The sequence below is a fragment of the Lacihabitans soyangensis genome, from assembly GCF_024343775.1.
GTDB classification, from domain to species: domain Bacteria; phylum Bacteroidota; class Bacteroidia; order Cytophagales; family Spirosomataceae; genus Leadbetterella; species Leadbetterella soyangensis.
This window is the reverse complement of the sequence record NZ_RJUF01000176.1, coordinates 1-57671: the sequence shown is the minus strand read 5'-3', so window position 1 is coordinate 57671 and position 57671 is coordinate 1. Positions and strand designations below refer to the sequence as shown.

Below are 57671 nucleotides of genomic sequence, written 5' to 3'. Positions count from 1 at the left end.
CGTCTGGGCTAACGATTTCGATACCGTCAAGTGCTGACTGAGCTCTGATAAGAGCCACACCACCACCAGCTACAATACCTTCTTCCACAGCAGCACGTGTTGCATGCAATGCATCGTCTACTCTGTCTTTTTTCTCTTTCATTTCTACTTCTGTAGCAGCACCGATGTAGATAATAGCAACACCACCTGACAATTTAGCCAAACGCTCTTGCAATTTCTCTTTGTCGTAGTCTGAAGTAGTGCTTTCTATTTGGGCTTTGATTTGACCTACTCTTCCTTTGATTTCGTCTTCAGCACCAGCACCGTTGATGATGGTAGTATTGTCTTTGTCAACAATAGCTTTTTCGCACTGACCCAACATAGTGATTTCTACGTTCTCTAGTTTGAAACCTCTTTCTTCCGAGATTACAGTACCGCCAGTCAATATAGCGATGTCTTCCAACATGGCCTTACGACGGTCGCCAAAGCCAGGAGCCTTAACAGCTACCACTTTCAAGGCACCTCTGATTTTATTTACTACCAAAGTAGCCAAAGCTTCTCCGTCAACATCTTCAGCGATGATCATCAAAGGACGACCAGTTTGTGCAACTGCCTCCAATACCGGAAGTAATTCTTTCATAGAAGAAACTTTCTTCTCAGAAATCAAGATAAATGGACGATCCATTTCGGCTTCCATTTTCTCAGTGTTGGTTACGAAGTATGGAGAAAGATATCCTCTGTCAAACTGCATACCTTCTACTGTTTTTACTTCAGTTTCAGTACCACGAGCTTCTTCTACAGTGATAACACCTTCTTTACCTACTTTATCCATAGCGTCAGCTATCATTTGACCGATTTCGTGGTCGTTGTTAGCCGAGATAGTTGCTACTTGAGTGATTTCTTTCGAAGTAGTGATTGATTTTGACTGAGCGTGCAATTCTTTAACGATTGCAGATACAGCTTTCTCAATACCTCTTTTCAATTCCATTGGGTTTGCACCAGCGGCTACGTTTTTAGCACCGATAGTGTAGATGGCTTGAGCCAAAACAGTTGCAGTAGTAGTACCGTCACCCGCTTGGTCAGCAGTTTTAGAAGCAACTTCTTTCACCAACTGAGCTCCCATGTTTTCGATGGCATCTGCCAATTCGATTTCTTTGGCTACAGTTACACCGTCTTTTGTGATAGCTGGTGAACCGAATTTTTTGTCAATGATTACGTTACGACCTTTTGGTCCTAAAGTAACTTTCACGGCGTTGGCCAATGTATCAACACCTCTTTTTAGTTTATCTCTTGCGTCTGTATCGAAAAGAATTTGTTTTGCCATTTTCGTATTTTTTTGGTTGTAATCTGTCTATTAAAAATGAAATTAAACGATTGCGTAGATGTCTGATTCTCTCATGATCAAATACTCTTTACCGTCTACTGTAAGTTCAGTTCCAGAATATTTGCCATACAATACTGCATCACCTACTTTTACCGACATTGGCTCGTCTTTTTTACCTGGTCCTACAGCTACCACTGTTCCTTTTTGAGGTTTTTCTTTTGCTGTATCAGGAATAATAATTCCGAAGGCTGTTTTCTCCTCCGCTGGAGCTGCCTCTATCAAAACTCTGTCTGCTAAAGGTTTCACGTTTACTGACATAATACTATTTAAAGTTTAAAGATTATTTAATTTTATCTGCAATGCCTATGAACAATTACTAAGCCAAAGGCCAAGTAGGTATATTTTTACTGACATTTTTTCAGGTTTGTCTGCCAAAAGTAAATTTTGGAGAAAAAATAAGGACAATTTTGACAGTGCCAAAAGCGGTTCGCTGCATGTCCTTTTTTATTCTGACATTAGATTAAATGTACAATAAGAATTGAATTTTGATTAGTAAATATTTTTTAACATTTAAGATTTTAGTAGGTTTTGTGGTTTAGGAAAGAAATATTCAAATGGAGCATTAAGTCTGGCTGAGATAATTAATCGATTCCGAGGTCATAGGTAAAGGAACTTGATGTAAAAATTTCATCGACATCCACCCCAGACTTTAAATGGGTAATTCCTATAACTGCGATTAGTATTTCAAAAAAGCTTGTAATATTATCGAAGTCTATAAAGTCTTGATAGTTAAGTGCTCCAATACATTCTATTAACCGTTCGAAAGTCATATCTAAAATAGGTGGCTTTATTCGAATGATATTAAAACCAAATATTTTCACATCTTCTATTTTTTCTACTTTTAAATCTTGAGGATTAAGTTCAGGTAATTTCAAGTTTAACGTTTCCTCTAATTTCTTCCATGTAGTTTTTAAGTCGTCTTTTGCTAAGAATTCACCCACAGTGTTAGTGAGATCAAGATTGGCTGGAAATTCAAGGACTGTTAAGGCAGATTTGATGGAATTAAGTAATCGGATTTTCAAACAATTGTTAGGAAATATAAAGGTAGAATTTTGGTAAATGTAGTTTGCCAAATCTCCTACAGTCGATATATTTTGGGCATCTTGATCACTAATTTTTATTTTAAATTCATCTTCAATTTGCATTAGAAGTTCAACACTATCTAAACCCATATTATTTCCCCATTTAAATTGAGCTAATGACCAATTAGATTGCTTAGTTTTTCAAAACATTGTCATCAAATGCCAAAGGCAAAATGGCTTTGGAAGTTTCGAAAACGTAGGTTTCACCGCCTATTTTGTGCAATATGATGCGTAATGGAGATTTTTGTTTCATTTCCATTTCTACAATTACTTGTCTACAAAAACCGCATGGCGTTACGGGTTCGGTGGTGGTGGTATTGGTGGCCGTTATGGCAATGGTCTTTATTTTTTTGTCAGGAAAATTGGCATTAACGTAGTTTAAAACAGTTCTTTCGGCACAGGTTCCAGACGGAAATGCTATGTTTTCTTGATTATTTCCTGCGAAAATTTCTCCAGAATCCAACATTACTGCCGCCCCAACCGGGAATTTTGAATAGGGCGAATAACTCAATTTGGCTATTTCAATGGCTCTGTTTATCAGAATTCTGTCAGATTCTGCCATTTCTTCGGTGTTGGCAAAAGCACTGTATTCTATATTTATTGTTTTCTTTATCATTTTGTTTCTTTTTTACCACTAGGTCGCTAAGACGCTATTTCTCATTCACTGCAAAACGGCAATTTTTACATTTAAATAAAACTGTTGAGGACTTTTTCTATCATTATTTGAACCGATTTCTTGTAATCTTTGGAATATTCGCCCGAAAATCGGTTGGCTATAATGCAATTTATCGAAATGGCTTTATGTCCCAAAAGTTTTGAGAGCCCAAAAATGGCTGAAGTTTCCATCTCGAAATTGGTGATTTTTAAGCCATTGTATTCAAATCTGGAAAGCTTCTCGTTGAGTAAACTGTCTTGCACATCCAATCTTAAAACTCTGCCTTGAGGACCATAAAAGCCACAGGCTGTTGCTGTAATACCCGTATAAAAACCTAAATTCTTGGCTTTTTGGATTAAATCCTCATCTCCTTCAACCAAATATGGTCTCGAAAGTTTGCTGCTCCATTCGGTTTCTTCTATAAACTTTTCTACGAAAGGATTGTAAGTAAATGCCTCAGAGTTTTTGTAAAAATGCAATAATCCGTCCATTCCTAAACCATGCGTGCTGGCCAAAAAACTATCAACTGGTATGTGTTTTTGTAAAGAACCAGAAGTGCCTAAACGTATGAAGGTGAGTTGCTTATGGGTATCTTTCAATTGTTTTTTCTGCAAATCTATATTCACTACAGCATCCAATTCTGTCAGTACAATGTCTATATTGTCAGTACCCATGCCAGTCGAAATAACCGTAACTTTTTTGCCATTTTTGGTGCCGGTATGCGTCACAATTTCTCTTTTTTGAGTCTTGAAATCTACGGTATCAAAAAAAGCCGAAACCGTAGGCACTCTGTCGGGGTCGCCCACCAAAAAAACAGTATCTCCCAAGTTTTCAGGCAGAAGATTGCAATGGTACAAACTGCCGTCGGGATTGAGTATGAGTTCGGAAGCTGCTAAGGTTTTGGTCATTGCTGAAAGAATATTTTTATGTTTGCTGAAGTTTTGATGTAATCCAAAAAGTAAATTAAAGCACAATCTGTGAGCAATGCAAGCTGGGTTTGGAATATTGTTGGGTGGAAGGATTTTAGGGAAAGGTGGAGTTTAGTTTTTTTAGAGGTTAGCGGAATTTGAAAAAAGGAATAATATATAAAAAGACTTAGATGTGGGAAATATTTGGCAAATGGGGATAGCAACTTTAAATTTTTGCGATTGGTATATCATTTTTTTATGCTTCGAAATCTGGAAAATGTAGCAGGGCTGAAAACTGACCGTTTAATAATTTTTTCCAAGTAATTTAGAAATTGTTAAATATGTTATTCATATTTGGTAGATTATTAAACAATTAAAATGAAAAAAATCACACTGTTTCTACTTCTAACATTTTTAATTTCTTGTGAAAAACCCATCGATTCACCTACCACAAAAAGTAATTCAAAAAGTTTAAGACTTAGTGCAAAGGATCAGGAAAATTTGGTTTTGAAAATTTCAAATTCAAAACCCTTTCAAGACCTTTATAATATTGCTGTCAAAGATAAAATTAGCAACAAATTAAAGAAAGGGTTCAAATTAACTGATGATATTAAAATGAGACTGAGTAGTATGAAATCTCGAATGGAATATGAGCAGATTTTAACAGAAATGTAAGATAAACCTTCAATGAAAATTAAACAATTGGAGAATATTTACTATAATTTAATAGAACTTCAAAATGAATTTCCGGAGTTGAGGAGTTCCGAACCTTCAGAGAGGAATAAAATACTACAGTCCGCATATTTACTTTTCAATGAAAAAAACAACGAAAAAGCTAGGGTAATGATACCGAATCCAGATGACTGTGCCAGGAATTGTCAGGCACAGTTGAATTTAACTCTTAATTCTGCGTATAATCAATTTCTCTACACTTCTGCGGGATGTGTGGTTTTAAGTCCTACTATTTGGGCCTTTTTTGCGTGTACTGCTGTTGCAGGGGCAATTTATGACGATCAATTTAATACTGGTTATCAGTCATTTGGTATTTGTTGGGACAGTTGTGGTTACTATTAATTAAATTATTATGGAAAAAATATTCGATGCTAAAAGGAACGGGCTTTTAAAAGTACTGAAGGTTATAGGTATGATTTCACCATATTTAATGATGGTTTTAGGTACTTATTTAAATCGCAACCAATTATCGTTATTACCGTTATTCATTTTCCTCGTTCTGCAAATAATTTTAGCATTGATTATTTATATTTTATCGGACGATTTAAATAGAAAATCAATGTCTAGAAATATATTTATTAACTTACTTTTAGCAATTATTTTCGCAATAATTGTATATAAAGTACATAAATAGATAGCTATTTTTAAAGCCAACTTCTAGGAGTTGGCTTTTTTAATAAAAAAGTAGATGTCCAATTCGTTAGGCTTTCCGACAAGTTCCGATAGGCTATTTGGAAGCTAGATAAGAATGGTTTGTAGTCCTAAATGATGTAAGAAGTTTTCCACTTTTCAATCGAATTTACTACTCTAAGTGTATTCGGAGAGTTTGAGCCTCAGAATAAAATAAGACAATAAACTGTCTGGTTTTACTTTACACGGCTTTGTAAATGTTTAAAATCAATATTATCGAAATTGGTAGAATCAGCTCTTCAGCATGTTTCGATAGGGCATTTTGAGGCCAAATAAATTAAGATTCGTAATCCAATTCACAAAACATCCTTCACCTCGCAATATCCATCCTCCAATACACCAAAGTTTCATCGCTGGAGTAGGTTACAAAATTGTTTTTCAGTAAGACTTTCGCAGAAGCTGGATTGTCCTTTTCTGTGGAGGCCAAAACGGCGTTTAAATAGGGTTTAAACCAATTGATGATGCCTGAAACGGCCTCTGACATAAAGCCCATGTTTCTAAAGTTCTCATAAGTGCCGTAGCCAATTTCAACTTCCCCGAGTTCGTTGGGTTCTCCTACAAAGCACAAATCACCCACCAAACAGTTTTTTTCTTTCCAAATCATCGTCCAAAGCGTAAAGAAAAGGTGATTTTTTAGTGGATTGGCCACATTGGGCATGATAAAATACTCTAGAGCTTCCATCAGGTCGGGCGAAATTTCTCGTTTGGCGGGCTTCACTTTGAGTTCTTCCTCTAAGGAATTATCGAGTTTTATGTATTTTTCGAGTTGTCTGTGGTTTAAAGGTCTTAATATAAGTCTTTCGGTTTCAATCATTCTCTTTGGTTGTTCAATCTACGGCTCGGTAAAATTAGAGGAAAGAATTTAAATCTGCTTCACAAAAACATCAGTTCCGTTGTTTTTAAAGCCCATTTCTTTAAGATATTGTTGATGGGCGGGTGTTTTACCTATTGCATTTAAAGTTTTGATGCCAGATTTTTGAAAGGTGTCTGTGAGAAATTGGTACAGAAAGCTGCCATTTTTAAAATCTCGGTATTGTGGTGTCACAAAATCCAAATCGATGCTTAAAACTCCATCAGATTCTTTATGTGCCAAAAACAAACCCACCAATGCCATGTTTCTGGTAATGAAGTAATTGTAATCTTTGTGGCTCAGGTTGAAATCAAAATCTGGACTTATTTTCTCTATTTCTTTTTTGTTGAAATTTACAAATTCATGCAGTAGCGACTCTTTATCAGAAGTTTTGATAATCTTGAATTCGTCTTTTTTTGAATATATTTTATAAAGAAAATAAAGATTTATAAAAACGATGGCAGTGTTGAAAAAACAAACCGGCCAAGCTTGTATCAAGAATCCGTAAACAGCAAAAAGTGCTGATCCCAAAAGGTTTATCCACCTGAATTTTACAATGGAAGACATTACCAAGGAAATGGCCACGATTAAGGATGCTGCATAGCCAATCCATTCAAAGAGGTTTTCTGACATTTGTTGAAGTTTTAGGGTTCAAATTTAGGGTATTTTAAACAAATCTTGTTTTTGGCTAGAGAATTCACATTTGGGAATATATTTGATGGATCTTTGTTTATTTTTGAAAGCAAAAAACGTAATGTCGCCCCTATTGGGCTTTTATGGTTTTATCATTATTTTTCCTACCAAAATTACGCCCCTGTGGGGCTTAATCAATAGGTCCATCTATTTGTTTTTTAAATATGAATTCCCTAGGTTTCACTCTTTTGCCAATCCTCAAATTTTAATTTATCAATTTAAAAGATTGTTTCGCAATTTCCAGTTCTTCGTTGGTAGGTACTATCAAAATTTTGGCTCTACTGCCCTCAGTCTGTATTTCTCTAATTCCCTTTTCTTTCGAATTGTTTTTTTTTGGATTAAGCTCAATTCCCAAAAAATCCATTTCAGAACAAACCATTTCTCTTAAAATGGAGCTATTTTCTCCGATTCCGGCAGTAAATACCAAAGCATCCAGTCCATTCATGGCTGCTGCGTAGGCTCCAATATACTTTTTTATTCTGTAGGCATTCATTTCCAGGGCTATTGTGCAGTCGGGGTTACCTTCTTCATGGCCTTTTTGGATTTCTCGCATATCGCTGAAGCCTGTCAGACCCAGCATGCCACTTTTTTTATTGAGTAAGTTGCTGATTTCTTGGTAACTATAACCTTTGGTTTCCATTAAATACAAAATAATGGCTGGATCTATATCCCCACTTCTTGTACCCATCACCAAACCTGTTAGTGGACCAAAACCTAGAGAATGATCCACACTTTTTCCAGCATTTATGGCGGTGGCACTACAACCATTTCCAAGATGAAGCACTACGATTTTTGCATTTGGGTTGTTCAAATAAGTCAAGGCTTTTTCACTCACATATTTGTGGCTGGTGCCGTGGAAGCCGTATAATCTGATGTGTTCTTTTTCGTAAAGTTCATTCGGAATGGCGTACCGGTGGGCTTTTTCTGGGATACTTTGATGAAAGGCCGTATCAAAAACCGCCACTTGCTTGGCATCAGGAAATATCTTTTCGGCTACTTCTATTCCGACCAAATTCGGTGGATTATGCAAAGGAGCCAAACTGGCCAATTGATGAATTTTTTCTTTTATTTCTTTGGTTATCAGTGTAGTGTCCGAAAAATGTTTACCTCCATGCACCACACGATGGCCTATGGCATCAATTTCTTTTGGGCTAGATATTACACCGGAGCCTATGTCCAAAAGAAAAACTGCGGCCAATTCCAATGCTTGGTGATGGTCTTTTATTTTTAGGACACGAGTATCTTTGTTCTTTAGCGACTCAAAACTATATTTGGCGTCCTCCATACCAATTCTCTCCACCAAGCCTGAGGCCAAAATGGTCTCTGCAGGCATGGAAATCAGCTGAAACTTCAATGAGGAGCTTCCAGAATTTATAACCAATATTTTTTTCATAAATCTTGTGCTTGTATGGCCGTGATAATCACCGTATTGTACACATCATCTACCGTACAGCCTCGACTGAGATCGTTTACGGGTTTGTTAAGTCCTTGAAGCATAGGGCCAATGGCCAATGCTCCGGTTTCCCTTTGCACAGCCTTGTAGGTGTTGTTTCCGGTATTTAAATCTGGGAAAATCAACACACTGGCTTGTCCTGCCACTTCTGAGTTTGGTAATTTACTTTTCCCAACTTCCATGTCTACGGCAGCGTCGTATTGTATCGGCCCTTCAATTTTCAGGTCTGGTCGCATTTTTTTTACAATTTCAGTGGCTTCTCTTACTTTTTCTACATCTTCGCCTTTTCCTGAGGTGCCCGAAGAGTAGGAGAGCATGGCGATTTTGGGTTCTATGCCAAATGCTTGACTACTTTCGGCGGAGGAAATGGCGATTTCGGCCAATTCTTGGGCAGTAGGGTTGGGGTTAATGGCACAGTCGCCAAAGACAGAAACCCTGTCTTCTAAACACATAAAGAATACCGAAGAAACAATATTTACCCCAGGACGGGTTTTTATAAACTGCAAAGCCGGTCTAATAGTATGCTGCGTGGTATGTACTGCACCAGACACCATGCCGTCTGCATGACCTTTGTGAATCATCATCGTTCCAAAATACGAAACATCAGACATGAGGTCTCTCGCAATGTCCATGTTTACATTTTTGTGTTTACGCAGCTGGTAAATGGTTTCTACGTAATCATCAAAATTCGGAGATTTTACTGGATCAACTACATGTATTTTGCTAAAATCCAACGAAATACCATGCTGAATGGCTTTTTCTTTGATTTGCTCTGGATTTCCCAAAAGTGTAATCTCTACCAGATTGGATTTAATAAGTCTCGCAGCGGCATGGATGATTCTTTCGTCGGTTCCTTCGGGCAATACAATGTGCTTTCTGTTTTTCTGTGCTTTTCTTACCAAACTATACTGAAACATTCTCGGCGTAAGCCCTTTGTTCTCAAAGTTCATTAGTTTCTCCAAAAGGGCATGGATAGGCACATTATGCTCAAATGTCTCTATTGAGGTCAGTATTTTTTTTGTATTTGAGGCGTAAATATTAGATTTTAAATCACCTACAATATTTGCTACTTGGAAAGTTCCTTCTTCTACAGACAAAATCGGGACAATCTGTGGAGAGCCCTCTATGAGTTTGATGATGGGTTCTTCGGGCAAAAGACCACCAGTAAGGATGATTCCAGCTATTCGGGGGTAACTTTTAGAAATATTGGCTTGTAAAACACCTAAAATGATGTCAGCTCGGTCACCGGGAGTAATAACCAAGTTGTCCCCTTTTATTTGTGGTAGGTAATTTCTCAGTTGCATAGCACCCACACCCATGGAGCCTATCTGATTTCCCAGAAACTCTTCGCCAAATAATATTTTTGCATTTAAAACATCCGCAACTTCCTGAACCGTAGGATTTAGTAAAGCGTCTATTCTTGGAATAGCATATGCCTCAATATTATCAGGTAGAAAACTCCTCATTGCAGAGTTTGCAATATCTAAATTTTCTGGAAGGATTTTGTTATTGATGATGGCTATAATTTGAACCTCTTTTTGGCGGTAAGAGTTGTAAGCTAGCTTCATGCTGGACGTTAGCTCCTCTTTGGTTTTGCCAACTCCGTTACCTACTAATATAACTGGTAAGCCTAAATTTTTGGCTATCAGTACATTGATATCAAGTTCTACCAGATTGCCTTCGCCAGAGAAGTCGGAACCTTCTACCAATACAAAATCGAATTGTTCCTCCAATTGCTTGTATTTTGCTATGATGAGGTCTATCAATTCACCTGTTTCTCCGCTATTTATGAGGTTTACAGCTTCAATATGTGTTAGTCCAACAACTTGATCATAAGTAAGTTTGAGGTCAAAGTGCGTAAGCATTATTTGTGTGTGGTTGTCTGACTCTTTGCTTTCTACAATGGGTCTGAAATAGGCCACTTTCGGCATTTTTCCGAGTAGATTTTGCATTAGACCTAACGAAACGAGCGATTTTCCACTGTGATCTTCAATGGATGCTATATAAATTCCTTTTGTCATTCTTTCTTTGGTTTGATGCAAAATTACGCTTCCATTTGACCACAAATAATAGGACAAATCATTATAAAATGCTTCATTGGTCATAAAATGAAGCGAATATCTTCGAAAGAAAGATGGAACAGTTATTCCATCACAATCTTATTGTCGCGGTCGATATTGGTTCTGGTATCAAACACAAAATCCACAAATTTGGCATCACCAGCTTCGCCTTTTACCAATACTTTGGTGCGTCCTAGTTCTAATCCATCAGCATCCAATACTTTCATGGTCACGTTTCTATTAATCCTTTTTTCGAAAATCATATAGACATTTAAGACATTATGTCTACCTCCTTTACTGCCCAAAGTAACTTTTCCAGTAGATAATCCCCTGGTTTTCAGGTTTTCAGAAATGTCAATATTGATTTTAGTGGCCTTTTCTATTCCTGATTTAACGCTTTTCGCTATGGTGGCGGCTGATTTTCCAACTGTTTCACCAGCTTCCGCAAGTTTTTCGTTGCCTTCGTCGGTCTGACAAGAAAGCAAAGCCGTTTGAGCAAATAATAGGGTTATGAGTAGTTTTTTCATTTGTTTATAATTTACCGTTAAGTCGCAAAGACGCTATGAAATATTCAAATCTCTTGTGTCTAAATACTTAATTATGAATGTTTAATTTGTTAATTTATTCGTTTATTACCAATGCTAAAAGATTACCTTTGATGGCCAATCTGCTTATTTTATTAGACGGAAAACCATAGGGTAGGGTTACATTTTTCCAAGTATTTGATTTCGTTTCAAAAAAGAAAAGTTCTTTATCCTTCGAGCTAAATAGCACCCCTGCATCATTCCAAGCATTATAATATTCTGAGTCCTTAAGGGCTTCGGCGAAAGTTGTAACCGTTTGATTTTGAGGTTTCAATAGTTTTAGATTCCAATTCTCTCCATCTTTTTCTACAAAACTAAATGCTTTTTTACTTTTGACATAATGTAGAGATCTCCCTATGTTTTTTCCAAGAACAATTCCAGATTTTGACTGATTTTCGAACAATTGTAAGGTGTTGGGTTCGCCCAAAACAAATGTTACTAATTCGTTATTCTGACTCCAAGCATGGTATCCGATTTTACCAGCCTTTTGTGATTCTAAAATTATCTGTGTCTTTTCGGGATTATCGATGGAGAATTTCACCAAGTCTTGATCACCATTAGATTTTCTTTGAACAATGCAGCTGATGTATTTTTGGTCAGAAGTAACGGTTGGGGAATATTCAGAGTCTTCAGTGTTTGTAACTTGAGTCAGTTTTTTTGCCGCATAATTATACGCCCAAATGTCGGTTTGACCGTTGCTTTGTGAACTAAAATAAACGATTGATTTTTTGGGATGAAAACCGGGCTGGTTATCGTAACCACTTCTATTAGAGATGTTTAAAGGATTTCTAGCCTCATATCCATCAGCCGATTTAGTCAACTTTAACAGATAAATTTCGCTTCCATTTTGAGCTAGGACAGTAAAATGGATTGCAAAAAACAATAATAGTAATTTCATAGAATTAAATTCAAAGCCATTTAGACTTTAGTAATATCCAAAAATACTATTTTTGATTGATTTTGTTGATTTTTTCAAAAGAAAAGGCTTAACCCTTACTTTCACCCAGCCATTTTATTGGTTTATATTTTAATCCAAAACCAGTTTCTGTCTTTCTTTTTATATAAGAAATGGCTTCTTCAACATCATTGGTGATCAAAAACAAATGTTCATCTTCTTTGGAAATAGTTTTCTTTTCAATCATGAATTTTATATGTTCGATAATGTTTGAATGAAACCCATCGTCGAAAATCACCACTGGGAACTTCTCTATTTTTCCGGTTTGAATAAGTGTTAAAGCCTCAAAAAATTCGTCTAAGGTGCCAAATCCACCCGGGCAAATCACAAAAGCGTAGGAATATTTGATGAGAAGGGTTTTTCTGACAAAGAAGTATTCAAAATCCATCCACTTATCGAGATATGGGTTTGGTTTTTGTTCGAAAGGCAGTACTATATTGCATCCTACAGATTTTCCGCCAACATCTTTTGCTCCTCTGTTGGCAGCTTCCATGATTCCCGGTCCGCCACCCGTTAATATTGTAAATCCAAGTTTAGCCAATCCAGCCCCAATTTTCCGGGCATCTTGATAGAATTTGTTATCTTCGGTAAACCTAGCGGAGCCAAAAATAGTGACGCAGGGCCCAACAAAATGCAGGGTTCTGAAGCCGTTAATAAACTCCTTGAAGACATTAAAAGTAAATTTCAGCTCTGTCCATCTCGATTTAGGACCATCTAAAAACTCAATTTCGGTGTGAGGACCTCCTCCCATTTTATCTTAATTTTTGTTGTAAATATTTCATCCAACTTTAAAACCTTCTTTGAGTCCAACTGTTTTGTTGAAAACCAAGTTTTCAGGAGAAAAATCAGTATCAGGTACAAAATAACCATTCCTCATGAATTGGTATCTATCACCAGGCTTGGCATCTTTTAGTACAGGTTCTACATAAGCAGTAATTATTTCCAAAGAGTTTTCATTGATATATTCTTTGAAGTCACCCTCCTCAGAACTTGGATCTTCTACCTTAAAAAGCCTATCGTAGATTCTTATTTCTGATTTCAAACCTTCAGAGGCACTTACCCACTGAATAACTCCCTTCACCTTAATTCCGCTTTCGTCGGCTCCACTTTTGGATGAAGGTATGTAACTACAACGAAGTTCTTTTATACTCCCGCCTTCGTTTTCAATGACTTCGTCGCATTGAATAATGTAAGCTCCTTTAAGTCTTACCATTTTTCCTGGAGAAAGTCTGAAGTATTTGGCAGGAGGTTCTTTCATGAAATCTCCTCGCTCAATATAAATTTCTTTCGTGAAATTCACCAATCTATGTCCCGACTCTGGATCTTCAGGATTGTTTTCAAGACTACAAGGTTCTACAACTCCGTCTGGCAAATTAGTAATGACAACTTTGAGCGGGTCAAATACGGCCATTACTCTTGTAGAGGTTTTGTTCAAATCTTCTCTAACAAAAAACTCTAAAAGGCTGACATCTATGAGGTTGTCTCGTTTTTGAATGCCTATCCTATCACAAAAATCAACAATAGACTTGGCTGTATATCCTCTTCTACGCATACCTGAAATTGTCGGCATTCGAGGGTCGTCCCACGCCGTCACGTGTCCTTCATTCACCAATTGCAGCAATTTACGCTTACTCATTACGGTGTAAGTGAGGTTTAGGCGTGCAAATTCATATTGTTTTGAAGGAAAAATCTCCAGTTTTTCGAGAAACCAGTCATACAATTCTCTGTGAGAAACGAATTCAAGTGTACATATGGAGTGGGTGATACCTTCGATAGAATCAGACTGCCCATGTGCGAAGTCATACATTGGATAGATACACCATTTGTCTCCGGTACGGTGGTGTTCAGCGAATTTAATTCTGTAAATAATGGGATCACGCATGAGCATGTTGCTCGATGTCATGTCAATTTTGGCCCTTAAAACTCTGCTTCCTTCCGCAAAATCGCCATTGGCCATACCATCAAACAAATTCAAATTTTCTTCAACAGTCCTGTTTCTAAACGGACTCTCAACACCAGGGGCGTTTGGTGTTCCTTTTAGTGTAGCCATTTCTTCGGCTGAGCTGTCGTCCACGTAAGCCAAACCTTTGGTTATGAGTTTTTTCGCATATTTAAACAGCTGATCAAAATAGTCAGAAGCGTACATTTCGTTGGTCCAGTTAAAACCTAACCAACGCAAATCGTTTTTAATGGAATCTACGTATTCTGTGTCCTCAGTTACCGGATTGGTATCGTCGAAACGTAAGTTGGTACCACCGCCGTATTTTTGAGCGAGGCCAAAATTCAGACATATCGACTTGGCATGACCAATGTGAAGATAGCCATTGGGCTCGGGTGGAAAACGAGTAAGCAATCTGCCATTGTGTTTTCCAGACTTCAAATCTGCTTCTATGATTTCCTCTACGAAATTCAAACTTCGTTCTTTAATTGTTTCTGACATACTCGGTGTTTGTTGTACCAAAAAGCTAATTTATAAAAAGCACTTCTAACATTGTATTTTGGGTTGAAGGTTTTATGGTTCCAACTTGATTTAATCCTAAAAAATATTTCGATTTTATAATTAGAACGATCTAGAATGTCTGAAATATTGATTCCCAAGAATATACATTCGTATTATCTGCCTTGGAAATTAGGTTCCCTCTTTTGTAAAAAAGCCATCACACCTTCCACAAAATCATTGCTAAATCCACATTGGGTTTGGCCTTCTGCTTCAAGATTTAAAACACCTTCAAGGTTATTTTCAAATGATTTATTGAGAATATTTTTCATTAATCCGATGCTTTTGGTGGCGGCTTTTGCATAAAAATCAGCCATTTTTTCGACTTCTTCCTCTAAAAACGCTGAATCGACGGTTTTGTTTACCAAACCCAGTTGAAGAGCTTCGTCCATGAAAACCTTACGACCAGTGCTACAAAGTTCGAACGTTTTCAGAGTACCAATCATTCTCGGTAGAAAATACATAGATCCGGCATCTGGCAAAAGTCCAATACCCACAAAGAGCTCAGTCATGTAGGTGTTCTTGTCGGCTATAATCATGTCACAGGCCAAAGCAAGTGACATACCAGCTCCCGCTGCCATACCGTTGAGCTTACAAATAATCGGTTTTTCAATCGCTCTCATGTTGGTGATGAGCGGATTGTAAGTGGCCTTTAAAACCTTGCCAAGGTTAGGGTCAGTTATTCCGGACTTTAAGTCGGCTCCAGAACAAAAGGCCTTGCCTTCTCCACCTGAGAGCACCACCACTCTTACAGTTTCATTGTTCCTGCATACATTGAAAGCCTCATTCAGTTCGGTTAATAGCTTATTGTTCAGGGCATTGAATACCTCTGGGCGATTGAGGGTAATATAACATTTACCTTCCTTAATTTCGAAGATGAGCGTTTCAAACATTTGATTTTTAGTTTAAGGATGAAAATCAAATTTCGGTATTTTATTCTGAAATCAAAAAAGAAATAGGTGAAAGGGAAAAAATAGGTCTAATTGTGTGATGCAAGGACGTAATTATAAGGCAATAGGGTTCTACCTGCTAAAAAGTATTTTTTAGCATCTTTAAATACAAACATTCTTGAATATCTGATATTCAATCATTTGTAAATGGATGGCTTTGGATTATTAGAAGGTTTTTCTTTTTTGCCCAAAGTTAAAACTACCACCCCAACAGCCAAAGCTGCTAATCCGAATAATACTCCCTTTTTCATGATATTTTGTGTTTATTAGACCAAATAACGTAAATAATCCAAAATTTGTTTTAACAACTACTTAAAATTTCCTTAAAATCTTATTTTAAGGTCAAATCTTTTTTGATAGCTGATTATTCTAGGTTATTTCTTCAAATATTAAACCAAACTATTAAAAAAGTATAATTTTTTTATTAAAAGGCATAAGTTTTAAATTAAGAAAAAATTAAGCTAGTTTTGTTTGTATTTAAACCCAAACATTTGGAAAACAAAATAGGTACTGTATTTAGGTCAACAGGTAGCTGGTATGAGGTCAGAGATGAGCAAAATACGCTTTTTTCGTGTCGCTTGAAAGGCAAGTTCAAAATCAAAGATTTGAAAGTTACCAATCCACTTTCGGTTGGAGACAAGGTGGTTTTTGATTTGGAGGACGAAAACATCGGAATGATAAAGGAAATTCTTCCGCGTAAGAACTACATCATCCGGAAGTCTGTACACAAAACTGCTCATGGACATCTTTTAGCCTCTAATATTGATCAATTGGTACTGATTGTTACTTTGGCTAGTCCCAAAACTTCGCTGGGTTTCATTGATAGATTTTTAGTGACGGCCGAAACTTTCAGAATTCCTGTTTTGATTGTTTTCAATAAATTCGATCTTTTGAATAAAAAGGGTGTCATTTTCCAGGATGCTTTGATGGACTTATACACGCATTTGGGCTATGACTGTGTGTCTACTTCTACTTTGACCAAAAAAGGTATTGATGAATTACTTGCCAAATTGGCCAATAAAATTTCATTGATTTCGGGGCATTCTGGCGTAGGTAAATCCACGCTTATCAATATTTTAGATCCAGATTTGGATTTGGCAACTTCTGAAATTTCAGATTTTTCGAGTAAAGGGGTGCATACTACCACTTTTGCGGAAATGTTCCAGTTGCCCAATAAAACTTTCATCATAGATTCGCCGGGTATAAAAGAACTGGGTTTAGTGGATATTGAAAATGAAGAACTCGCTCATTATTTTCCTGAATTTAGAGATTTGTTGGGTCAGTGTAAATTTCATAACTGCCTGCATATCAACGAACCCAAGTGTGCAGTCAAAGATGCTGTGGAGGCTGGAGAAATATCAGAAAGTCGTTATATGAGCTATTTGAGCATGTTTGAGAACGATGACAATAGGCGTTAATAATGCTCAGCCGTTGAACTGACAGAGAATCTTAACAATTTATTGACAAAAAAATAAGTTTAATAATTATTGTAAGATTGGAATTCATTCTATATTTGCATCGACTTAAACAAAGAATGGTAAAGATTAATCTTCCAATATCACCCTTCCGACGAATGCGGTCCGCAAGGACCCAAGCATGAGGTATTTTGCTCATAAGCGAATCGCCTTTGTTCTTTATCTCAATTTTTTTCATCTTTAACAATCGCGGATACACCGTCTCCATTAAGGGTAAAGGCCCTCTCAAATGACGATGAGTACAATAGAAAAAAGTATTATTGGCAATTACATAGTTCAAGTAGCCGACGAAAATCACTTGAATTACGCAGAACAAATATGTTCAGAGATGGAGCTTAGTGCAAAAGCCCGTGGTACGGGTATAGCCAAACGTTCGCCAGAGTATCTCCGCCTGAAAATGATGGAAGACAAAGCCGTTATAGCCACTACTTTAGATGGTGAATGGGTGGGTTTCTGCTATGTAGAGACCTGGGAACACGGAAAGTTCGTGGCCAACTCAGGCTTAATTGTCCATCCTAACCACCGTAAGAGTGGGATTGCGACCTCCATAAAAGCTAAGGCATTTAATCTTTCGAGAACAAAATATCCTGATGCCAAAATCATTGGACTTACTACCAGTTTGGCCGTAATGAAGATCAACTCAGAGTTGGGTTATTTGCCTGTTCCTTTCTCTGAATTGCCAAAGGATGACGAGTTTTGGAAGGGTTGTTCGAGCTGTGTGAATTTTGATATTCTGAACCGTACAAACAGAGCTCATTGCCTTTGTACAGGAATGAAATATGATGCTGACGAGGTAAGAACTGTCATTACTGAAGGTAAAAAACCTGAGTTTTGGGATTTCATAAAAGAATCAAGCCTTTATGAAAAATGGATGAGTTTGAAACAAAGGATATTGTTAAGAAGAGAGGAAAAAAGTAAAAAAAAAGCTCAGCCCAGTCGAGTGAAACCAACGGAACTCATAGAGCAGTAAAAAATATTAAAGGTAGAATAGAATAGAACCCGCCAATTGGTGGGTTTTCTTTTTAAGAAATTATGAGGGATTATCTAAAATTACATATTTTGGTTTTGTTATTGAGTTTTACAGGAATTCTAGGTAAACTCATAGAAGCCAGTACTTTAGCGGTAGTTTTCTATAGAACTTTGGTGGCGGCTGTAGCCTTGTTTCTAATTTTGTATTTTAGAAAAGTTAATTTAAAGATAGGTCTGAGAGACTTGGGGCTGATATTTTTTGTAGGATTTCTTTTGGGTTTACATTGGTTGTGTTTTTTTGGTTCAGCTAAAATATCCACGGTAGCCATAAGTTTGGTTACTTTTTCCACCACTTCATTTTTTACGAGTTTATTGGAGCCGGTTTTGGGCAATAAGAAATTAGATTTCAAAGAAATAATGCTGGGTTTGTTGGCAGTGGTAGGTGTAGCCATCATGTTTAGTTTTGAGGCCCAATACTTGGCTGGAATTCTCATCGGTCTTTTAGGAGCTTTGTTATGTGCTGCGTTTACGATCTTCAACTCAAAACTTACGTATAGGTTTGATAGTCAGCTGATTAGTTTTTATGAGTTAACGGCAGCTTTCGTGGTTTGTTGGGTGTTTTATTTGATATTTTTCGAAAAACAAGATTTAGTAATGAGCCAAACAGATTGGATTTGGTTATTGGTTCTGGCGTTAGTATGTACTGTTATTCCGCATGCTCAAATGATAAAAATCATGCAGAAGATTTCAGTTTTCACAGTAAATCTGAGCCTAAATCTGGAACCCGTTTATGGCGTAGTGTTGGCTTATTTTATTTTTGGAGATAGGGAACGAATGTCTACTCAATTTTATTTGGGTGGGGTTTTGGTTTTGTTGTCTGTGTTTCTTCATCCCATCTTGTTAAAAAGAAAACCACAGTCAACTATTTGATTTTGAGTTCTTCAAATTCTTCTCTGGTGCCATTAAAGACGTTGAAGTCTACTTTGCCATTTATACCGTTTACTGTAGCTTCTTCGCTTAATTGCCAAAATGTCCAATCTTTTTCGATATTGGGTTCTCTAAGTTTGGTGTAATGAGCAATCCAGACTGGGTAGCTTTCAAAATAACCCTCCAAATGATTTTTGTAAAAATCTACGTTGGTGTAGATAATGGGTTTTACCTCGTATTTTCTTTCTACCAACCTAAGCCAAGTTTTTAGACTTTTTCTAATTTTTTCACTCGACTGATGATACTCTTTTTCGATATCCACCACAGGTGGTAAATCGCCTTTCTTGATTTGAACCACTTTGCTGAAAAGGTTGGCTTGCTGGACAGGATCTTTGCTGGCCACAAAAAAGTGATAGGCACCTACAGGTACATCGGCTTTTCTTGCTCTTAGTTTGTTTTGGAAATATTGTAAATCAATGGTTTGTGTGCCTTGAGTGGCTTTGAGAAAAGCAAAGTCGATGTTGACACCTTCTATATTCATGGCTTTTACAGACTTCCAATTGATAATCTGCTGATAGTGGGATACATCTATGCCGTGAATTTCGTATTGGTTTGGAATATAAACGCCAAATGCTTTATACTTTATAAGCCCGGCTTTGAATTCCTTGTAGGCGTAATAACAAATGTAAAGCAGAATTGGGCTCGTCAGAAGGAGCAACAATTTGAGTCCACGTTTTATTCGTGGCTTAAGTGTGTATTTGGCTTTTTTTGTTCTTTTTGCCAAGGGTCTTATCAAGTTTTTCTCAATAAAAAAGCCTTTTCGGGTTTTCGAAAAGGCTTTTTAAACTTTTTTTGTACGAATTATTTCTTTCCGTAACGTTTGTTGAATTTATCAACACGTCCTGTAGTATCTAATAATACGTTTTTACCTGTATAGAAAGGGTGCGACTTTGAGCTAACCTCGACTTTACAAACTGGGTACTCTTTGCCATCTTCGAAAACGATTGTTTCCTTAGTGTCAACACATGAACGGCTCAAGAATTTTTCGTCTGAAGTCAAGTCCCAGAATACTACTTCTCTATAATTTGGATGAATATCTTTTTTCATTTCTCTATTGATTAAATCTAATTATTCCTCGATTGGGCTGCAAAATTAGGAGTTTTTATTTTGAAAACCAATATTTTCTAAAACTTTTCAACTTCTTTTAATAAATTATCTATTTGTTCGGCACTATTAGCAATGAAATTGGAGATTCTAATCTGAGAATCCTTGCCCGGGCCATAGCCTGAGCCGATTACCATATTTTTGCCTTTCAAATAATTGATTATTTCAGAAGAAGGTTTTTCGGTGTTTATGACTGCCACTGTTCTCGATCTTAGCTCGCTTTCGTTTACGGATAAACTGTAACCTGCTTTGTTTTCGAAATATTTATACAGTTTCTTGGCTTTTTCGTCAGTCTCTTTTCTGATTTTCTCAATGCCAATTTTGTTCATGTCTTCGGCAATTTTACCGAGAATAAAAATCCCCATTACATTAGGTGTTGCTGGATTTTGAAATTCTTTGGCAAACTTCCACAAGGTAGGCAAATCATGGTGAGCTCCGATGTTTATTCCATTGGACTTGAGTTGTTTGGCTTTTTCAAGACATCTTTCGTTGGCTATCCAAACTCCCAAACCAGCAGGCATTCCGAAGCTCTTTTGAACCGAGAAAAAAGCAGTATCTACTACCGTAAAGTCAAGATTTGGAATTGGAGCTGATGAAACCATGTCCACCGCAATCAATTTATCGTTATTGCTTCGTTTGAGTTTGTGTATGTCAGCCTCACGCATTTGTAAACCTGTGGAAGTTTCGTTTTGCGTAGTACAAATCAATTCTGCAAATTCTGGAACAGCTATCTCTCCGTAAGAAAATCCTTGACCTAGCGGTTTTTCAAAATTCGTGGCATGTTTTTGTAACATTTGGGCATATTGGTAAAATTTAGCTGAGAATGAACCATTTACCAAATGAAAAGACTCGTGTTCTACCGTGCTAAGTACTAATTTTTCCCAGATTTCGGAGGCCGAACCAGTAAACATGATGGCATTTTCTTCAGGAATATTCATCAATATTCTCAGTTGCTCGTCGGTATGTTGATAGATTTTTTTGAATTGACCACTTCTGTGCGAAATCGACCCTATTTGCAAATCCACAAATTCTTGTAAATATTCTTCAAACTTGGGGTATAGTTCTGCTGGACCAGCTGTAAAGTAAACTTGAGCTCTAGACATACGTATTGTTATTGAACTGCAAATTTAACCCAAAAAAATCAATAGACATTCTGACGAAATTAAATTTTGCAAAATAGGTATGACAAGCATCAAAAAACCTATCAGGATAGGTTTGAGGATGGTTGGAAATAGCTATAAGGCAAAAATTAATTGGAGTCGATTTTCTTTCATTTTTTTGGGTTTACGTAGAATTCTCGTTTTTAGTCTTATTGTTATTTCATTATTATGGTTGTATTTTTGCATAAAAAAATACAGGTTGTATGTTAGTTAACATATTCAAGTCGAAAATACACAGAGTGAAAGTTACGCAAGCGGAACTCAATTACGTAGGAAGTATAACCATAGACGAGGCACTTTTAGAAGCGGCGGGCATTATGGAAAATGAAAAAGTACAAATCGTAAACAATAATAATGGTGAAAGAATAGAGACTTATGCCATAAAAGGCAAGAGAAACACAGGTATTATTTGTTTGAATGGAGCTGCCGCCCGAAAAGCACAACCAGGAGATATCATCATCATCATTTCTTATGCTTGGATGACCCAAGAAGAAGCAGCGGCTCACAAACCTACAGTAGTTTTCCCTGACGAGAACAATCGCGTAGTTTCTTAATAATCAGCAGTTTGAAAAAAGCATTAAAATACATACTGCCAGTAGGTTTGGGCTTGGCCTTGCTGAATTGGGTCTTTAAGGATATCGATTTACTCGTAACCCTACAAAGTTTTAAGGATGCCAACTATGTATTGGTGCTTTTTGCTGCCATTTTGGCTTTGTTGGCTCACATAAGCCGTGCGGCAAGATGGAATATCATGCTTGAGCCAATGGGTTATAAACCATCTTTAAAAAATACTTCCATAGCTGTTTTGATAGGTTACCTGACCAATTTGGTTTTTCCAAGGGCTGGAGAATTGGCTCGGTCGGCAAGTTTGCAAAAAAGTGAAAACGTGCCTTTTGACAAGTCTTTTGGAGCAGTAATAGCCGAAAGAATTATAGATGTTTTGATTTTAGGCGTTTTGGTTTTGATAAATCTCTTGTTAGAATTTGGAAGGATACAGTCCCTTTTTGTTGATCTATTTGGCAATCAAAATCCCATCAAACTACTTACTATTGCCGGAGGACTAATTCTTTTTGGTGTTTTGGGATTAATTACTTTTCAAAAAAACAAAGAGAAGTTTCTAAAAATTGTACTCATAAAAAAGATATTTGACTTCACTGAAGGTCTAAGAAGTGGCTTGTTGAGTGTACTTAAAATTGAAAAATCCACTCAGTTTTTTCTGCATACCATTTTTATCTGGGCCATGTATTACGCCTCTACTTATTTGCTCTGCAAGGCGGTTTCTTTGGGAGACTCTCTGAGTTTTCTAGCAGTTTTGACGATTTTGGTGATGGGATCCATCGGTATGGCTGTTCCGACTATTGGTGGTATTGGAAGTTACCATCTTTTGGTTGGTAAAATAGTGGCTCTTTACGGGCTTTCTAATCAAGACGGTATCAGCTTGGCTACATTTTTACACACCATGACGGGCATTCTTTTTATTCTTGTTTTTGGACTCATAGCCTTTATAATGAGCTTTTTGTCTACAAAAAAAGCCAATGTTTCGTAATTTAAAACCTTAATTGCTTTTTTTGGTTAATATTTTGTAATTTAGACGTACAAAATCAACCATTAAATGTCAGAATATTCACTTAGCATTAACGGAAAAAAACTAAAGGTAGATGTATCTGAGGATACTCCTCTGCTTTGGGTACTTCGAGATACACTCGATCTTACGGGTACCAAATATGGTTGTGGAATGGCTCAATGTGGAGCTTGCACCATTCATATTGACGGCATGCCTACTCGCTCGTGCGTTACGCCAGTCACTTTGGCCATTGGTAAAGAAATAACGACCATCGAAGGTTTGTCCGAAAACGGAGACCACCCTGTGCAAAAAGCCTGGGATACTTTGGATGTACCACAATGTGGCTTCTGCCAGTCAGGTCAGATGATGACTGCCGCCGCTCTTTTGAAAGAGAATCCTAATCCTGATGAGGAAGAAATCTCTATGGCTATGTCTGCTCATATTTGCAGATGTGGCACGTATCACCGTATCAATGAGGCCGTTAAACTTGCAGCTAAACTTCAAAAAAGATGAAAAATAACAGAAGAGACTTTTTGAAAAACATGCTATTGACCTCTGGAGGTTTGGTGATTGGCTTCAACAGTTTAGGTAATTCTGCTGCAGAAATTATCAGTATGGAGAATGTCAAAGACGAATTGCTTAGCAATGCTTTTTTAACCATCGACAGTAACAACCTGATTACTATTTTTTCGCCAAATCCAGAAATTGGCCAGGGCATAAAAACTGCTTTTGCAGTGATAGTGGCAGAAGAATTGGACGTGGATTGGGAAAAAGTCGTGGTAAAACAAGCTGACTTAGACATTAAACGTTTTGAAAGACAGCTCACTGGCGGAAGTGGGGCCATTAAGCATTCTTGGGAAAGGCTAAGAAAAGCAGGAGCAACTGGTAGATATGCATTGGTAGCAGCGGCTTCAAAAAAATGGAATGTGTCTGCCACTACACTGAAAACAGATAAAGGGTTTGTTATCAACGAAAAAGGTGAAAAAATCAGCTATGGTGAGTTGGTAAATGATGCCGTTTCGGTGGAAATACCAAAAGAGATTCCATTGAAGTCGAACAAGGAGTTTAAGCTTATTGGTCAGACTATTAAGAGTGTAGACAACAAAACCGTACTTACTGGAAAGGCTAAGTATGGCATGGATTACAAACAGCCTGGAATGCTATATGCTCAAATCGTGCGACCACAAGGTTTTGGACAGACATTAAAGGATTTTGATGCCACCGAAGCAAAGAAAATCGATGGAGTTATAGATGTGATTTCGTTTAAAGACAAAGTGGCCATTATTGGTAAGTCGAATTGGCCAATTATGAAAGCCCGTAAAGTGCTGACCATCAATTGGACAAATACGAAAGAATTGGAAAGCGATACAAAGCACAACCAAATCTTTACCGATATGATGAAAAACGGTCCTTTTGAGGTGAGAAGAAAAGACGGTGATATAGAAAAGGCTTTTGCTGAAGCCCATAAAATCATTGAGGCTGAGTATCAATGTCCGTTTTTGTCGCATAGTCCGATGGAACCAATGAACTTTTTTGCGGATGTGAAAAAGGATTCAGCAAAATTAGTTGGGCCAACTCAAACGCCACAATCTGCTCAAAATCAGGTGGCTAAGTTGCTAAATATACCTGTTGAAAATATCACAGTAGAGCTTACCAAAATGGGAGGCGGATTCGGTAGAAGACTGAACAACGACTACGCTCTTGAAGCGGCGGAGGTTTCGTCTTTGATAAAAGCACCTGTAAAACTCATGTGGACACGTGAAGACGACATGAGTGGTGGAATTTACCGTCCGGCTGTAAGATATAAATTTAAGGCTTCAATTGATAAAGCTGGTAATGTAACTGGTTTTGCACTGAAAGGAGTTGGATTGAATGCTGGAAATTCTACTAGGCAAGATAATTTTCCAGTTGGTGCAATAGAAAATGTATTGATAGAATCGGCTGATTATAAGTCGGATATTACGACAGGTCCATGGAGAGCACCAATTACCAATTTCTTGGCTTATGCCGAGCAGGCGTTTATTGATGAGATTGCTTTTGCGGCTGGAAAAGACCCAGTAAAACTGCGTTTGGAATTACTCAAAAAGGCGATTGAAAAACCTGTGGGTAAAATAACTTATGAGCCTTTGAGGTTCGAAAAAGTGATCACCACCGTAGCAGAAAGAGCGAAGTGGGGGAGTGCCAAGAAAGGTTTGCATCAAGGCTTTAGCGTATATTTTTCTCATAATTCTTACGTGGCTCAAATAGCCGAGGTAGAAATGAAAAAAGGCAAACCTACGCTCAAGAAAGTTTTTGCGGTAACCGATTGCGGAATAGTAATCAACCAAAGTGGGGCAAGAAACCAGATCTATGGTGCTATTGTGGATGGACTTGGACATGCCATGTACGGAAATCTAAACTTCGAGAACGGAGCTCCGAAACAAACGAATTTTGACCAATACAGATTGATAAGGTTCAACGAAGTTCCAGAAATTGATGCACATTTCATAGATAATGGAATAGATCCCACTGGTTTGGGTGAGCCAGCATTACCACCTACAGGCGGAGCATTGGCCAATGCGATCTTCAAAGCAACGGGCAAGCGTTTATACAAGCAGCCTTTTGCACAGGAAGACGAGAAAGTGGCGGAGATATTATAAAAAAAGGGCGAAAGCCCTTTTTTTTATCGATTTAGAATACTTTATCATAATTTAGATATTCTACTTTTTCCATGTAAGGGAAAAGTGGAAGGTTTTCAATATTTTTTACGATTTGCTCCATCTCAATATTTTTGAAAATTAGTTTGGCTCCATCTTTTTCAGATTTAATGTAGAAATTCTCCAAAATATCTTCTTCTTTCCAACTTTTGATATGAGCCATTTCTTTTTGTCTTAATTCTTCAAAATTTCCTTTCGAATTGTCAAAGTGCATTGTTATTAATACGGTAATTCTTTTCATTTTTTTGAATTTAAATTTAATTCTACAAAAGTATTACCTTTGTCTATTCTATCTATATTGACACTATTATTGTGTATAGGCTAAAATTTTAGACCAATGGAAAACTCTAATATTAGGAAGACAAAAGACTTTACCCCAGGAAATTGCCCCGTGGTATATTGCATGAATATTATTGGTGGAAAATGGAAACCAAGCATTATTCACATGATTCGAACAGACAGAAATAGGTACAGTTTATTGTTGAAAAATATCACCGAAATAAGTAAGCAAACATTGACGAATCAACTAAGAGAATTAGAGTCTGATGGAATAATTGAAAGAATTATTTATGCCGAAATTCCTCCGAGGGTTGAATATAAAATTACGCCCTATGGCTCTAGTATTTTACCAATTATTGACAGTATGTACCAATGGGGAAAACTACATATGCAAGCTGACAAAAAAAGTTATTGTGATTTAGATTGAGGTTGGAATTAGTTATACTAAGTTCTTTACGTGCTATTTATCTTTCTTTAGATTGGCAAGAATATATAATGAAGATAATTTGATCAATTTAGTTTAAAACAAAAAAAAGGGCAAAAGCCCTTTTTGAATACCTATTAAATGAGATTACTTACTCCTTACTCACCTTACTTCCACCTGATAAATCCTCGGTAATTTTTGGCTCTCCTTTGTAGAAAACTTTGCTGGCACCGCTGGCTTTTACGCTTAGTGTTTTTGAAGCACTTACTTCGGCTTTGCTAGCTCCAGATAATTCGAGAAATACTTCGGTGCTATTGGCATCAAACCCATCCAGCGTAGATGCTCCAGAAATTTCGGCATCAATATTTTCGACCTTCAAAGGCAATCTTATTTTTGATGCTCCGCTGATGTTAGCTGTGAGAGATTTTACAGTATTATTAAGTCGAAGTGTAGAAGCACCCGAAACACTTGCAATAAAGCTGTTGAAAGTACCAAAGCCAGAAATTTCCGTATCTGAAGCCGATTTAGCATCTATTTCGGTGATATTTGGAGTGTAAACGACCAACTCCATTTTGTATCTTTTGAGTTGTTTTATTCTGATTCTTTTGTCGTATCTGATGTCTAATTTGCCGTTGGTAACAGTAACCTCCAAGTCGTCGATGTCGTCACCAGAGCCTTTAGCAGAAACTTTTGATTCTGTTGATTTCACGATGGTCACAAAAAAAGCATTGTTGAGCTCAACTCTGTCAAAGGAACTCAATGCAAAGTCTTTGGTGTCATAGCCACGTGGTGGTACGCCGTCTTCATAAAGAATTTTGTCGCAGCTTGTAAAAACTAAAAGGGTAAGGGAAAAGAGTAGATATTTCATTTTTATTTGATTTTAAGTCTATTAAACTTTATTGCCGATAGAATTATTTTGTCTGTTATCAAGTTTATTTATTAACGACATGTTAAAGATGAGTTTTATTTGCATGAAGTTGCTTGAAAGATTAAATAAAATTTATGTCAAAAACTGACCCTTACGCTGCTCTTAGATATTCCGATTTTAGGTATTTCGTTTCTGCCCAGTTGTTCTTTACTTTGGCCATTTTGATGCAAGAGATTGTGCTTTCATATTATTTATATGAACTCACCCACGACCCTTTTTCATTAGGTTTGGTTGGTTTGGCGGAGGCGATTCCGTTTATTTCATTGGCTTTGTTTGGTGGATATGTGGCCGATAAGTTTGACAGAAAGAAAATCTATTTATGGAGTTTTTTTGTAGTTTGTTTGGTTACACTTCTTTTGATTTTTGGACTTTCAGAAAACTCTTTTTTGAGCCTTGATAAAGAGCATCAACCTTGGGTGATTTATGTTTCAGTCTTCATTTTTGGTGTCGCCAGAGGGTTTTACAGCCCATCTTGGTCATCATTAAAGCCATTTTTGGTGAAAGAAGAGCATTATTCAAACTCCGCCTCTTGGAGTGCACAGTTTTGGCAAATTGGCCGTATTGCTGGACCTGTTTTAGGCGGTTTTTTGTATGCTTTTGTGGGTTTTATAAGCTCATTATGGGTAGTATTGGCATTTTTGATTTTGACGGTTTTATTGGCTGCTCAAATTTCCAAGAAAGAAATAAAGAATCAAACAAAGGCCAATTTGATGGATAGCCTAAAAGAGGGATATGGTTTTGTAAAAAAAAACAAAATTATGTGGTATAGCATAGTTTTAGATATGTTTTCAGTGCTTTTTGGAGGAGTAATAGCCATGTTGCCAGTTTTTGCGAAAGATATTTTGCATGTAGGTGCAGAAGGCTTAGGCTTTCTTAGAGCCGCTCCGGCGGTCGGGGCTGTTTTGGTGATGTTGGGAACTGCTTATTTTCCACCTACCAATAAGGCTTGGAGAAACATGTTATTGGCTGTCGCAGGTTTCGGCGTGGCAACCCTGGTTTTTGCGGTTTCCACCAATTTTTATCTTTCATGTTTCGCTTTATTTTTTACGGGAGCTTTTGATAGTATAAGTGTGGTAGTGCGTTCCACCATTTTGCAGATTCTCCCGCCTGACCACATGCGTGGGCGTGTTAGTGCCGTCAATGGTGTTTTCGTAAGTACCTCAAACGAACTCGGGGCATTTGAGTCGGGCCTTGCTGCAAAGCTTTTGGGAACCGTTCCTTCCGTTATTTTTGGTGGGGCTATGACTTTGGTTATAGTGACCTACATTTATACCCAATCCAAAGAATTGTTTAGTGTGAAATTGATTAAGGAGGGGAAGTGATTATTTTTAAAGAATTTATTTGATCTTAATGTCTACTTAAATCATGAAATTATATTTCCATATTTATCCAAATGGGATTTACAATTTGGACAACTTGATCCTCCAAACAGAGCTTGAGATAAGCTATTTGGAAAACGAATTTTGGGTTGTCTTGTATTGCAAATAGGGCAATAATTTGTCTTTAAATTGATTCCAAATTTTGATTTATTTTTTGTTGCCTTGATTTGGTATATGACAAGAGCTAAAATCATTAAGATGTAAATACTGTATTTTATGATTTTAAAGTAATTTTTTTTGTTAGGTTCAATTTGATTTGTGGCGTAGGCTTCGTTTATTTCAATAGATTTGAAGAATTTTATTTTATTCGCTTCATTGAATTCACTTACTTTTGAATAAGTTATGACATAATGCACGCCATTAATGAAAATCAATATACTTTCAGCACCTACCTCTTCTGTGTTTACTACATTATATTTCAGATTGTAAGCAACTCTATTTTTTAAAGTAATTTTAGAGGAGTCTTTAAAAAGAAAACTCTTCCTGAGCATTGATTTGTTTAAGGCTTTAATCTGTTGTTTATAAATTTCATCTAGTTGTAAATTATTTGTGGGAGAGGTTTCACCTGTATCCTCTAATAAGGAAAGTCTGAGAACAACAAAAGACTCAAGTTCCGTATTAAAATAAAATCCTTTGACAGTCATATTATCTTCTGTCTTTTCGAATTTTTCAACGTTTCCGGGAAATGTCAGTGAAAGTACGCTGTCTATTACGGTTTGTGCTGTGGCAAATGAGGTAGAAAATATTATTAAGAAAAATGATAATCTCAACAGCATAGGTTTTTTTGAGGTTTAAATGGGTTTAGTTTTTTATAGCCAATGTTGACTTGCAACAGCAAATTTATTTCCCAATCTGCTCAGCCACAAAAGCAATTCCTTCTTGGAAAGTCTTTGGATTGTACCCTAAAACTTCAATGGGTTTATCCAAAATAAAACCCGTTTTGGCAGGTCTTTTGGCTGGTTGGGTAAATTTTGTTCCGTCAACTTCTGTTATCAATGTTTTGTCCAAATTAAAATAATCAGCAGTCATAATCGCCATTTGGAAAGGATTCAAAAGATCTTTTCCTGATATGTTAAATATCCCCTCGGCTTCTTTTTGGGCAATAAGAATACAACCGTCTGCCAAATCTTCGGCCAGAGTCGGGGTTCTCCATTGGTCATTTACCACATTGATACTTTTGCCTTGTTCAAGTGAGTTTTTGACCCAAAGAATGATATTCGTACGGCTCATGTCATGGGCGATTCCATAAACCAAAACTGTTCGTGCAATGGCCCATTTGACATCAGAATTTATAACTAATTTTTCGGCGGCGTATTTGCTCCAGCCATAGAAACTAAGTGGATTGGCTTCGGCTTTTTCATCATAAGGACCTTCTTTACCATCAAAAATAAAGTCTGTTGAAAGGTGAACGAAGAACGAGTTGTGCTTTTTGGATGCTTCAAGTAAATATTCAACGGCCTTTACGTTCAAATCCCAGCAAGCAACTTTTTCGGTTTCGCATTGGTCAACGTTGGTCATCGCTGCCGTGTGAATGACCACATCAGGCTTTTCAACCTCAAATACCGTTTCTACTTCTTCTTTTTTTGTAATATCGAGACTAACGAATTTATAATTTTCAGCAAAAGGTAAGCGGTTCTCGCCCCTTGCGGTTGCTACCACTTCTACATTTTCAGCTTTTGAAAGTTTCTCAATTAATTTTTGACCCAAAAGTCCGTTTGAACCCGTTACTAGTATTTTTTTCATTTATGTATGCTGCTCTCAAAAAAGAAAGCCCTATTTTGACTGCAAAATAGGGCTTAAAATTTTATATTTTCTTCAAAAAATCACTTCTTTTTTTCGTATTGGAATCCATAAAGTCTTGTGATTTTCTTTTTTCTGACCTTTTTGGCTGTTATTACCATTTTTACATCTTCTAAAGGTCGGTTAAATTCGTCTTTTTCAACCGATGCAATGTCATCTATAAGTTTGAAGTTGTCCACAACTTCTCCGAAAACTGTGTATTTGTTATCTAAAGAGGGGTAACCGCCTACACTTATGTAATCGGCACGTTGCTTATTGGTGTATTTGATGTCATTCGTTTTTTCAACTTTTGAAACTTCTTCATCAGATAACTTTCTTCCTTGTACAATATAAAATTGAACTGGGTTTGACATTTTTTCTGGATTTCCGTTACTGGCCGCAGCCAATGCTCCTTTTTTATGAACTCTCAGTGGAGTAAATTCAAAAGGGATTTTCTCTAAATTACCGCCGCCCGAACCTAGTCTTGCTCCGGCTTTAGCATTTTTTGACGTCGGATCTCCTCCCTGAATCATGAATTTTTCTATAACTCTATGAAAAAGAAGACTGTCGTAGTAGTGTTCTTTGACAAGTTTCAGAAAGTTGGCTTTGTGAAGTGGTGTTTCGTCGTAAAGCAGCATGTGAGCCTCTCCTTTGGAGGTTTTCAGCGTTAATACATAATCTTTCTTTTGGGCATTGGCTTGTAGGTAAGCAACTAGAATAGTGAATACTATAAAATACTTTTTCATTATAATTACAATTGGGCTTTGATTTTTTCTAAAATTTCTTTTCCGCCTTCGGATAATATTCTATTTGCCAATTTTATGCCAAGCTCTTCTGGAGACTCGTTTTTTTGTGTTTCTTTAACTTTTATTATTTTTTGACCATCCAAAGAGATTATTCCAGCCGTAAAATGAACTTTATTTTCAACCAATACACCATTTCCAAAAACAGGGATCGAGCATCCACCTTTGAGTTCTCTTAAATAAGCCCGTTCTGCCAATAGGCATTGCTCCGTTTCCGGATCATTGCATATTTCTCTTATTTTTGAAGCTTTAACTTCTGCTAACTTTGTCGAAATTTCTATAGCAACCGTTCCCTGTCCTACTGGTGGTACAAACTGCTCATTATCAAACTCATGTCGAATTAAATCGTTGTATTTCATTCTGTTAACACCCGCAAATGCTAGTAAAATAGCATCACAAGCCCCATCTTCCATTTTTTTGATTCTCGTCTGGAGGTTTCCTCTCATGTCCACAATCTTAAAATGCGGAAAATAAGCCCTGAGCATGGCTACTCGGCGTGTAGAAGATGTACCAACGACCAATTCTTTTTTAATGTCAATCTCTTTATGACTTACCAGCACGTCATTGATTTTTTCTCTTTCAGTAAATGCTATAATTGAAAGAGATTCATCTAATTCAGATTGCAAATCCTTGGCACTATGAACTGCAATGTCTATGGCTCCGCTATGAAGTTGTTCTTCTAATTCTTCGGTAAAAACACCTTTGCTGCCAATTTTTGACAAAGCTCTATCCAGAATTTTGTCGCCTTTGGTTTCTATAATTACAATTTCAGTGTCTATTCCTGCATTTTCTAGCTTTGATTGTATGTAATCAGCCTGCCAAAGTGCCAATAGACTTCCTCTTGTTCCTATTTTGATTTTCATAAATTTATAAAAGGTAAATCGTTCCCAAAACTCCCGTAAAAACTCCCCAAACAATGCCGAGAATGACCTGCTTGAGTGTATGAGCTCCTAAAATTAGTCTAGAAGAGGAGAGTATTCCAAGTAGCAAGATTAATCCTAGTATGGGTAAATAAAGGTTTTGTTCCACGAATTTGATATATACGGTTGCTGTAACGGCAAGGATGCATGCCAGAGCCGATGCATGTGCACTTATTTTTTCTCTTATTGAAAATACCGCCAAACCCAAAATATTGACAACCATAATGGCAATCAAAAATGAGGTGGGTTCTAAAAGTCCGCCTTTTGAGTAGAAGAAATAGCCCAGTGAAATGAAAAAACCGGATGTAATGAGGTAAACTTTTGGTCTTTCTTTGGTATTGGATATTTCAATGTTTGAAACAGATTTGGTCTTATTTAACCAAAAAACCAATAGGATTGGGAAAACCGCCGTGTATAGGAAAATGATAGAGATAAATACGGCAAAGCTTTTTAAGGTAAAAAAACTGTAAAACAGCGACAACGGAGCAAATGCTTTAAGTATTAAAACCAAGTAGGTAGGCATAAATACCGGGTGCAATGCATAGGAAAGAAACTTTGAGAATTTTAACGGCACTTGGTTTTCAGCGATTGGTTTTTTACTTGGAAATACTCTACAAATATAAGGTTTTAAAAGCGATTGAGGCGTAAAAAATGACTTTGAAAAACAAAAAATCCTGTTCGGTGTGAACAGGATTTTTCCTATGGTTAATGTATTCTTTGATTTTTTACATTTCTTTTCTCAGCCTAGCTACCGGAATCGCTAACTGTTCTCTATACTTAGCTACCGTTCTACGGGCAATGTTATATCCACGTTTTTTAAGAAGTTTCTCTAATTTATCATCAGAAAGTGGGGAGTGTTTTGGTTCGCTCTCTATCAATTCTTTCAGGATGTTCTTCACTTCACGGCTTGAGGCTTCTTCACCATTGTCTGTTGCAATACCCTCTGAGAAGAAATATTTAAGAGGATAAATACCAAAGTCGGTTTGAACAGATTTGCTATTGGCAACCCTCGAAACGGTAGAAATGTCCATATCAATTCTCTCTGCTATGTCTTTGAGAATCATTGGTTTAAGTTTGTTTTCGTCACCTTCGTTGAAAAACTCTTGTTGGTAGACTACAATGGCTTCCATTGTTTTCAGAAGCGTTTGTTGCCTTTGTTTGATGGCATCTATAAACCATTTGGCGGCATCGAGTTTTTGTTTTACAAAACTAACCGTTTCTTTGATGTGGCGATTTTGTTTATCGCTTTTGTCATAAGTATCGAGCATTTCCGAAAATGACCTGCTCACCCTTAGCTGAGGAGCATTTTTCGAGTTCAGAACAATTTCTAACTTTCCATTGACCGATGAAACAATGAAATCGGCCATCAAGTACGCTACGTTATTCTCCGAGGACCCCATATTTCCTGGTTTTGGATTCAAACGTGTGATAAGACTCAAAGCTTTTTTGAGTGTTTCGTCTTCAATGTTTAGCTTTCTTTGTATTTTATCGAAGTGTTTTTTAGTAAACTCTTCAAAGTGATCTTCAAGAATAGTAAGAGCTATGTTGTTTTCTAAGGAATTTCTGTTTTTTTCTAATTGTAAAATCAAGCATTCTTGCAAATCCCTCGCACCAATCCCCGCTGGTTCGAACTTCTGAATTTTCTTCAGAATTGATATTACTTCGTCCTCAGAACAGTAAACATTTTGACCAAATGCCAAATCGTTACAGATAGATCTAATCGGTCTTCTGAGGTAGCCGTCGTCTTCAATAGAACCAATCAGTTGATGACCAATTTGAGTTTCGCGTTCGTTCAATCTTAAAAAACCCAGTTGTTGTAGAAGAGATTCGGCCAAAGAATCCATGGCTATAACCGGCATAGTGTCTTTTTCCTCCTCACCCCAGCCATCGCTGGCCATTTTGTATCCTGAGTATTCGTCTTGATTGATATATTCCTTTACATTGAGTTCATTGAGATTATAGGTATCTAGGCTATCATATTCATTGAAATCATTGTTATATTCATCGTCAGATGAGCCAGATGTTTCTCCATAAATGTCGTCATCTTGACTTCGCTCTTGTAGCTCCATACCTTCTTCCAAGGCTGGATTAATCTCCAGTTCTTCCTCAATCCGTTGATTCAGTTCAGCAGTTGGAATCTGAAGCAGTTTTATGAATTGTATTTGTTGAGGTGATAGCCTCTGCTGGAGTGATTGACTTAGAGCTAATTTTTGCATTTTAATAGAGTTTTCTCAACGATTTATTAGGAATATTTTTTAGGGTATATCATTAATCATGCCAAAAAATACTTTTCTCTTTCTTAAAGCTATTATGTTTATTCCGATAAATCAAGTATATTCATAGAAAATATTCTGACAAAAACTTTAAATTGTTGATTATTAGGTGTTTATCAAAATTAATTTTTCGTCTATATTTAGACATTTTATTTTAAAGAAAGTAACAAAAAAAACACCAGATTTTGGATAAATGATATCGCCTAAGAGAAAGATTTGAGGATAGTTTGCAGTTTTATTTCAGTTTCATTCCACTCTTTTTCAGGGTCAGAATCTTCAGTTATTCCACCACCTGCAAAGGCAAAAACTTGCCCGTTTTCTATTTTCATTGTACGGATATTTACAAATAGTTGGCTGCGATTTTGGATATTAACTGGGCCCAAATAGCCGCTGTAAAATTCTCTGTCGTAGTCTTCAATTCTATCAATTATTGCTTCAGCAGCATCTTTGGGCATACCACATACGGCGGGAGTAGGGTGGAGAAGGTTGAGCATAACTGAGCTGAGGTTGCCAAAGTTAATCTCTTTGGTGTCTATGGTGTAGCTGGTATTGAGGTGTAGCAAGTTGCCAGCTTTTATGGTTTTGGGGCCTTCTTCGAGAAATTCTCTCACCCTTATTTTTTTGAGGCAGTTGATAATATAGCGTCCAACAAAGGCCTGTTCTTCTATTTCTTTGTGCGACCACAGAGCATCGATGGGTCTAATTTCATTTCCGTCTTTGTCAAAAGCCGACTGAGTGCCTGCTAGTGAAACCGTTTTGAACATTCCATTTTCGTCTTGGGAAACCAAAATTTCTGGTGAAGCACCTAACCAAACTTGGTTTTTCCAAGGCACATTTACCAATGATACAAAGCCGGTTGGGTTAGACTTTGAAAGGTTTTGAAAGCCTCTGAAAAAGTTATTTTCGGTAATTTCTCCTAAGTGTTTGGTTCTTGAGAGAACCACCTTTTTAGCTTCACCCTTTTGAATACTGTTTATGACTTCCTCAACATTTCTTTTGTGACTATCGCTGTTAGTATTTTCACTTTTGAGTTTTAGCGAGAATTTATCTGCTAAGTTGGTTTTTGATATTCCAAGAAGATCTCGGAGGTCTTCGGGTACTTCTATTTCTGTAATATCTTCAAAATCAACTTCAAAGTCATTTTTGTAGAAATAAGGTAGTTCGTTTTCTTTGTGGTAAGGAGCCATGACAAAGCCGGAGCCACATTCGTCAAAGTCTATTTTTTTTCTAACTTCTGTCTTCTCGAAGCTAACGATGAGTTTGGATTGTGCAGTATTAGGCAGTTTGTAGAGTGCAAAAGGGATTTTTTGCTCTACACAACTGTTCAAAAAAACATCAATATGTAAACTCGACTCGGTGGCAATCATTCACTTTCGACTTTCAATTCGCCGTTGTTGTATTTCGATGGACATTTGAGCAATATTTGCTCAGCCTCAAAACAGTTCTTTTCTAGGTCCATATGTCCCACTACTACCACTTTCTCTGACTTATCCATGTCTTGTGGTTTTGGTTGCTTGTAAACCACCAAGTTGTGATTGTTCAGGGAGTCTGTCATCATAAATTCAAAGTGGTTGGGATCCACAGAAGGTTCGTATTTCATACCCAATGGCTTACCATCTGCACCTTTTATGAGTTCTCCAACCACGTGAATGGAGCCTTTATCACCGTTGTTGGCCATTTCTTTCGCTTCTTTGAAGGAAGCATAAGTACTAGCGTCGCCTATTGTTGAGATAATCATCGTGATGGCTATGGCTATAACTACCAGAGCGATGATATGTGTTTTTTTCATTTTGATTATTGAAGTTATACTTCTTTTACAACTATTTTTTTATTTCTTTTTCTAGCTTACTCACTTTCTTATCCATACTGAATAAGTAAGCAATTAGCCCTAAAACCACCACCGAAATTACCGCTACCACTACATATATCTTGCCATCTGCTCTGAAGGCATCGGCCATTTCTACATCCTGTAAATTCAATAAACTCATATATTTTCTTGTAAATGATTATTCAAAAGTTTTATTCTAATTCTTAACGAGGCTATCCAAACACCAACAAGAATCCAAGCCAATATAGCAGGATAAAATACCATCCGCATATTGCTGTCCATGTCGTATTTACCAAAGGCCGGGTTACCTCCATTCCCTGGGTGAAGCGAGTCGGTAAGTCTTGGTAAAATCCATACCAAAGGCATAAAAGAGGCAAAAGCAAAAATATTGTACACTGCCGAAAGTCGAGCCTTCTTTTGTTCGTCTTCAAAAGAACCTCTCAAAACAAAATAGGCTGAGTAAATCAGCAAACCAACTTCTACCGCAATGATTTTTGGGTCTTTAGGAAGTGGGTCGCCCCAAGTATAATTTCCCCACAGTGAACCTGTTATGAATCCAAGTACACCGAAAACTATCGCTACATTTGCAAATTCAACCGCATAAACATCGTCTTGAGTTTGACCTTGTCTTAGGTATTTTATGGAGTAGGTGAGAGATGAAATCATCAATGCCATCATGCCAAACCACATGGGTACATGGAAGTAGACGTTTCTAATGGTCTCGTTTAGAATGGGTTGCCTCGGTACATCGCCAATCAATCCAAAAATTACCGTATACAACAAAAGGCCTGAGGCCAAAAATTTCCACCAGATTTTTCTCATATTTTTAACTTTTCCAAAGAAATGGAAATAACATATAACTTAACGCAATAACTATTAAATCAATTCCTGAAATGACCATTATTTCGTCATAACTTGAGCTAAAAGCCAAACCATCCATGGCATTTTTGGAGAGTTTTATAAGCATGCTCAGTATGGGCAATAGTATGGGAAAACTCAAAACTGCCATAAGGCCAGCCGTGTTATCTGATTTGGAGGCAATACCCGCCACCAAAGTTAAGCTGGCACTAAAACCTAAGGCTCCCAAAACCAATGACAATAAATATAACCATAGATTTTCGGCTTTGTTTCCCATAAAAACCGAGTAAATAAAAAATCCTAAAAACCCCAAGAAGATCATCAGTAGAAAATTATAGATGATTTTGGCCAAGATTATAGAACTCGGTTTGGCTAGTTGGTAATAATATAGTTGCCTTCCTGCTTTTTCTTGAATAAAACTTTTGGTGATTGAATTGACGGCCGAAAACAGTATGATAATCCAGAAAAGCGTGTTCCAAGTGATGGCTTCTATGGAGTTGGTTTTGAGTTTAAAGCTGATATAGCACATAAAAACCGTAGAAACCACATAAAGCACCATGCCGTTGAAAGCGTACTTTTGCCGCCATTCGAGTATGATGTCTTTCAAAATGAGGTTTTTGATTTCCCGCATCGGTTTTGGAGTATATCTATTTGGCTGCAAAATTAATCAATTGTTAGGCCGCTAGATATGAGTTTTCTCATTTATTTTTAATTAAATCAAGAACAAAATCCATAGGCGAATCTTTGCGGCGGATGAAATCCTCAAAAGATTGATCAACATAATAGTCTGGTTCCACAAAAAACGTCTTGTTTGTTTTGTTTGGATGTCCATGAACTAACTTCATTAGAGGAATATGCACCTTGAATTTTGAATTATTAAGCTTTAAATCCTTCCATTGTCCCGCAAAGCTCCCCCAATTGGCTCCGCCAACGGTGTTGCCCACAAATGTTGCTCTATTCATGTCTTTCCAAAGTCCGATGGTTAATGTGGTGGCAGAATATGACCCTCCATCCATCAAAACGTATAAATTTCCATCGTAATGATGCTTTTTACTTGGTTTGTTTGATCGGTTAGGAGTTCTGAGGAAGCTCCCATCAACTTGCTTTTTAAAAATCATTCTTCCAATAATGTAATTAGGAAGAAGGTAGGGCGGGAAAAGTTTATTAAATCCTGATTTTGAAATTCTAACACTGTCTGTGGCCACAAAAGGATTGGTAGCCACATATTTGGTGATTCTTTTGGTGTTGGTAAGTAATCCGCCGCCATTGAATCGGAAGTCCACTATGAGATGTTTGATGTTGTTTTCTTCTATGGCTTTGAAGTTTTTCTTTACCAGTTTATTGAATCTTAATTGGTGGAAATCAAGTTTGTTTCCTTTTTCTGAGAAACTTACAACATCCATCACCGCAACATGATTCAGACTATCCACAATTTTGAAATTCAGGTTTTTACGGTTTATATTTTTGTATCTTTTGGCTAAAATCTTATTCGAATTTTTGGTAAGTTCGGTTGAGATTTTTCTGAAATAGATGCTGTCTTTTTTTGTGTTTTTCAGTTCGAGCAACATACTGTCTTTTATACCATATAGTATATTGGTGTTTCGGGCAAAATACCTTTCTGCATAAAAATTCTTGCTGTTTTGGTTGGCTTTATCAGTTCCGAATAACCCTTTCGATTTTTCAAAGGTCTCCTTTACTGGGATTTTATCGACTGAAATTATTTCTTCGCCTCTTAGAATGGTTGAATCTGTTGATCCATTCAAATGTATGTAAAACTTATCTCCTTTTTTACGAATAACCATCGGAAGGGCTTTGTTTTTATCTTTTGGGAAATAGTTTTTTGGAAAAAGTACACTTGTATGAAGGTCTTGGAGGCCACCCACAAAGCTGTTTAAAGCCAAATAAGCTTCTGTAATAGTTAAGGAATCTGGAAAGTTGTCGATGGTTTCAGCGTACCTTTTTTCAAAATCTTCCTTAGTTTCGTAATAGTAAAGGCCAAGATGTAATTTTTCTAGTTGACCTTTGAGTTGGACAAAATCTTCGGTGAGTTCCTGCTTTGAGATTTTCTTCTGTGCAAAAACGACCTGGCTTAAAATCACCAATAACAAAGTCAATACTTGGCGTTTTGGCTCGATCACAAAAGTCAACAAAATGTTTTTTATCATAATGTAGGGTTTGTAAATATTTATTTATCTGATATTTACGAAAAAATGGTAATAAAAAATTCAAGATTCTTCTTTCAGAATTTGTTTAAAATCATAAAAATAGGCATCTTTTTTTTATCTTTGTACCCGAAATGAAAAGTTCTTTGAATCAATATGCTTAATCGTCGACTAATTCGAATCAGGGTAATGCAAACTTTGTATGCTTTTGAAAAATCAAAAGGTGCAAACTTCCAGCTGGCTCAAGATGTTATTGCTGAGTCTTTTGCTCCTGACTTGAATTCCATGGAAAAACAAGACAGAAACAAACTCACTGGTTTGCTAAAACTCACACAGTCGCTGTTCTCAGATGAAGTAAACGCTGGAGTTTTTCCTTCTGACGAAACCCTTCCAGCTGAAGTCAAAAGCGTATTGGGCAAAGCCCGCGAATATCTTAAACTCAAAAACAAGAAAGATTTTGATTTTTATGCCATTCAGAGTGTTTTAGACGCTGAAAAGGTGTACGATATTTACCTTTATCTTTTAAATCTTCTTTCAGAAATCGGTCACAAATTCGAAGGGACTGGGAAGCTCGCTACCAACAAGGTCATTCTGGCCATCAGAAATTCCAAAGATTTAGAGCATTTGTCACTCAAAAGATCTATCAATTGGGAAAATGAGCGAATATTCATTAATAGAGTTTATAATGAGGCATTAAAAGGAAATGCCCACCTTGAAGAATACGAAGCCATCGTCAACCGTACTACTGAAGACGATCTTGCTATAGTAAAATACATCATCAAAAACATTTTCTTGAAGCACGAAGTATGCTCTGAGTTTTTTGAGAAAATGAGTATTTTCTGGGTAGAAGACAAAGAAATTCTTAGAACCATGTTATTCCACTCTATCAACGATTTTGTTGAAACGGAGGGCATTGTGGTAGAAAAGCTAGACGAAGTGTGGGAAGAAAGCAAAGAGTTTTTGAAGTCTTTCTTCAAACTTACAGTTAGTGAGGAAAAAGAAATCTTGAGTATTTTAGTACCATTCCTCAAAAATTGGGAAATTGAAAGAATCATAGAAACAGACCGTGTTTTGCTAAAAATGGCTGTATGTGAGCTGATGCACTTTCCAAGTATTCCGGTAAAGGTAACTATAAACGAAATCATCGAGATTTCGAAAAACTACAGTTCAGCCAAGAGCGGACAATTTATAAATGGTATTTTGGATTCGGTAAATAAAGACCTAACTTCACGTGGCCTAATTAAGAAAACAGGTCGAGGAATGCTGGACAACAAATAAAAATTGAAAGTGTTTGTCTAGTTTTTAATTTTAGAATAATTTTAAGAAAATTTTCAATCATGAGTAGTTCATCTAAATCATTCATAGCATTTTTAGCGGGTTTAGCCGCAGGTACAGCCATAGGAATATTGTATGCACCAGACAAAGGCGAAGTTACCCGAGACAAACTGGCATCTAAACTTTCGCAATATCGCGGTCAATTAGAGGCATTTATAGCCGACCTTATAGAAAGGGGAGATGAAGTAGCCACCGAAATGTCGGGTGGTAGCAGTGAAGCCAAAGCTGAAGGGCAAAAAGTGGTAAACGAGGCACGTCAAAAGGCAGAAAGGCTTTTGGAAGATGTAGAGAATTTGATGAACCAAATAAAATCAAAGGCATAATGAAAAAAGCATTTGCGTCTGTTCTAGTTCTTTTCATAGCATTGAGTTTTTGGCAATGCAATTTCACATTTAACTCTGATTCGGCAGCTGGAGAATCGCAAAGCGACTCTGCAAAAATTGAGTTCGAAAATCCAAATCATGACTTCGGCGAAATCAAAGAAGGCGAGGTGGTGAGTACAGTTTTTAAATTTAAAAACGTGGGTTCTATGCCCCTGAATATCGTAAGTGTGGATGTTACTTGCGGATGTACGGTTGCCGAAAAACCTGAGAAACCAATAGGTGCAGGTAAAACTGGCGAAATCAAAGTTGAATTCAATAGTGCAGGAAAAGTTGGAATAAATAAAAAATATGTAACGGTTACTTCTAACGCTGTTAATGGCTCAGAAGTAGTTAGTTTTGATGTAATAGTAAATAAAAACGAAGAATAATGACGATTTTGCAAGCCGGCGGTAATATGGGCTTTTTACTCATGATGGTGGGTATGTTTGTGGTGATGTATTTTTTTATGATCAGACCTCAGCAAAAAAAGCAAAAAGAACAACAAAAAATGGTAGATGCTCTCAAGGCTGGTGACGATGTAGTTACCGCAGGTGGATTGCACGGAAAAGTAATGTCTACAGACGAAACTACAGTTACTATTTCAGCGGGTGGTGGAGCGAAATTGACTTTTGAAAAATCGGCGATAGCTAAAAAGAAATAATGTCTTACTCTGCCCGAAATACCAAATCGATACCCATGAAAGACGCTTTTGAGTCTTTCTTGAAAGTCTATAACCTCAAATCGAAGTTTAATGAGACGTATTTGGTAGCGTATTGGGAGAAAATAATGGGTGCTAGCATAGCGAATCGTACCGAAAAAATCTACATCAAAAGCGGAGTTTTGTTTATTCGACTAAACTCCGCTCCTTTAAGCCAAGAGCTACTTTTGGCTAAAACCAAGCTCATTCAGCTGCTTAATTCCGAAATAGGCGAGCAAGTCATCAACGACGTTGTATTCATCTGATCATCATGCTTGCGGCACCTCCATATCTCAAAAAAGGTGATAAAATAGCGATTACCGCTCCAGCAAGTAAACTTGGACGAAAATCAATAGAGATTGGGGTAGAGATTCTTCAGAATTGGGGATTAGAAGTTATTGTTGGCAAAACGGTTGGAAATGAATTTCACGGTTTTGCCGATACGCTAGAAAATCGAACCTCTGAGTTTCAAGGTTTTTTGGATGAGCCATCTATTAAACTTATACTCTCTGCCCGAGGAGGTTATGGTTGTTCCAAAATCATCGATTACCTGAATTTTGAGAAATTCAAAACTAAGCCGAAATGGATATGTGGATTCTCTGATTTAACAGCTATGTTGTTGCATGTCAATGGTTTGGGTTTTCAGTCTTTGCATGGTGTAATGGCTAAAACGATGACTTATCACCAAGAGTCAAATGATTCACTTCGTGCTGCTTTGTTTGGTGACAAAATAGACTATGCATTTATTTCTCAAGAATATAATAGAGAAGGAGAGGGAGTGGGCGAAGCTATTGGAGGGAATTTGGCTCTGATGGCACATAGTATTGGTTCAAAATCAGACTTGACTTATGATGGCAAAATACTTTTCCTAGAGGATATATCGGAGTATTTTTATAACCTTGATCGTATGCTGCTGCAGTTGAAAAGAGCTGGTAAATTATCCAATTTGGCTGGTTTGGTCATTGGAGATTTTTCAGATTGCAAAGACAATGACGAGCCTTTCGGTAAGAATGTCGAAGAAATTATTTTAGAACTTACCGAAGGTACGAATTATCCAATTGCATTCGGTTTCGGTTTTGGACACGAGAATAAAAATTTGGCAATTAGGATGGGCGAAACGCTAGCGTTTTGCGTAAATAAGACCGGAAGTACAATTAAGTCACTATAAGATGGGGAAGTTCGATTTTAAAAAATATCACGTTAGGGCCATGAACGCTAGTTCTGAAACCGAAAAGTTAGCCATAAACAAAGAGCTTAAAGATTACTACAATAGCTTGGAAGATGCCGATAAAGCTATTTTCAACGAAGAACTGCAGTCTTTCTTAATCAAAGAAATGGCCAACATTAAGTCTGTTTATGACGGTGCCACTGGACAGACGGAGAATTGAAGGATTGGTTACTGGTAAACTGGTTATTGGTTAATTCGTTATTGGTTGATTGGTTGCAGAATATTTGTAAAATGCATCCTTGCACAATAAAATTCAGAATATAGTCTGAGTGAAATTACGACCGAAAAGTCTCGAAGTGTGGCTATTGGTGGCGTACTTTGTTATTTATTATTAAAATTTTTCATTTTATTTTTTTTCTTCCCCTTTCAATAATTTTCTCTTTTCATTTGGTGATTTTTCAAATCGTGGCATTTTGATTGCAGTTTTTATGCGAGCATTAGAGCATATTTTTATAAATTTGCACTTTATTTATAATTATTAAAATTTTTTATGAGCCAAGCGTCTGCCCCAGCTACTACTTTACAAGATATTATCAGTCACGCCAAAGAATACGGATTTGTGTTTCCGTCTTCCGAAATATATGATGGACTTCAGGCCGTTTACGACTACGGTCAGAATGGCGTTGAGTTAAAAAATAACCTAAAGCAAGTTTGGTGGAAGGCTATGACACAGCTTCATGACAACATTGTGGGTATTGATGCGGCCATTTTCATGCATCCATTGACTTGGAAGGCCTCGGGTCATGTAGACGGCTTCAACGATCCGATGATTGATAACAAAGATTCCAAGAAAAGATACCGAGCCGATCAGCTTTTGGAAGGAAAGGCAGAAGAATACGAAGCTGCCGGAGAACCTGAAAAAGCCGCAGCACTTTTGGCCAAAATGGGGGCTTTGCTCGGTGCAGAGAAATTGGACGAAGTAAGAGAACTTATCATAGAAGAAAAAATAGTTTGCCCGATTTCTAAAACTTTGAATTGGACAGAAGTTCGTCAGTTTAATTTGATGTTCTCAACTCAAGTTGGTTCTGTGGCTGAAGATTCTAGCAATATTTATTTACGGCCAGAAACAGCCCAAGGTATTTTTGTGAACTTCTTGAATGTGCAAAAATCGGGTAGAATGAAAGTGCCATTTGGTATTGCTCAAATTGGTAAAGCCTTTAGAAATGAGATAGTTGCACGTCAGTTTATATTCCGTATGCGTGAATTTGAACAAATGGAAATGCAATTTTTTATAAAACCAGGTACAGAAATGGAATGGTACAATACTTGGAAAGACACACGTCTGAAATTCCATAAAGCCATAGGTTTGCCTGCTGATAAATTGAAATATCATGACCATGACAAGTTGGCTCATTATGCCAACGCCGCAGTAGATATTGAGTATCAGTTTCCGTTTGGATTTAGAGAAATAGAAGGAATTCACTCAAGGACAGATTTTGACCTGAAAAACCACCAAGAACTGTCGAAGAAAAAGCAGCAGTATTTTGATCCAGAGTTGGGTGAAGATGGAAAGGCAATAGGGAATTATATTCCATACGTAGTAGAAACTTCTGTGGGAGCCGATAGACTATTTTTAGCTACTTTCTGCAATGCCTTCACCCAAGAAACTGGTGAAAAAGAAAGAACTTATTTAAAACTTCATCCTGCACTGGCTCCTATCAAAGCTGCTGTATTGCCATTGGTTAAAAAAGATGGCTTGGCCGAAAAAGCCCAAGAAATAGCCAATTCACTTAAGTCAAGTTTCAGAACTATTTATGATGATGGTGGTGCCATAGGTAAGCGTTACACCCGTCAGGATTTGATAGGTACTCCATATTGTATTGCGGTAGATTATCAAACCATGGAAGACAATACCGTAACCATCCGTCACCGTGACAGCATGGAACAAGAAAGAATTGCGATTTCAGCATTGAAAGAGAAAATCGGTTACGAAGTAGCCATGGAGAGAATTTTGGAGGCAATTTGAAAATAAATCAATTGAATTGATTTATTTGAGATTGATTTCTGTTTTTTTGTTATTTGAATCAAGAAGTTATAACTATGAGTACGATAAGAATTCCAATTTCAGATACTGCAAGTAATACCTTGAAAAGACTTTCAAGACAAAAGCAATCCATTATTCGTAGTCGTATTAGTTCAATTCTCGAAGAGGAAATAAAGAATGAAACTTTGTTTGACTTGAATGACTATCAGGACGTTATGAATATGACAGATAGAGAAATGCTTCTAACTTTTGGAGAGGATTATTTGCAAAACAAAGGGTGGGTAGCAAGTGGCAAATAATCGATACGTATTAGATACAAATGTATTGATTAGTGCCATAGTTTGGCCGGATTCTATTCCGCATAAAGCCTTATTAAAAGCAATGACATCAGAGGTTCTAATTTCTAATGACCTAAGGAATGAACTGATTGAGGTTTTTTCACGACCAAAATTTGATAAATACAAATCTAATGCTGAGAGAAATAGGGAATTGGGAAACTTTATTGAGAAATGTACCTTTATCCAAGTTTACAGTAAATTAGATGTTTGCCGAGATAAAAAAGATAACATGGTTTTGGAGTTAGCTAAAGATGGTAATGCCATTTTAATAGTTTCTGGCGATGATGATTTGTTATCCTTAAATCCTTTTCAAGGAATCCAAATTATAACAGCAAGAGAGTTTCTTGAATTAGCTTGATTCTTAATATACTTTAAAAAAGCTGACTAAGGTTTGTTTTTTTGTTAATTCTCATAAATCCCTATTGGTTTAAGACTTCCTCTATATTTATCGATCATCATTCTTTGATTTATATTGATTTGAGCTTTTTTGAGTCCCAACTGAGTTAATGTTGGTGGGGTTGGTAATTGTTTAAATTTTACAAAACTTACTATGTCAAATGCCACAAATGCCCAATCAACAATCTTGGGTATTTTCGTGTTACCAGAAATTGAATTTGGGTCGATTTCATTGTTACCATAAACTGTTTCTACCTCATAAGTATTTAAGAATTTAGTAAGCGGTAAAAGGAAATAGCTTGAATCTTTTTCGTTTTTAATCGCTTTATAAAGTTTCCCATTTTGACAAACCCCCCAGATTTTGGAAATTGAATCCATCAATTGATTGTTTTCTATTTTGAGATGAGTTTGACCTAAGATTTCTAAAATTTCGAAATTGCATTCTAAAGCGTCATTTGCTTTGAATTTTTTGTAGGTGGGGTATATACCATCTTTATGTATTCGGTCAATAAATATATTATTTAATTGGGTGTCTTTCTCAATAAATTTAGAAGTGGTCAACACTTTATTGTCAAGGTTTCGAAGATTTTTTTCTAAGTCATTCAACGTACTGTTCCAGAATTTCCAATTTAAGTTGTTCATGGTTAAATACAAGTTATCTGAAGCTGCAATCTCCTGACAATTTGAAGTTTGCATAACTTTTGCGTACCCTTCAGTTGTTTTGAGAAAGAATTCCAAATCTGAATATAGCCAAACAATAGCTTTCCCCTCGGTTTGCCGAGAACCAAACTGGAATTCATTTAATCTTATAGTTATTTGGTTCTTTTTATTGTTTTGTGGTAGGCTATAATTGATAAAATTTTTGATTAGCAAATTTAGCGGAGCTGATGTTTCTAGATTAAAAGTAGAGTCAGATTGAATGAAGGTTAATTCTTGCTTATTTCGAACATCAATTATCTCTTCAATATTCATTTTAATACCTACTAAATCTAATCTTGAAAAGTTTGGATTAAATTGTATTTGTGAATAACTAGATAGTGAAGTAAGTAGAAAGAGAAATAGGTACCTCATTATTATTTCGGTTTACTTTAAGTCAGAAAAAAGCATGCCATTATTGTGTTAAATCTAACTTTTTTCATTATTTGAGTACTCGTAAAGATTTTAGCGAGGTTTTTAAATCGAATCAATCCTAGGCTTCGACTACGCTCAGCCCAAGAATCGAATCAATCTAAAATCAAACCCCCTTTTAAAAAACTTAAGCCCGGTCTCAAAGAAACCGGGCTAAGTATCTATTCAACCCTAACCTATTAAACTATGAAAAAAATCTAATATTATAAACTTGTTACTGCATCTACTACAGCTGGTACTTCTGATACCTCTGATTCTGTAGATATAGTGTTTTTGCTTGACCAAATAAATTCGAACACCGATTTGTTCAGTTGTACTTTTTGTGACCAAGCCTTCGCTTCTTTTCGGCTCATTCCACTAAGTTTATCGCTTAATGTTGCCGAAGCTTCCATAAACTCAGCCTTTTGGGCATCGCTTAAGTTGTAGAACGCTACGGACGAATTGTGGTATAGATTAACTACTTCCAAATATTTTTTCAAATCCTCATCGTTCTTTCTAGATACTTTTCTCGCCTTTGCTTTTACAAATGTTGAGAACTCAGTTGCACTGTTTACCGCTAATCTGTCTCCCGAAATGTTGTTAGCATAGCTAACTTGTGCATTACCTGAAACTGTTCCAAATACTAGTGCTAAAATAACCGCTTTAAATTGCTTCTTCATGTTTTTGTCTATTTTTCTTTCGTGAATTACTCTGCAAAATTGAAGGGTTTTAATTTAACCGCCAAATTTTGTATGGTATATGAAACCAAATAATATACTTAAAAACAGTAAATAAACAAATTGTTTTAGATTTAAATAGGTATTTGAGGAATAAGTATCGAAATAATATTTTGTTTAAATTAAATTAACATAGGAAAAGTTTGTATTTCTAGTAAATTCGAAAATTCTTGAAAAAGTACAATCATTCGTTTAGAAAGTTCATGGTGGGGGCAATTCCGACGGTACAAAAGCTTAAAATCATGTCAATTGCTTTGTCCAATTTCGGCAATAAATCTATCATATCGTTGTCAGAAAACTTCCCCAAAACATAATCTACCTGCCGACCTTTCGGAAAATCTGAGCCGATTCCGATTTTTAGACGTGGGTAAATGTCGTTTCCCAATACCAACTCTATGTTTTTCAGTCCATTGTGGCCAGCACTAGAGCCTTTAGGTTTTATTCTCAACTTGCCGAGAGGGAGAGCGAGGTCGTCGACCAATATCATGACATTGTCTATCGGTATTTTCAAAACAGACATCCAATGCTGTAAAGCTTTTCCGCTGAGGTTCATATAAGTGGTGGGTTTAATGAGTGTAATGGATCTACTTTTGTATTTAAATTCTGCCACGCTGGCGAGTCTATCTACCTTAAAAGTGAGGTTTTCTTTGGCAGCCAGTCTGTCCAAAACCATAAAGCCCGCGTTGTGTCTCGTAAAGGCGTACTCTGGCCCGATATTGCCCAATCCCACTATCAAATACTTCATTATATTATTTTTGAAAAATGTGTTTTTTACAAAATAACTAATATTTTTGTTGATAATTAATTTTGGAATGCAAAAAAAGCGGCTCATACTCAATCAGCCATTGTTGGATATTACTTTAAGGCGTCTCTGTCAGGAAATAATCGAAAACCACGAACTTCTCGAAAACACCGTTTTGATAGGACTACAGCCTCGTGGGATTTTTTTGGCAGAAAGAATAGCCCATTTTCTGAAAGAGGATTTTGGGGTTAATATTCCATTGGGTTACCTAGACGCTACTTTTTACCGAGATGATTTTAAGCGGAAAGGCAATATATTGAAGCCCAACTCTACTCAAATTAACTTTATCATTGAAGACAAAAACGTCATACTGATAGACGATGTGTTGGCTACTGGACGGATGGTGAGAGCTGCCATTGATGCCATGCAGGCCTTTGGAAGGCCCGAAAAAGTTGAATTATTGTGCCTGATCGACAGAAAATACAATCGAGACCTACCTATTCAGGCCAATTTTGCGGGTAAAAAAGTAAATACTCTTGATTCGCAGCGGGTTTTGGTAGAATGGAAAGAGCAAGGCCATGAAACGGATAGCATTTGGCTTATTGATTAATCTGCCTTTATGACGAAAATCTCAACTGACGATTTGCTCTACGGCTACAGTAACGGTATATTTCCAATGGCCGACAGCCACGAAGGCGAGATTTATTGGTATTCGCCCGATCCCAGGGCGATAATTCCGATCGATACCTACAAACCATCTAAATCGCTGAGACCCACACTTAATCAGAAGGTTTTTGATGTGGACTTCAACAAGAATTTTAAAGAAGTCATGAAAAATTGTGCTTTACCAAGATTTCAAGGCGATGAAACTTGGATTTCGCAGGATATCATTGATTCTTACCATAGTTTACATAAATTGGGTTTTGCTCATTCGGTGGAAGTGTATCAAAACAACGAGTTGGTGGGCGGTTTGTACGGCGTTTCTTTAGGTTCAGCCTTTTTTGGCGAATCCATGTTTCATACCAAACCCAATGCTTCCAAGGTGGCTTTTCATTATTTAATTCAAAATTTGAGACAAAGAAATTTTAAATTATTAGACACACAATTTATAAATGACAACGTGAAACGGTTTGGAGCCATTGAGATTCCGAAACGACAATTCATGAAAATCCTTAAAGAAAGTATATCAACAAAGAATAAATTTATTGATTGAGGACATATGATTTCAACGAAAAAAATGCTGATTTTGATTTTACTGGGTTTTATGCCCTTTCTGAGTTTTTCTCAGAAAAGAGTTAAAATCAAAGGAACCATCAAACATAACCAGACCAAACTGCCTCTTTTTGGGGTCAATCTCATCATTACCGAAAATGGTATAGGGACCTCTACTGATTCGGCAGGATATTATGAAATGACCATCCCTACGGGCAGTTATCTTCTTGAAATATCGCATCAATCATATTTTAAGAAATACCAGAAAATTGATGTAAGAAGAGACATGGTCATGGATTATGTATTGGACGAAAAAGTAAACGAACTCGAAGAGGTAAGAATAAGTGCCAATAGTTCGGAGCAAAATGTCAAGCGTTTGGGTACTGGCATGACTACATTGAGCAGCAGAACATTGAAAAAATTGCCCTCACTTTTGGGCGAAATTGATATCATAAAAAGTCTTTACACCCTCCCAGGTGTTACCAGCGTAGGCGAAGGAGCCTCTGGATTTAATGTGAGGGGTGGAAATATTGACCAGAACCTGATACTTCTTGACGAAGCTCCCATATTTAACTCCAGTCACTTGATGGGTTTTTTCTCTGTCTTTAACCCAGACGCCTTTAGAGATTTTAACTTTTACAGAGGGGGTATTCCAGCACAGTTTGGCGGAAGGATATCTTCGGTTTTAAATGTAAATCTTAAAGACGCCAACGCCACCAAATTGTCTATCAATGGCGGGGTAGGAACAATCAGCAGTAGATTATTGATAGAAACGCCAATCATAAAAGATAAAATGAGTATGTATGTGGCGGGTAGAATTTCTTATATCGATCAGCTGATGCAGGTTATCAAGATTAAAAGACTCGCTGGCTCCAAAGCGAATTTCTATGATCTTACTGCCAAACTCGAATATCGACCAACGACCAAAGATCGTATCTCCATCTCGGCATTTCAGGGTAAAGATCAATTTAAACTTGCTAAGGACTCCATATCGGCCATTGATGACAACGGAGACGCCCTTTACGACTGGCGGACGACCAATGCTACAGCCTCATGGTCACATTACTACGGACCGAAGTTTTCTACGCGTTTGGTTGGAGTTTATTCTAACTATGACGCTGATATCATCAATTCTGATTCTTTGACTGCTTTTAAACTGAACTATAACATTGTTTATAAAAGCATTAAAGGTATAGCCACGTATAATCTTAACCCCAAAAACGAAATAGACTTTGGTTTTCAGTTTAACCGATATGACATTCAGCCAGGTCTTATGGAACCCACATTGCCTTCCTCCAACAAGAACTTGATTAGACTTAATCCAGAAAGTGGAATAGAAACGGCAATTTTTGTGAATGATAAGATCGAAATTTCTAAAAAAGTGAATCTTGGAGTGGGCCTACGTTATGTTTCTTACCAAGCACTGGGTGCATCTACCGTTTATAATTATGAGGCCGGAAAACCGATTTCGTTTTTAAATATTGTTGATTCTGTGGCCTATGATAGAGGAAAAGTAGTGAAAAGCTATGGAAGTTTTGAACCTAGGCTTTCATTGAATTTCAATATTTCGGCCTCTTCGAGTTTGAAGTTTAGTGCCAACCGTATGAAGCAATTTATACAGTTGCTGTCAGGAACCACAGCTGCTTTGCCAACTGACAGATGGAAATTGAGTGATACCTACATAAAACCCCAAATGGCCGACCAATTTTCAATGGGCTATTTCAAAAACTTCAAAGAGAAGTCTTCCGAGGCTTCGGTGGAGGTTTTTTATAAAAAATTATACGATGTCGTAGAATATAAAGACGGGGAAACGCTTCTCTTGAACAAATTTCCAGAAACTGCTATTTTACAAGGAGACGGCTACGCCTATGGTGCGGAGTTTTTTGTGAAAAAGAATCTCGGTACTTTTACGGGTTGGTTGAGCTACACTTATTCGCAAACCAGAATAAAAGTGGCTGGCCCAACGGAGGAAGAGACCATTAACAACGGAAAGTATTTCCCACCAATCTTTAATAGACCTCATAGTTTCAATGCCATCGGCTCTTACCAAGTGAGTAGAAAAGTTTCGTTTTCAAGTAATTTGAACTTCAGTTCTGGTCGGGCTATTACTTATCCAGCTTCAAAATTCTATACTAGTGGAGCCGTTTTGCCTTATTACAATAGTCGCAATCAATCTCAAATACCAAATTACTTAAGACTTGACTTGGCCATGAATATTGAGTCGCATCCATATCGCACGAGCGGATATCGAGGTTCTTGGAATGTCTCCTTGTACAACGTAATGGCCCGCAAAAACGCGTATTCGGTCTTTTTTAGGTCCAAAAATCCTTACAATCAGTTTTATTCGAAAGTGGATATTTATAAGCTTTCGGTTTTGGGAACAATCATTCCGTCAGTTACTTATAATTTCAAATTCTGATGAAAATATTCAATAAAAATATCATTTTCTTATTTCTGGCTACGCTCTTAGTGGCATGTGTAGATATTTATGACCCCAAACTCACCAGTGATAAACTTAGGCTAGTGGTGGAAGCACAGTTTACTACAAAGCTTGATTATCAGTATGTTTACCTCACCTATGATGCTCCTTATAATTCTGAAGGAAATAATTTTAAGAATTTGGTGAACAGAGCGAAAGTGAAAATTACCGACGATCAAGGTAAAGTTTTTGAATTTTATGATGAAATAGAACCCAACAATCAGATTAAAACCAGAGAAGGCTATAACTACAGGTCGGTGAACAAAATTAAAGCTGAATTGGGGCGAAAATATAAACTGACCGTGGAGGTATTGGACGGTAGAAAGTATGAGTCAAGCCTTGAGTCTCCTGTGCCCGTAACAAAAATTGACAAAGTAAATATTGAATTTAGAGAACTGGGACGTCCTTCAAAAGTTGTTGGGGAGTTTTTGGTTTCCATAGACACAAAAGATTCACCAGCCTCCAAAGACTTTTACAAATGGGATACCTATCATGTCAAACAAATCAATTACTGCCGAGAATGGTATATTTTTGGCCAGGGTGGAGCCGTTACCGAGTCTTATGTGGATAAATGCTGCGAGCCATGCTATGAGAAAGTGAAGTTTGACGATGCCTTTCAACTGGCCAACGACCGACTCATTAATGGAAACAGTATCATTCGTCAGCATGTGGCCACTGTGCCATTTGACAATAATACACCTTATTACATGGTTATCAATCAATACTCTTTGACGGAGGCCGCCTACAAATTTTGGAATGCCATAAAGGAACAATCCAAAAACAGTGGTGGACTTTTTGATGCTACTCCTAAGTCCATAAGAGGAAACATGAAAAACGTCAATGACCCTACAGAGGAGGTTTTGGGGATATTTTATGTGTCAGATGTTTTTGAACATCAGATAAATGTCGAGCGAAACCGCTCCACGCCTAAGCCAGTAATTGTGGAACCGTACAGTCTTGGATGGATTAAAACCACCCAGTGTTTTCCTTGTCAAGAGAGTTTTAATAGGACCAAAATTAAACCTGCAGGATTCTTGTTTTGATTATTTTCTATTGTCTGGATTAAAACACATAGGCACATAGATAGCATAGTTTAAATTTTGTAAATCGCTTGAACACTCTAATGAGCGAAGTGAAAGACTCCGTGAAACTCAAAAAACGCAATGTGCTGAAAAAATAAACTCCGCGAAACTCTGAGTCGGAAAAAACGCAGACCAAATTCAGACAAAATAGCACACCTTTTATTTCTTAATTATTGGAAATCAGCCATTCTGGCATTTATTTTCTCTCACAAAAATACTTTTTAAGTCATTATTTCCGAAATAAACATCTCGCACAAAATTTGACGATGGATAGATGTAACATTTTATGAAAAAGCTAATTGTGTGATGTCATTTGCTAAAAACTTAAAAAAATGAATTTCAATCAATACACCATCAAGTCGCAAGAGCTAATTCAGCAGGCTGCTCAAATAGCTCAAGGTTTTTCTCAGCAAGCAGTGGAAACGGGCCATTTGCTTAAGGCCATTTTGGAAGAAGAACCGAATACTTCATCTTTTTTGTTGAAGAAATATGGAATAAGTCCAGAAGGTTTTTTGAGGAAATTGGATCCCATAGTGGAGGCTTATCCAAGAGTTTCAGGTGGTAATCAGCCATTTCTTGGAAACGACCTTAACAAAGCCATGACCAAGGCTCAGTCGTACCTGAAGGAGTTTGGAGATGAGTTTGTGAGTGTAGAACTTTTGTTTTTGGGCATATTGGGTGGAAGCGATTCAGTTGCTAATTTGCTAAAAGCTGAGGGAGTTAAAGAGACAGATATTATAAAAGCTATTACAGAACTTAGAGGAAAAAATAATCCAGTGAAAGATCAAAACGCAGAAAACAAGTACCAAGCCCTTGCTCGTTACAGCAAAAATCTGAACGATTTGGCGGAGCAAGGCAAAATTGACCCAGTGATAGGGCGAGATGAGGAGATTAGGAGGGTTTTACAGATTTTGTCGAGGCGTACCAAAAACAACCCGATGTTGATTGGTGAGCCTGGGGTGGGTAAAACTGCTATTGTGGAAGGTCTTGCCCAACGTATCGTACAAGGCGATGTCCCTGAGAATTTGAAATCAAAAATCGTGATTTCGCTCGACATGGGCTTGCTTGTAGCAGGTGCCAAATACAAGGGCGAGTTTGAGGAGCGTCTAAAAGCCGTAATCAAAGAAGTAACTGACTCTGAAGGAGAAATAATACTTTTCATTGATGAGATTCATACACTGATAGGTGCAGGAAGTGGAGGAGAGGGAGCCATGGATGCTGCCAATTTGCTAAAACCAGCCTTGGCTAGAGGAGAATTGCATGCTATAGGTGCTACTACTTTGAAAGAATATCAAAAATATATAGAGAAAGATAAGGCTCTAGAAAGACGTTTTCAAGCTGTTGTAGTGGATGAACCTGATATTGCAGATGCCATTTCGATTTTGAGAGGTATCAAAGAAAAATATGAGGTGCACCATGGAGTAAGAATTCAGGACGATGCCGTTATAGCGGCCGTGGAGCTTTCGAGTAGATATATTTCTGATAGGTTTTTGCCGGATAAAGCCATCGACTTAATGGATGAGTCAGCAGCTAAACTCCGTCTAGAAATGGACTCTATGCCCGAAAATATGGACGAACTCCGCAGACGTATTATGCAGCTGGAGATTGAGCGTGAGGCCATTAGACGTGAAAATGACAAAGAAAAAGAGAATAATCTCAGCAAAGAAATAGCCGAACTCAATGAAACATTTAACAGCCTGAAAGCCAAATGGGACTCTGAAAAAGGCAAAGTAAATGAGGTAAGAACGCTTAAAGAAAAAATAGAACAACTAAAATTTGATGCCGACCAAGCCGAACGTTCAGGTGATTATGGCAAGGTTGCACAGATTCGATATGGGCAATTGCCAGAGGCCGAGAATCGTTTGGTGGAACTTTCAGCTAAGAATTTAGACAAAGATAACCTTATTAACGAAGAAGTTACGGCTGAGGACATAGCCATGGTAGTGGCCAAATGGACCGGAATACCAGTTTCTAAAATGCTACAAAGCGACCGTGAGAAGTTGTTGCACCTCGAGGATGAGCTTGAAAAACGTGTGGCAGGCCAAAAAGAAGCTATTGAGTTGGTTTCAGATGCGGTGAGGCGTTCACGTGCGGGTATGCAAGATCCTAAAAAACCGATTGGTAGCTTCCTGTTTTTGGGAAGTACCGGGGTGGGTAAAACTGAGTTGGCGAAAACTTTGGCCAATTACCTCTTCAATGACGACAACGCCATGGTGCGTATAGACATGAGTGAATATCAGGAGAAACACACTGTGAGCCGTTTGGTAGGAGCTCCTCCAGGATATGTAGGCTATGACGAAGGCGGACAACTCACCGAAGCCGTAAGACGCAAACCTTACAGTGTGATATTGCTAGACGAGATTGAAAAAGCACATCCAGACGTATGGAACGTACTATTGCAAGTATTGGATGATGGCCGACTGACTGACAATAAAGGTCGTGTGGCCAACTTCAAGAATACCATCATCATCATGACTTCTAACATTGGCTCACATTTCATCCAGGAAAAATACATGGAAGCACTCAAAGGTGCACCAGGTGCTTGGGAGAAATACTTCAAGGACGAAGCGAAAGATCAAGTGATGGAATTGCTAAAAGCCTCTGTAAGACCTGAGTTTTTGAACCGTATCGACGAGATTGTGTTGTTTGATCCACTTGGAAAAACAGAAATACGCAAAATTGTAGCCATACAGTTTGATACAATCAAGGCTCGTTTGAAAGAGCAAGGCATTGATTTAGAAGCCACTGAAGCCGCTTTGGACAAGCTCGGAGAAGAAGGTTATGACCCAGTTTTTGGAGCCAGGCCACTCAAAAGAGTAATTCAAAGAAACATCATGAACGAACTTTCAAAAATGATTCTCGGAGGCACAATCAATAAAGAAGCCATTATTGTGTTAGACGTTGACGCAGACAATCATTATAAATTTGAGAATCTGCCGGAGATTACTATTGCGTAAGACCATATAGTTCCGAGTGGTGAGTACGTTAGAAGCGACTGCGGTTTTAAAATTGTGATAAGTTTATAGGTATTTTAGGGTTTATAGTTTACACCCTTGCCTCTTTGAGGTGGGGGTGTTATGTTTGGATGATTTTTTATTAAATTTTTATTGGTATATTGCTATTTGATTTTTTAAAGTTAAATCTATTAGAATGGCTACTATTAGGGAATTAATAGAAAAGGTAAAACAAACTGAAACTTTTGATTTGGTTTTAGAGAACAAATCAATGACAGAACTGCCTATGGAGGTATGTAATCTTACAAATTTAAAAAATTTAAGTTTAAATGGAAATAGGTTGAAAAACCTTCCAGAGGAGTTTGTCAATCTTCAAAATTTAGAAATTCTTGATTTAAGGAATAATAATTTTACAAAAATCCCTCAGGTTGTTTTTACAATAAGGGATTTAAAACATCTTTTTTTATCAGATAATTTGATTGATGAAATACCTAATTCCTTTAAAGATTTATTTCTTTTAAAATCATTAAATTTAAGTCATAACAAAATTTCCAATATTCAAGAAGGGATATTTGTTCATTTGAAATTATTGAAAGATTTAAAGTTAAATGATAATCCATTAAAAAATTTACCAGAGGATATTGGGAAAATGTATTTTCTAAATTCTTTAAATATTAGGGTGCTATGTTGAATTAAGTGGGTAAGATAAAATTTGTTTCTGATATTTGTTCAATGAATAGTGAACAAATATTTCAATTGGCTTTAGGTTTAAATGAGCCGTGGTATGTTTCAAAAGTAGAGTTTTTGGATGGGGATTATCAAAAAGAGCTTCATTTAACGATTGACTACAAAGTTGGATTTTTTATTGATAAGACTGGCAAGAGTACTGTACATGATAGAGTAGATAGGAAGTGGCGGCACCAGAATTTTTTTGAGCATAAGTGTTACCTACATTGTAAAATACCACGTGTAAAAACTGTTGAGAATAAGGTTGAACAAGTCTCAGTACCGTGGGCACGGGAAGGTAGTGGTTTTACACTTCTGTTTGAGGCATTTAGTATGTTGTTAATAGAGCAAGAAATGCCAGTCAACAAGGTAGGCAAAGTGATTGGAGTTTACCCCAATCGCATCTGGAATATCTTTAATTATTGGCTTGGAATTGCTTATTGTGGTGCAGATCATAGTGATATTTCAACATTGGGAATAGACGAGACAAGTTCTAAAAAGGGGCATGATTATATAACCGTTGCGGTGGATATGAAAACTTCAAGGGTAGTACATGCAACTGAGGGCAAGGGAGCAGACACCATTACGAAAATAGCTGATTATCTGGAAACTAAAGGTACCCAGAGACAGAATATCAAGCAAGTTTGTATAGACTTATCACCCTCTTTTATCAGTGGTGTGGAGTCAGAATTTTCAAATGCTCAAATAGTATTTGATAGGTATCATGTCAAAGCACTCTTGAATAAAAGTATGGACGACTTAAGAAAACAAGAACTAAAGAATCACCTAATGCTAAAAGGGCAAAAGTATTTGTTTCTCAAAAATGACAAAAACATGACGGCTTCTCAAAAAACACAGAGAGATATGTCACTAGAGGCATTACCCAGATTAGGTGCGGCTTATCGTTTAAAAATACTATTTGACGACTTTTGGTCTATTAAATCGCCTCAAGAAGCTCAAGGGTTTTTAGCCTATTGGTGTGATATGGTAAAAGAGGCAATGATACCTCAATTTGAGAAATTTGCAGACACCGTAATCAAACATTGGAAAGGAATTACAAACTATTCTAAATACCATATTTCAAACGGAATTTTAGAAGGTATTAATAGTAAAATCCAATTGGCTAAAGCTAGGGCTCGTGGATACAGAAATAAAAACAATTTTATCAGTATGATTTACTTCATTGCTGCTAAACTCAAATTCAAGTACCCACTCTATTCAGCATAGAGCCA

The 57671-nt window shown here is 37.0% G+C and carries 62 protein-coding genes (1 of these 62 running past the window's edge); 28 read left to right on the top strand and 34 right to left on the bottom strand.

Annotated features, from left to right (window positions below; all coding sequences use genetic code 11):
• The 5 genes from groL to EGI31_RS17615 all read right to left on the bottom strand — a co-directional run.
• On the bottom strand, positions 1–1303 hold the 5' portion of the coding sequence (gene groL / locus EGI31_RS17635) for a chaperonin GroEL (protein ID WP_255038474.1). Its footprint begins 329 nt before the window's first position; the window shows 1303 of its 1632 coding nt (coding positions 1–1303); it begins with the start codon at positions 1301–1303; its stop codon lies beyond the left edge, outside the window.
• Positions 1304–1345: 42 nt separating this feature from the next.
• The gene (locus tag EGI31_RS17630) at positions 1346–1621 is read right to left on the bottom strand and encodes a co-chaperone GroES (protein ID WP_255038473.1); all 276 of its coding nucleotides are present in this window, start codon (positions 1619–1621) and stop codon (positions 1346–1348) included.
• A 323-nt stretch (positions 1622–1944) separates the two neighbouring features.
• Positions 1945–2535 carry an acyl carrier protein gene (locus tag EGI31_RS17625; RefSeq protein WP_310586225.1) on the bottom strand — a complete coding sequence of 197 codons (591 nt, stop codon included), beginning with the start codon at positions 2533–2535 and terminating at the stop codon, positions 1945–1947.
• Between the two features lie 43 nt (positions 2536–2578).
• Positions 2579–3061: a cytidine deaminase gene (locus tag EGI31_RS17620; protein ID WP_255038472.1), complete on the bottom strand. Its 483-nt coding sequence runs from the start codon at positions 3059–3061 to the stop codon at positions 2579–2581.
• Between the two features lie 71 nt (positions 3062–3132).
• Positions 3133–4008, bottom strand: a complete 876-nt coding sequence (locus EGI31_RS17615; protein WP_255038471.1) for a nucleoside phosphorylase — start codon at positions 4006–4008, stop codon at positions 3133–3135.
• A gap of 378 nt (positions 4009–4386) precedes the next feature.
• Here EGI31_RS17615 and EGI31_RS17610 point away from each other — a divergent pair, with 378 nt between their 5' ends.
• The gene (locus tag EGI31_RS17610; RefSeq protein ID WP_255038470.1) at positions 4387–4683 is read left to right on the top strand and encodes a hypothetical protein; all 297 of its coding nucleotides are present in this window, start codon (positions 4387–4389) and stop codon (positions 4681–4683) included.
• Between the two features lie 12 nt (positions 4684–4695).
• Entirely contained in the window at positions 4696–5082 is a 387-nt protein-coding gene (locus tag EGI31_RS17605) for a hypothetical protein (RefSeq protein ID WP_255038469.1), read from the top strand.
• A gap of 658 nt (positions 5083–5740) precedes the next feature.
• Here EGI31_RS17605 and EGI31_RS17600 read toward each other — a convergent pair.
• The 9 genes from EGI31_RS17600 to EGI31_RS17560 all read right to left on the bottom strand — a co-directional run bounded on the left by EGI31_RS17600 (position 5741) and on the right by EGI31_RS17560 (position 15415).
• Positions 5741–6244: a GNAT family N-acetyltransferase gene (locus EGI31_RS17600; protein WP_255038468.1), complete on the bottom strand. Its 504-nt coding sequence runs from the start codon at positions 6242–6244 to the stop codon at positions 5741–5743.
• 48 nt (positions 6245–6292) lie between these two features.
• A complete protein-coding gene (locus EGI31_RS17595; protein WP_255038467.1) occupies positions 6293–6913 on the bottom strand; it encodes a lactate permease LctP family transporter in 621 nt (206 codons plus the stop codon).
• A gap of 265 nt (positions 6914–7178) precedes the next feature.
• Complete coding sequence (locus tag EGI31_RS17590; protein ID WP_255038466.1) at positions 7179–8366, bottom strand: acetate/propionate family kinase; 1188 nt, start codon at positions 8364–8366, stop codon at positions 7179–7181.
• Positions 8363–10531, bottom strand: a complete 2169-nt coding sequence (gene pta, locus EGI31_RS17585) for a phosphate acetyltransferase (RefSeq protein WP_310586224.1) — start codon at positions 10529–10531, stop codon at positions 8363–8365. The genes EGI31_RS17590 and pta overlap by 4 nt, the downstream gene beginning before the upstream one ends.
• 38 nt (positions 10532–10569) lie before the next feature.
• On the bottom strand, positions 10570–11013 hold the full coding sequence (locus EGI31_RS17580; protein WP_255038465.1) for a hypothetical protein: 444 nt from the start codon (positions 11011–11013) through the stop codon (positions 10570–10572).
• A gap of 94 nt (positions 11014–11107) precedes the next feature.
• Positions 11108–11968, bottom strand: coding sequence for a TolB family protein (locus tag EGI31_RS17575; RefSeq protein WP_255038464.1), 861 nt, complete (start codon positions 11966–11968; stop codon positions 11108–11110).
• A gap of 88 nt (positions 11969–12056) precedes the next feature.
• Positions 12057–12776, bottom strand: a complete 720-nt coding sequence (locus tag EGI31_RS17570) for an LOG family protein (RefSeq protein ID WP_255038463.1) — start codon at positions 12774–12776, stop codon at positions 12057–12059.
• 27 nt (positions 12777–12803) lie between these two features.
• On the bottom strand, positions 12804–14465 hold the full coding sequence (locus EGI31_RS17565) for a glutamine--tRNA ligase/YqeY domain fusion protein (RefSeq protein ID WP_255038462.1): 1662 nt from the start codon (positions 14463–14465) through the stop codon (positions 12804–12806).
• 173 nt (positions 14466–14638) lie between these two features.
• On the bottom strand, positions 14639–15415 hold the full coding sequence (locus EGI31_RS17560) for an enoyl-CoA hydratase/isomerase family protein (RefSeq protein WP_255038461.1): 777 nt from the start codon (positions 15413–15415) through the stop codon (positions 14639–14641).
• A gap of 548 nt (positions 15416–15963) precedes the next feature.
• Between EGI31_RS17560 and rsgA the strand changes: the two genes are divergently transcribed.
• From rsgA to EGI31_RS17545, 3 genes are all read left to right on the top strand, one after another.
• Complete coding sequence (rsgA, locus tag EGI31_RS17555; protein WP_255038460.1) at positions 15964–16890, top strand: ribosome small subunit-dependent GTPase A; 927 nt, start codon at positions 15964–15966, stop codon at positions 16888–16890.
• Between the two features lie 286 nt (positions 16891–17176).
• A complete protein-coding gene (locus tag EGI31_RS17550) occupies positions 17177–17917 on the top strand; it encodes a GNAT family N-acetyltransferase (protein WP_374760702.1) in 741 nt (246 codons plus the stop codon).
• A 62-nt stretch (positions 17918–17979) separates the two neighbouring features.
• The gene (locus EGI31_RS17545) at positions 17980–18846 is read left to right on the top strand and encodes a DMT family transporter (RefSeq protein ID WP_255038458.1); all 867 of its coding nucleotides are present in this window, start codon (positions 17980–17982) and stop codon (positions 18844–18846) included.
• Here EGI31_RS17545 and EGI31_RS17540 read toward each other — a convergent pair.
• From EGI31_RS17540 to EGI31_RS17530, 3 genes are all read right to left on the bottom strand, one after another.
• A complete protein-coding gene (locus EGI31_RS17540) occupies positions 18839–19627 on the bottom strand; it encodes a glycoside hydrolase family 25 protein (RefSeq protein ID WP_255038457.1) in 789 nt (262 codons plus the stop codon). The two genes, EGI31_RS17545 and EGI31_RS17540, sit on opposite strands and share 8 nt — an antisense overlap.
• Before the next feature lie 77 nt (positions 19628–19704).
• On the bottom strand, positions 19705–19950 hold the full coding sequence (locus tag EGI31_RS17535; RefSeq protein ID WP_255038456.1) for a type B 50S ribosomal protein L31: 246 nt from the start codon (positions 19948–19950) through the stop codon (positions 19705–19707).
• A gap of 77 nt (positions 19951–20027) precedes the next feature.
• Complete coding sequence (locus EGI31_RS17530) at positions 20028–21110, bottom strand: aminotransferase class V-fold PLP-dependent enzyme (protein ID WP_255038455.1); 1083 nt, start codon at positions 21108–21110, stop codon at positions 20028–20030.
• A 260-nt stretch (positions 21111–21370) separates the two neighbouring features.
• Between EGI31_RS17530 and panD the strand changes: the two genes are divergently transcribed.
• The 4 genes from panD to EGI31_RS17510 all read left to right on the top strand — a co-directional run bounded on the left by panD (position 21371) and on the right by EGI31_RS17510 (position 25370).
• Positions 21371–21721, top strand: coding sequence for an aspartate 1-decarboxylase (gene panD, locus EGI31_RS17525; RefSeq protein WP_255038454.1), 351 nt, complete (start codon positions 21371–21373; stop codon positions 21719–21721).
• A gap of 11 nt (positions 21722–21732) precedes the next feature.
• A complete protein-coding gene (locus EGI31_RS17520; protein ID WP_255038453.1) occupies positions 21733–22713 on the top strand; it encodes a lysylphosphatidylglycerol synthase transmembrane domain-containing protein in 981 nt (326 codons plus the stop codon).
• Between the two features lie 66 nt (positions 22714–22779).
• Positions 22780–23244, top strand: a complete 465-nt coding sequence (locus EGI31_RS17515) for a (2Fe-2S)-binding protein (protein WP_255038452.1) — start codon at positions 22780–22782, stop codon at positions 23242–23244.
• Positions 23241–25370 (top strand): xanthine dehydrogenase family protein molybdopterin-binding subunit, encoded by a 2130-nt coding sequence (locus tag EGI31_RS17510; RefSeq protein WP_255038451.1) that lies wholly within the window; start codon positions 23241–23243, stop codon positions 25368–25370. The genes EGI31_RS17515 and EGI31_RS17510 overlap by 4 nt, the downstream gene beginning before the upstream one ends.
• Positions 25371–25401: 31 nt before the next feature.
• Here EGI31_RS17510 and EGI31_RS17505 read toward each other — a convergent pair whose 3' ends face one another.
• Positions 25402–25668 carry a hypothetical protein gene (locus EGI31_RS17505; RefSeq protein ID WP_255038450.1) on the bottom strand — a complete coding sequence of 89 codons (267 nt, stop codon included), beginning with the start codon at positions 25666–25668 and terminating at the stop codon, positions 25402–25404.
• A gap of 96 nt (positions 25669–25764) precedes the next feature.
• On the opposite strand from EGI31_RS17505, the gene EGI31_RS17500 reads away from it, so the two are divergent.
• Entirely contained in the window at positions 25765–26133 is a 369-nt protein-coding gene (locus EGI31_RS17500; protein WP_255038449.1) for a winged helix-turn-helix transcriptional regulator, read from the top strand.
• Positions 26134–26281: 148 nt separating this feature from the next.
• On the opposite strand, the gene EGI31_RS17495 is transcribed toward EGI31_RS17500, so the two are convergent.
• On the bottom strand, positions 26282–26998 hold the full coding sequence (locus EGI31_RS17495) for a head GIN domain-containing protein (RefSeq protein WP_255038448.1): 717 nt from the start codon (positions 26996–26998) through the stop codon (positions 26282–26284).
• A 134-nt stretch (positions 26999–27132) separates the two neighbouring features.
• Between EGI31_RS17495 and EGI31_RS17490 the strand changes: the two genes are divergently transcribed.
• Entirely contained in the window at positions 27133–28380 is a 1248-nt protein-coding gene (locus EGI31_RS17490; RefSeq protein ID WP_255038447.1) for an MFS transporter, read from the top strand.
• Positions 28381–28421: 41 nt separating this feature from the next.
• Here the strand turns inward: EGI31_RS17490 and EGI31_RS17485 are convergent, their stop codons facing one another.
• From EGI31_RS17485 to EGI31_RS17430, 12 genes are all read right to left on the bottom strand, one after another.
• On the bottom strand, positions 28422–29213 hold the full coding sequence (locus EGI31_RS17485) for a hypothetical protein (RefSeq protein WP_255038446.1): 792 nt from the start codon (positions 29211–29213) through the stop codon (positions 28422–28424).
• 64 nt (positions 29214–29277) lie between these two features.
• Positions 29278–30180, bottom strand: a complete 903-nt coding sequence (locus tag EGI31_RS17480; protein ID WP_255038445.1) for an SDR family oxidoreductase — start codon at positions 30178–30180, stop codon at positions 29278–29280.
• Positions 30181–30260: 80 nt separating this feature from the next.
• Positions 30261–30962: a peptidylprolyl isomerase gene (locus tag EGI31_RS17475; protein WP_255038444.1), complete on the bottom strand. Its 702-nt coding sequence runs from the start codon at positions 30960–30962 to the stop codon at positions 30261–30263.
• 5 nt (positions 30963–30967) lie between these two features.
• Positions 30968–31882: a hydroxymethylbilane synthase gene (hemC, locus tag EGI31_RS17470; protein WP_255038443.1), complete on the bottom strand. Its 915-nt coding sequence runs from the start codon at positions 31880–31882 to the stop codon at positions 30968–30970.
• Positions 31883–31886: 4 nt separating this feature from the next.
• Complete coding sequence (locus EGI31_RS17465) at positions 31887–32513, bottom strand: phosphatase PAP2 family protein (protein ID WP_255038442.1); 627 nt, start codon at positions 32511–32513, stop codon at positions 31887–31889.
• A 151-nt stretch (positions 32514–32664) separates the two neighbouring features.
• The gene (gene rpoN, locus EGI31_RS17460) at positions 32665–34155 is read right to left on the bottom strand and encodes an RNA polymerase factor sigma-54 (protein WP_255038441.1); all 1491 of its coding nucleotides are present in this window, start codon (positions 34153–34155) and stop codon (positions 32665–32667) included.
• A gap of 260 nt (positions 34156–34415) precedes the next feature.
• Positions 34416–35579 carry a chorismate-binding protein gene (locus EGI31_RS17455; RefSeq protein ID WP_255038440.1) on the bottom strand — a complete coding sequence of 388 codons (1164 nt, stop codon included), beginning with the start codon at positions 35577–35579 and terminating at the stop codon, positions 34416–34418.
• Positions 35576–36001 (bottom strand): cytochrome c maturation protein CcmE domain-containing protein, encoded by a 426-nt coding sequence (locus EGI31_RS17450; RefSeq protein WP_255038439.1) that lies wholly within the window; start codon positions 35999–36001, stop codon positions 35576–35578. Before EGI31_RS17450 ends, EGI31_RS17455 begins: the two co-directional genes overlap by 4 nt.
• A gap of 31 nt (positions 36002–36032) precedes the next feature.
• Entirely contained in the window at positions 36033–36200 is a 168-nt protein-coding gene (locus EGI31_RS17445; protein ID WP_255038438.1) for a CcmD family protein, read from the bottom strand.
• Positions 36197–36862 (bottom strand): cytochrome c biogenesis protein CcsA, encoded by a 666-nt coding sequence (gene ccsA, locus EGI31_RS17440; protein ID WP_255038437.1) that lies wholly within the window; start codon positions 36860–36862, stop codon positions 36197–36199. Before ccsA ends, EGI31_RS17445 begins: the two co-directional genes overlap by 4 nt.
• Before the next feature lie 4 nt (positions 36863–36866).
• Positions 36867–37529 carry a heme exporter protein CcmB gene (locus tag EGI31_RS17435; protein ID WP_255038514.1) on the bottom strand — a complete coding sequence of 221 codons (663 nt, stop codon included), beginning with the start codon at positions 37527–37529 and terminating at the stop codon, positions 36867–36869.
• A 67-nt stretch (positions 37530–37596) separates the two neighbouring features.
• Positions 37597–39063, bottom strand: coding sequence for a S41 family peptidase (locus EGI31_RS17430; RefSeq protein WP_255038436.1), 1467 nt, complete (start codon positions 39061–39063; stop codon positions 37597–37599).
• A gap of 186 nt (positions 39064–39249) precedes the next feature.
• Between EGI31_RS17430 and nusB the strand changes: the two genes are divergently transcribed.
• The 10 genes from nusB to EGI31_RS17380 all read left to right on the top strand — a co-directional run bounded on the left by nusB (position 39250) and on the right by EGI31_RS17380 (position 45362).
• Entirely contained in the window at positions 39250–40338 is a 1089-nt protein-coding gene (gene nusB / locus EGI31_RS17425; RefSeq protein WP_255038435.1) for a transcription antitermination factor NusB, read from the top strand.
• 59 nt (positions 40339–40397) lie between these two features.
• Positions 40398–40718, top strand: coding sequence for a YtxH domain-containing protein (locus EGI31_RS17420; RefSeq protein WP_255038434.1), 321 nt, complete (start codon positions 40398–40400; stop codon positions 40716–40718).
• A complete protein-coding gene (locus EGI31_RS17415; RefSeq protein ID WP_255038433.1) occupies positions 40718–41146 on the top strand; it encodes a DUF1573 domain-containing protein in 429 nt (142 codons plus the stop codon). The genes EGI31_RS17420 and EGI31_RS17415 overlap by 1 nt, the downstream gene beginning before the upstream one ends.
• Positions 41146–41418 carry a preprotein translocase subunit YajC gene (gene yajC / locus EGI31_RS17410; RefSeq protein ID WP_255038432.1) on the top strand — a complete coding sequence of 91 codons (273 nt, stop codon included), beginning with the start codon at positions 41146–41148 and terminating at the stop codon, positions 41416–41418. The genes EGI31_RS17415 and yajC overlap by 1 nt, the downstream gene beginning before the upstream one ends.
• Complete coding sequence (locus tag EGI31_RS17405; protein ID WP_255038431.1) at positions 41418–41720, top strand: DciA family protein; 303 nt, start codon at positions 41418–41420, stop codon at positions 41718–41720. Before yajC ends, EGI31_RS17405 begins: the two co-directional genes overlap by 1 nt.
• A gap of 5 nt (positions 41721–41725) precedes the next feature.
• On the top strand, positions 41726–42622 hold the full coding sequence (locus tag EGI31_RS17400) for a S66 peptidase family protein (protein ID WP_255038430.1): 897 nt from the start codon (positions 41726–41728) through the stop codon (positions 42620–42622).
• Between the two features lies 1 nt (position 42623).
• Positions 42624–42842 carry a hypothetical protein gene (locus EGI31_RS17395; RefSeq protein ID WP_255038429.1) on the top strand — a complete coding sequence of 73 codons (219 nt, stop codon included), beginning with the start codon at positions 42624–42626 and terminating at the stop codon, positions 42840–42842.
• 330 nt (positions 42843–43172) lie between these two features.
• Positions 43173–44648, top strand: coding sequence for a glycine--tRNA ligase (locus tag EGI31_RS17390; RefSeq protein ID WP_255038428.1), 1476 nt, complete (start codon positions 43173–43175; stop codon positions 44646–44648).
• A 74-nt stretch (positions 44649–44722) separates the two neighbouring features.
• Positions 44723–44965 carry a hypothetical protein gene (locus tag EGI31_RS17385; RefSeq protein ID WP_255038427.1) on the top strand — a complete coding sequence of 81 codons (243 nt, stop codon included), beginning with the start codon at positions 44723–44725 and terminating at the stop codon, positions 44963–44965.
• Positions 44955–45362 (top strand): putative toxin-antitoxin system toxin component, PIN family, encoded by a 408-nt coding sequence (locus tag EGI31_RS17380; protein WP_255038426.1) that lies wholly within the window; start codon positions 44955–44957, stop codon positions 45360–45362. Before EGI31_RS17385 ends, EGI31_RS17380 begins: the two co-directional genes overlap by 11 nt.
• 44 nt (positions 45363–45406) lie before the next feature.
• Here EGI31_RS17380 and EGI31_RS17375 read toward each other — a convergent pair whose 3' ends face one another.
• From EGI31_RS17375 to pth, 3 genes are all read right to left on the bottom strand, one after another.
• On the bottom strand, positions 45407–46471 hold the full coding sequence (locus EGI31_RS17375) for a hypothetical protein (RefSeq protein ID WP_255038425.1): 1065 nt from the start codon (positions 46469–46471) through the stop codon (positions 45407–45409).
• 260 nt (positions 46472–46731) lie between these two features.
• Complete coding sequence (locus tag EGI31_RS17370; protein WP_255038424.1) at positions 46732–47187, bottom strand: hypothetical protein; 456 nt, start codon at positions 47185–47187, stop codon at positions 46732–46734.
• A 241-nt stretch (positions 47188–47428) separates the two neighbouring features.
• A complete protein-coding gene (pth, locus tag EGI31_RS17365) occupies positions 47429–47989 on the bottom strand; it encodes an aminoacyl-tRNA hydrolase (RefSeq protein WP_255038423.1) in 561 nt (186 codons plus the stop codon).
• A gap of 67 nt (positions 47990–48056) precedes the next feature.
• Here pth and pyrR point away from each other — a divergent pair, with 67 nt between their 5' ends.
• The 7 genes from pyrR to EGI31_RS17330 all read left to right on the top strand — a co-directional run bounded on the left by pyrR (position 48057) and on the right by EGI31_RS17330 (position 57666).
• Entirely contained in the window at positions 48057–48596 is a 540-nt protein-coding gene (pyrR, locus tag EGI31_RS17360; protein ID WP_255038422.1) for a bifunctional pyr operon transcriptional regulator/uracil phosphoribosyltransferase PyrR, read from the top strand.
• Positions 48597–48605: 9 nt separating this feature from the next.
• On the top strand, positions 48606–49199 hold the full coding sequence (gene aat, locus EGI31_RS17355) for a leucyl/phenylalanyl-tRNA--protein transferase (RefSeq protein ID WP_255038421.1): 594 nt from the start codon (positions 48606–48608) through the stop codon (positions 49197–49199).
• A 24-nt stretch (positions 49200–49223) separates the two neighbouring features.
• Positions 49224–51617 (top strand): TonB-dependent receptor, encoded by a 2394-nt coding sequence (locus EGI31_RS17350; RefSeq protein WP_255038420.1) that lies wholly within the window; start codon positions 49224–49226, stop codon positions 51615–51617.
• Positions 51617–52720 (top strand): DUF4249 domain-containing protein, encoded by a 1104-nt coding sequence (locus EGI31_RS17345; RefSeq protein ID WP_255038419.1) that lies wholly within the window; start codon positions 51617–51619, stop codon positions 52718–52720. The genes EGI31_RS17350 and EGI31_RS17345 overlap by 1 nt, the downstream gene beginning before the upstream one ends.
• Positions 52721–53091: 371 nt before the next feature.
• Positions 53092–55716 (top strand): ATP-dependent chaperone ClpB, encoded by a 2625-nt coding sequence (gene clpB / locus EGI31_RS17340; protein ID WP_255038418.1) that lies wholly within the window; start codon positions 53092–53094, stop codon positions 55714–55716.
• Between the two features lie 193 nt (positions 55717–55909).
• Complete coding sequence (locus EGI31_RS17335; protein ID WP_255038417.1) at positions 55910–56404, top strand: leucine-rich repeat domain-containing protein; 495 nt, start codon at positions 55910–55912, stop codon at positions 56402–56404.
• 41 nt (positions 56405–56445) lie between these two features.
• Positions 56446–57666: an ISL3 family transposase gene (locus tag EGI31_RS17330; protein ID WP_255038416.1), complete on the top strand. Its 1221-nt coding sequence runs from the start codon at positions 56446–56448 to the stop codon at positions 57664–57666.
• Positions 57667–57671 lie beyond the last annotated feature (5 nt).

Coding starts and splice junctions, on each gene's coding strand:
- EGI31_RS17455 (WP_255038440.1), bottom strand. CDS start 35,579: ATGATTGCCACCGAGTCGAGTTTACATATTGATGTTTTTTTGAACAGT.
- EGI31_RS17500 (WP_255038449.1), top strand. CDS start 25,765: ATGGAAAACTCTAATATTAGGAAGACAAAAGACTTTACCCCAGGAAAT.
- EGI31_RS17345 (WP_255038419.1), top strand. CDS start 51,617: ATGAAAATATTCAATAAAAATATCATTTTCTTATTTCTGGCTACGCTC.
- EGI31_RS17545 (WP_255038458.1), top strand. CDS start 17,980: ATGAGGGATTATCTAAAATTACATATTTTGGTTTTGTTATTGAGTTTT.
- EGI31_RS17420 (WP_255038434.1), top strand. CDS start 40,398: ATGAGTAGTTCATCTAAATCATTCATAGCATTTTTAGCGGGTTTAGCC.
- EGI31_RS17600 (WP_255038468.1), bottom strand. CDS start 6,244: ATGATTGAAACCGAAAGACTTATATTAAGACCTTTAAACCACAGACAA.
- EGI31_RS17510 (WP_255038451.1), top strand. CDS start 23,241: ATGAAAAATAACAGAAGAGACTTTTTGAAAAACATGCTATTGACCTCT.
- ccsA (WP_255038437.1), bottom strand. CDS start 36,862: ATGAGAAAAATCTGGTGGAAATTTTTGGCCTCAGGCCTTTTGTTGTAT.
- EGI31_RS17565 (WP_255038462.1), bottom strand. CDS start 14,465: ATGTCAGAAACAATTAAAGAACGAAGTTTGAATTTCGTAGAGGAAATC.
- EGI31_RS17445 (WP_255038438.1), bottom strand. CDS start 36,200: ATGAGTTTATTGAATTTACAGGATGTAGAAATGGCCGATGCCTTCAGA.
- hemC (WP_255038443.1), bottom strand. CDS start 31,882: ATGAAAATCAAAATAGGAACAAGAGGAAGTCTATTGGCACTTTGGCAG.
- pyrR (WP_255038422.1), top strand. CDS start 48,057: ATGCAAAAAAAGCGGCTCATACTCAATCAGCCATTGTTGGATATTACT.
- EGI31_RS17430 (WP_255038436.1), bottom strand. CDS start 39,063: ATGATAAAAAACATTTTGTTGACTTTTGTGATCGAGCCAAAACGCCAA.
- EGI31_RS17615 (WP_255038471.1), bottom strand. CDS start 4,008: ATGACCAAAACCTTAGCAGCTTCCGAACTCATACTCAATCCCGACGGC.
- EGI31_RS17350 (WP_255038420.1), top strand. CDS start 49,224: ATGCTGATTTTGATTTTACTGGGTTTTATGCCCTTTCTGAGTTTTTCT.
- EGI31_RS17435 (WP_255038514.1), bottom strand. CDS start 37,529: ATGCGGGAAATCAAAAACCTCATTTTGAAAGACATCATACTCGAATGG.
- EGI31_RS17580 (WP_255038465.1), bottom strand. CDS start 11,013: ATGAAAAAACTACTCATAACCCTATTATTTGCTCAAACGGCTTTGCTT.
- EGI31_RS17570 (WP_255038463.1), bottom strand. CDS start 12,776: ATGGGAGGAGGTCCTCACACCGAAATTGAGTTTTTAGATGGTCCTAAA.
- EGI31_RS17535 (WP_255038456.1), bottom strand. CDS start 19,950: ATGAAAAAAGATATTCATCCAAATTATAGAGAAGTAGTATTCTGGGAC.
- panD (WP_255038454.1), top strand. CDS start 21,371: ATGTTAGTTAACATATTCAAGTCGAAAATACACAGAGTGAAAGTTACG.
- nusB (WP_255038435.1), top strand. CDS start 39,250: ATGCAAACTTTGTATGCTTTTGAAAAATCAAAAGGTGCAAACTTCCAG.
- EGI31_RS17620 (WP_255038472.1), bottom strand. CDS start 3,061: ATGATAAAGAAAACAATAAATATAGAATACAGTGCTTTTGCCAACACC.
- EGI31_RS17630 (WP_255038473.1), bottom strand. CDS start 1,621: ATGTCAGTAAACGTGAAACCTTTAGCAGACAGAGTTTTGATAGAGGCA.
- EGI31_RS17515 (WP_255038452.1), top strand. CDS start 22,780: ATGTCAGAATATTCACTTAGCATTAACGGAAAAAAACTAAAGGTAGAT.
- EGI31_RS17400 (WP_255038430.1), top strand. CDS start 41,726: ATGCTTGCGGCACCTCCATATCTCAAAAAAGGTGATAAAATAGCGATT.
- EGI31_RS17625 (WP_310586225.1), bottom strand. CDS start 2,535: ATGGGTTTAGATAGTGTTGAACTTCTAATGCAAATTGAAGATGAATTT.
- pth (WP_255038423.1), bottom strand. CDS start 47,989: ATGAAGTATTTGATAGTGGGATTGGGCAATATCGGGCCAGAGTACGCC.
- EGI31_RS17575 (WP_255038464.1), bottom strand. CDS start 11,968: ATGAAATTACTATTATTGTTTTTTGCAATCCATTTTACTGTCCTAGCT.
- EGI31_RS17385 (WP_255038427.1), top strand. CDS start 44,723: ATGAGTACGATAAGAATTCCAATTTCAGATACTGCAAGTAATACCTTG.
- EGI31_RS17415 (WP_255038433.1), top strand. CDS start 40,718: ATGAAAAAAGCATTTGCGTCTGTTCTAGTTCTTTTCATAGCATTGAGT.
- EGI31_RS17505 (WP_255038450.1), bottom strand. CDS start 25,668: ATGAAAAGAATTACCGTATTAATAACAATGCACTTTGACAATTCGAAA.
- EGI31_RS17330 (WP_255038416.1), top strand. CDS start 56,446: ATGAATAGTGAACAAATATTTCAATTGGCTTTAGGTTTAAATGAGCCG.
- EGI31_RS17560 (WP_255038461.1), bottom strand. CDS start 15,415: ATGTTTGAAACGCTCATCTTCGAAATTAAGGAAGGTAAATGTTATATT.
- EGI31_RS17405 (WP_255038431.1), top strand. CDS start 41,418: ATGTCTTACTCTGCCCGAAATACCAAATCGATACCCATGAAAGACGCT.
- rpoN (WP_255038441.1), bottom strand. CDS start 34,155: ATGCAAAAATTAGCTCTAAGTCAATCACTCCAGCAGAGGCTATCACCT.
- EGI31_RS17370 (WP_255038424.1), bottom strand. CDS start 47,187: ATGAAGAAGCAATTTAAAGCGGTTATTTTAGCACTAGTATTTGGAACA.
- EGI31_RS17480 (WP_255038445.1), bottom strand. CDS start 30,180: ATGAAAAAAATACTAGTAACGGGTTCAAACGGACTTTTGGGTCAAAAA.
- EGI31_RS17605 (WP_255038469.1), top strand. CDS start 4,696: ATGAAAATTAAACAATTGGAGAATATTTACTATAATTTAATAGAACTT.
- EGI31_RS17550 (WP_374760702.1), top strand. CDS start 17,177: ATGACGATGAGTACAATAGAAAAAAGTATTATTGGCAATTACATAGTT.
- EGI31_RS17530 (WP_255038455.1), bottom strand. CDS start 21,110: ATGTCTAGAGCTCAAGTTTACTTTACAGCTGGTCCAGCAGAACTATAC.
- EGI31_RS17590 (WP_255038466.1), bottom strand. CDS start 8,366: ATGAAAAAAATATTGGTTATAAATTCTGGAAGCTCCTCATTGAAGTTT.
- clpB (WP_255038418.1), top strand. CDS start 53,092: ATGAATTTCAATCAATACACCATCAAGTCGCAAGAGCTAATTCAGCAG.
- EGI31_RS17335 (WP_255038417.1), top strand. CDS start 55,910: ATGGCTACTATTAGGGAATTAATAGAAAAGGTAAAACAAACTGAAACT.
- EGI31_RS17395 (WP_255038429.1), top strand. CDS start 42,624: ATGGGGAAGTTCGATTTTAAAAAATATCACGTTAGGGCCATGAACGCT.
- EGI31_RS17495 (WP_255038448.1), bottom strand. CDS start 26,998: ATGAAATATCTACTCTTTTCCCTTACCCTTTTAGTTTTTACAAGCTGC.
- pta (WP_310586224.1), bottom strand. CDS start 10,531: ATGACCAATGAAGCATTTTATAATGATTTGTCCTATTATTTGTGGTCA.
- EGI31_RS17450 (WP_255038439.1), bottom strand. CDS start 36,001: ATGAAAAAAACACATATCATCGCTCTGGTAGTTATAGCCATAGCCATC.
- EGI31_RS17475 (WP_255038444.1), bottom strand. CDS start 30,962: ATGAAAAAGTATTTTATAGTATTCACTATTCTAGTTGCTTACCTACAA.
- EGI31_RS17390 (WP_255038428.1), top strand. CDS start 43,173: ATGAGCCAAGCGTCTGCCCCAGCTACTACTTTACAAGATATTATCAGT.
- EGI31_RS17595 (WP_255038467.1), bottom strand. CDS start 6,913: ATGTCAGAAAACCTCTTTGAATGGATTGGCTATGCAGCATCCTTAATC.
- EGI31_RS17375 (WP_255038425.1), bottom strand. CDS start 46,471: ATGAGGTACCTATTTCTCTTTCTACTTACTTCACTATCTAGTTATTCA.
- EGI31_RS17490 (WP_255038447.1), top strand. CDS start 27,133: ATGTCAAAAACTGACCCTTACGCTGCTCTTAGATATTCCGATTTTAGG.
- aat (WP_255038421.1), top strand. CDS start 48,606: ATGACGAAAATCTCAACTGACGATTTGCTCTACGGCTACAGTAACGGT.
- EGI31_RS17610 (WP_255038470.1), top strand. CDS start 4,387: ATGAAAAAAATCACACTGTTTCTACTTCTAACATTTTTAATTTCTTGT.
- yajC (WP_255038432.1), top strand. CDS start 41,146: ATGACGATTTTGCAAGCCGGCGGTAATATGGGCTTTTTACTCATGATG.
- EGI31_RS17485 (WP_255038446.1), bottom strand. CDS start 29,213: ATGCTGTTGAGATTATCATTTTTCTTAATAATATTTTCTACCTCATTT.